Source organism: Bilophila sp., from assembly GCF_057864385.1.
In genome coordinates this window covers 1-56449 of the sequence record NZ_DBMAFI010000020.1, presented here as the reverse complement: position 1 = coordinate 56449, position 56449 = coordinate 1, and the positions used below count along the sequence as shown (strand labels likewise).

The 56449-nt window shown below is 56.3% G+C and carries 56 protein-coding genes and 2 tRNA genes (1 of these 58 cut by a window edge); 34 read left to right on the top strand and 24 right to left on the bottom strand.

The genetic code is table 11. The annotated features are described in order from the left end of the window. Positions 1-378, top strand: the final stretch of a protein-coding gene (der, locus tag ACZM8Y_RS08475) for a ribosome biogenesis GTPase Der (protein WP_302553286.1). Its footprint begins 981 nt before the window's first position; only the last 378 of its 1359 coding nucleotides appear in the window; its start codon lies beyond the left edge, outside the window; its stop codon occupies positions 376-378. 700 nt (positions 379-1078) lie between these two features. Here der and aroL read toward each other — a convergent pair. Further along, entirely contained in the window at positions 1079-1591 is a 513-nt protein-coding gene (aroL, locus tag ACZM8Y_RS08470) for a shikimate kinase AroL (RefSeq protein WP_482333443.1), read from the bottom strand. Positions 1592-1907: 316 nt separating this feature from the next. Between aroL and ACZM8Y_RS08465 the strand changes: the two genes are divergently transcribed. Next, complete coding sequence (locus tag ACZM8Y_RS08465) at positions 1908-2651, top strand: basic amino acid ABC transporter substrate-binding protein (RefSeq protein WP_308770883.1); 744 nt, start codon at positions 1908-1910, stop codon at positions 2649-2651. A 390-nt stretch (positions 2652-3041) separates the two neighbouring features. Here ACZM8Y_RS08465 and ACZM8Y_RS08460 read toward each other — a convergent pair whose 3' ends face one another. Beyond that, positions 3042-3557: a nitroreductase family protein gene (locus ACZM8Y_RS08460; RefSeq protein ID WP_482333441.1), complete on the bottom strand. Its 516-nt coding sequence runs from the start codon at positions 3555-3557 to the stop codon at positions 3042-3044. A gap of 727 nt (positions 3558-4284) precedes the next feature. On the opposite strand from ACZM8Y_RS08460, the gene ACZM8Y_RS08455 reads away from it, so the two are divergent. Then, positions 4285-5670, top strand: a complete 1386-nt coding sequence (locus ACZM8Y_RS08455) for an FAD-linked oxidase C-terminal domain-containing protein (RefSeq protein ID WP_302553290.1) — start codon at positions 4285-4287, stop codon at positions 5668-5670. 72 nt (positions 5671-5742) lie between these two features. Next, the gene (locus ACZM8Y_RS08450) at positions 5743-7038 is read left to right on the top strand and encodes a (Fe-S)-binding protein (protein WP_482333438.1); all 1296 of its coding nucleotides are present in this window, start codon (positions 5743-5745) and stop codon (positions 7036-7038) included. 588 nt (positions 7039-7626) lie between these two features. Here ACZM8Y_RS08450 and ACZM8Y_RS08445 read toward each other — a convergent pair. From ACZM8Y_RS08445 to ACZM8Y_RS08425, 5 genes are all read right to left on the bottom strand, one after another. Beyond that, positions 7627-7749, bottom strand: a complete 123-nt coding sequence (locus tag ACZM8Y_RS08445; protein ID WP_489501703.1) for a hypothetical protein — start codon at positions 7747-7749, stop codon at positions 7627-7629. Between the two features lie 118 nt (positions 7750-7867). Then, positions 7868-8128: a hypothetical protein gene (locus tag ACZM8Y_RS08440; RefSeq protein WP_487479925.1), complete on the bottom strand. Its 261-nt coding sequence runs from the start codon at positions 8126-8128 to the stop codon at positions 7868-7870. A gap of 140 nt (positions 8129-8268) precedes the next feature. After that, entirely contained in the window at positions 8269-9597 is a 1329-nt protein-coding gene (locus tag ACZM8Y_RS08435; RefSeq protein ID WP_479859310.1) for a sensor histidine kinase, read from the bottom strand. Next, positions 9597-9836, bottom strand: a complete 240-nt coding sequence (locus tag ACZM8Y_RS08430) for a winged helix-turn-helix domain-containing protein (protein WP_482331232.1) — start codon at positions 9834-9836, stop codon at positions 9597-9599. The genes ACZM8Y_RS08435 and ACZM8Y_RS08430 overlap by 1 nt, the downstream gene beginning before the upstream one ends. Continuing rightward, positions 9784-10299: a response regulator gene (locus tag ACZM8Y_RS08425; protein WP_482331235.1), complete on the bottom strand. Its 516-nt coding sequence runs from the start codon at positions 10297-10299 to the stop codon at positions 9784-9786. The genes ACZM8Y_RS08430 and ACZM8Y_RS08425 overlap by 53 nt, the downstream gene beginning before the upstream one ends. A gap of 342 nt (positions 10300-10641) precedes the next feature. Between ACZM8Y_RS08425 and ACZM8Y_RS08420 the strand changes: the two genes are divergently transcribed. From ACZM8Y_RS08420 to ACZM8Y_RS08405, 4 genes are all read left to right on the top strand, one after another. Beyond that, positions 10642-12690 carry a TonB-dependent receptor domain-containing protein gene (locus tag ACZM8Y_RS08420; protein ID WP_482331238.1) on the top strand — a complete coding sequence of 683 codons (2049 nt, stop codon included), beginning with the start codon at positions 10642-10644 and terminating at the stop codon, positions 12688-12690. Between the two features lie 107 nt (positions 12691-12797). After that, the gene (locus ACZM8Y_RS08415) at positions 12798-13052 is read left to right on the top strand and encodes a hypothetical protein (protein ID WP_479859758.1); all 255 of its coding nucleotides are present in this window, start codon (positions 12798-12800) and stop codon (positions 13050-13052) included. Then, complete coding sequence (locus tag ACZM8Y_RS08410; RefSeq protein ID WP_479859759.1) at positions 13049-14893, top strand: PepSY-associated TM helix domain-containing protein; 1845 nt, start codon at positions 13049-13051, stop codon at positions 14891-14893. Before ACZM8Y_RS08415 ends, ACZM8Y_RS08410 begins: the two co-directional genes overlap by 4 nt. Further along, on the top strand, positions 14890-15219 hold the full coding sequence (locus ACZM8Y_RS08405) for a hypothetical protein (RefSeq protein ID WP_479859760.1): 330 nt from the start codon (positions 14890-14892) through the stop codon (positions 15217-15219). Before ACZM8Y_RS08410 ends, ACZM8Y_RS08405 begins: the two co-directional genes overlap by 4 nt. Positions 15220-15964: 745 nt before the next feature. Here the strand turns inward: ACZM8Y_RS08405 and ACZM8Y_RS08400 are convergent. From ACZM8Y_RS08400 to ACZM8Y_RS08375, 6 genes are all read right to left on the bottom strand, one after another. Further along, positions 15965-16252, bottom strand: coding sequence for a hypothetical protein (locus ACZM8Y_RS08400; protein WP_487479926.1), 288 nt, complete (start codon positions 16250-16252; stop codon positions 15965-15967). Positions 16253-16521: 269 nt separating this feature from the next. Then, positions 16522-16743, bottom strand: coding sequence for a hypothetical protein (locus ACZM8Y_RS08395; RefSeq protein ID WP_302553836.1), 222 nt, complete (start codon positions 16741-16743; stop codon positions 16522-16524). Positions 16744-16826: 83 nt separating this feature from the next. After that, positions 16827-17768 carry a YitT family protein gene (locus ACZM8Y_RS08390; RefSeq protein ID WP_479858737.1) on the bottom strand — a complete coding sequence of 314 codons (942 nt, stop codon included), beginning with the start codon at positions 17766-17768 and terminating at the stop codon, positions 16827-16829. Between the two features lie 28 nt (positions 17769-17796). Beyond that, positions 17797-18570 carry an amino acid ABC transporter ATP-binding protein gene (locus ACZM8Y_RS08385; RefSeq protein ID WP_302553840.1) on the bottom strand — a complete coding sequence of 258 codons (774 nt, stop codon included), beginning with the start codon at positions 18568-18570 and terminating at the stop codon, positions 17797-17799. A 25-nt stretch (positions 18571-18595) separates the two neighbouring features. Beyond that, positions 18596-19300 (bottom strand): amino acid ABC transporter permease, encoded by a 705-nt coding sequence (locus ACZM8Y_RS08380; protein WP_302553842.1) that lies wholly within the window; start codon positions 19298-19300, stop codon positions 18596-18598. Positions 19301-19380: 80 nt separating this feature from the next. Further along, positions 19381-20235: a transporter substrate-binding domain-containing protein gene (locus ACZM8Y_RS08375; RefSeq protein ID WP_302553844.1), complete on the bottom strand. Its 855-nt coding sequence runs from the start codon at positions 20233-20235 to the stop codon at positions 19381-19383. A 629-nt stretch (positions 20236-20864) separates the two neighbouring features. Between ACZM8Y_RS08375 and kdpA the strand changes: the two genes are divergently transcribed. The 3 genes from kdpA (at position 20865) to kdpC (ending at position 25332) form a co-directional block, all read left to right on the top strand. Beyond that, on the top strand, positions 20865-22556 hold the full coding sequence (gene kdpA, locus ACZM8Y_RS08370; RefSeq protein WP_337431447.1) for a potassium-transporting ATPase subunit KdpA: 1692 nt from the start codon (positions 20865-20867) through the stop codon (positions 22554-22556). 30 nt (positions 22557-22586) lie between these two features. Beyond that, positions 22587-24650, top strand: coding sequence for a potassium-transporting ATPase subunit KdpB (gene kdpB, locus ACZM8Y_RS08365; protein ID WP_302553848.1), 2064 nt, complete (start codon positions 22587-22589; stop codon positions 24648-24650). Between the two features lie 94 nt (positions 24651-24744). Then, complete coding sequence (gene kdpC / locus ACZM8Y_RS08360; protein WP_302553849.1) at positions 24745-25332, top strand: potassium-transporting ATPase subunit KdpC; 588 nt, start codon at positions 24745-24747, stop codon at positions 25330-25332. Positions 25333-27330: 1998 nt separating this feature from the next. On the opposite strand, the gene ACZM8Y_RS08355 is transcribed toward kdpC, so the two are convergent. The 7 genes from ACZM8Y_RS08355 to ACZM8Y_RS08325 all read right to left on the bottom strand — a co-directional run bounded on the left by ACZM8Y_RS08355 (position 27331) and on the right by ACZM8Y_RS08325 (position 32085). Beyond that, on the bottom strand, positions 27331-27840 hold the full coding sequence (locus tag ACZM8Y_RS08355) for a hypothetical protein (RefSeq protein WP_482331261.1): 510 nt from the start codon (positions 27838-27840) through the stop codon (positions 27331-27333). 169 nt (positions 27841-28009) lie between these two features. Then, on the bottom strand, positions 28010-29377 hold the full coding sequence (locus ACZM8Y_RS08350) for an autotransporter outer membrane beta-barrel domain-containing protein (protein WP_479858735.1): 1368 nt from the start codon (positions 29375-29377) through the stop codon (positions 28010-28012). 66 nt (positions 29378-29443) lie between these two features. Next, on the bottom strand, positions 29444-30439 hold the full coding sequence (locus tag ACZM8Y_RS08345; RefSeq protein WP_487479928.1) for a hypothetical protein: 996 nt from the start codon (positions 30437-30439) through the stop codon (positions 29444-29446). After that, complete coding sequence (locus ACZM8Y_RS08340; RefSeq protein WP_337430359.1) at positions 30394-30792, bottom strand: hypothetical protein; 399 nt, start codon at positions 30790-30792, stop codon at positions 30394-30396. The genes ACZM8Y_RS08345 and ACZM8Y_RS08340 overlap by 46 nt, the downstream gene beginning before the upstream one ends. A 203-nt stretch (positions 30793-30995) precedes the next feature. After that, positions 30996-31232 (bottom strand): hypothetical protein, encoded by a 237-nt coding sequence (locus ACZM8Y_RS08335; protein WP_483971867.1) that lies wholly within the window; start codon positions 31230-31232, stop codon positions 30996-30998. A gap of 25 nt (positions 31233-31257) precedes the next feature. Further along, positions 31258-31599 (bottom strand): recombinase family protein, encoded by a 342-nt coding sequence (locus tag ACZM8Y_RS08330; RefSeq protein WP_479858733.1) that lies wholly within the window; start codon positions 31597-31599, stop codon positions 31258-31260. A 255-nt stretch (positions 31600-31854) separates the two neighbouring features. Then, positions 31855-32085: a hypothetical protein gene (locus ACZM8Y_RS08325; protein ID WP_482331273.1), complete on the bottom strand. Its 231-nt coding sequence runs from the start codon at positions 32083-32085 to the stop codon at positions 31855-31857. Between the two features lies 1 nt (position 32086). On the opposite strand from ACZM8Y_RS08325, the gene ACZM8Y_RS08320 reads away from it, so the two are divergent. After that, on the top strand, positions 32087-32230 hold the full coding sequence (locus tag ACZM8Y_RS08320) for a hypothetical protein (protein ID WP_489501702.1): 144 nt from the start codon (positions 32087-32089) through the stop codon (positions 32228-32230). 31 nt (positions 32231-32261) lie between these two features. On the opposite strand, the gene ACZM8Y_RS08315 is transcribed toward ACZM8Y_RS08320, so the two are convergent. Together ACZM8Y_RS08315 and ACZM8Y_RS08310 are read right to left on the bottom strand one after the other, a co-directional pair. Next, positions 32262-32462 carry a hypothetical protein gene (locus tag ACZM8Y_RS08315; protein ID WP_337430355.1) on the bottom strand — a complete coding sequence of 67 codons (201 nt, stop codon included), beginning with the start codon at positions 32460-32462 and terminating at the stop codon, positions 32262-32264. Positions 32463-33934: 1472 nt separating this feature from the next. Next, complete coding sequence (locus ACZM8Y_RS08310; RefSeq protein WP_482331284.1) at positions 33935-34621, bottom strand: hypothetical protein; 687 nt, start codon at positions 34619-34621, stop codon at positions 33935-33937. 517 nt (positions 34622-35138) lie between these two features. Here ACZM8Y_RS08310 and pheS point away from each other — a divergent pair. From pheS to ACZM8Y_RS08250, 12 genes are all read left to right on the top strand, one after another. After that, positions 35139-36176, top strand: a complete 1038-nt coding sequence (gene pheS, locus ACZM8Y_RS08305; RefSeq protein WP_308772189.1) for a phenylalanine--tRNA ligase subunit alpha — start codon at positions 35139-35141, stop codon at positions 36174-36176. A 173-nt stretch (positions 36177-36349) separates the two neighbouring features. Continuing rightward, positions 36350-38749, top strand: coding sequence for a phenylalanine--tRNA ligase subunit beta (gene pheT / locus ACZM8Y_RS08300; RefSeq protein WP_482331292.1), 2400 nt, complete (start codon positions 36350-36352; stop codon positions 38747-38749). 77 nt (positions 38750-38826) lie between these two features. Continuing rightward, positions 38827-39177 carry a MerR family transcriptional regulator gene (locus ACZM8Y_RS08295; RefSeq protein ID WP_302551933.1) on the top strand — a complete coding sequence of 117 codons (351 nt, stop codon included), beginning with the start codon at positions 38827-38829 and terminating at the stop codon, positions 39175-39177. A gap of 6 nt (positions 39178-39183) precedes the next feature. Beyond that, a complete protein-coding gene (gene rpe / locus ACZM8Y_RS08290) occupies positions 39184-39855 on the top strand; it encodes a ribulose-phosphate 3-epimerase (RefSeq protein ID WP_302551934.1) in 672 nt (223 codons plus the stop codon). Between the two features lie 17 nt (positions 39856-39872). Next, a complete protein-coding gene (gene tkt / locus ACZM8Y_RS08285) occupies positions 39873-41867 on the top strand; it encodes a transketolase (protein WP_487480225.1) in 1995 nt (664 codons plus the stop codon). A gap of 338 nt (positions 41868-42205) precedes the next feature. Beyond that, on the top strand, positions 42206-43507 hold the full coding sequence (gene trmD, locus ACZM8Y_RS08280; protein WP_482334033.1) for a tRNA (guanosine(37)-N1)-methyltransferase TrmD: 1302 nt from the start codon (positions 42206-42208) through the stop codon (positions 43505-43507). A gap of 176 nt (positions 43508-43683) precedes the next feature. Further along, the gene (rplS, locus tag ACZM8Y_RS08275; RefSeq protein ID WP_005029482.1) at positions 43684-44031 is read left to right on the top strand and encodes a 50S ribosomal protein L19; all 348 of its coding nucleotides are present in this window, start codon (positions 43684-43686) and stop codon (positions 44029-44031) included. Between the two features lie 133 nt (positions 44032-44164). Beyond that, positions 44165-44878: a ribonuclease HII gene (gene rnhB / locus ACZM8Y_RS08270; protein ID WP_302551937.1), complete on the top strand. Its 714-nt coding sequence runs from the start codon at positions 44165-44167 to the stop codon at positions 44876-44878. Continuing rightward, positions 44875-45276: a YraN family protein gene (locus ACZM8Y_RS08265; protein ID WP_302551938.1), complete on the top strand. Its 402-nt coding sequence runs from the start codon at positions 44875-44877 to the stop codon at positions 45274-45276. Before rnhB ends, ACZM8Y_RS08265 begins: the two co-directional genes overlap by 4 nt. Then, on the top strand, positions 45218-46051 hold the full coding sequence (gene rsmI, locus ACZM8Y_RS08260) for a 16S rRNA (cytidine(1402)-2'-O)-methyltransferase (RefSeq protein WP_308771511.1): 834 nt from the start codon (positions 45218-45220) through the stop codon (positions 46049-46051). Before ACZM8Y_RS08265 ends, rsmI begins: the two co-directional genes overlap by 59 nt. Before the next feature lie 3 nt (positions 46052-46054). Next, positions 46055-46516, top strand: coding sequence for an SsrA-binding protein SmpB (gene smpB, locus ACZM8Y_RS08255; protein ID WP_302551940.1), 462 nt, complete (start codon positions 46055-46057; stop codon positions 46514-46516). Between the two features lie 384 nt (positions 46517-46900). After that, positions 46901-46976: transfer RNA gene (locus tag ACZM8Y_RS08250), tRNA-Ala, on the top strand. Between the two features lie 311 nt (positions 46977-47287). On the opposite strand, the gene ACZM8Y_RS08245 is transcribed toward ACZM8Y_RS08250, so the two are convergent. Further along, positions 47288-48514, bottom strand: a complete 1227-nt coding sequence (locus ACZM8Y_RS08245) for an MFS transporter (RefSeq protein WP_479859329.1) — start codon at positions 48512-48514, stop codon at positions 47288-47290. Between the two features lie 162 nt (positions 48515-48676). On the opposite strand from ACZM8Y_RS08245, the gene ACZM8Y_RS08240 reads away from it, so the two are divergent. Further along, on the top strand, positions 48677-49141 hold the full coding sequence (locus tag ACZM8Y_RS08240; RefSeq protein WP_479859330.1) for a MarR family winged helix-turn-helix transcriptional regulator: 465 nt from the start codon (positions 48677-48679) through the stop codon (positions 49139-49141). A gap of 885 nt (positions 49142-50026) precedes the next feature. On the opposite strand, the gene ACZM8Y_RS08235 is transcribed toward ACZM8Y_RS08240, so the two are convergent. Beyond that, entirely contained in the window at positions 50027-50197 is a 171-nt protein-coding gene (locus ACZM8Y_RS08235) for a hypothetical protein (RefSeq protein ID WP_308771431.1), read from the bottom strand. Positions 50198-50419: 222 nt separating this feature from the next. Here ACZM8Y_RS08235 and ACZM8Y_RS08230 point away from each other — a divergent pair, with 222 nt between their 5' ends. The 9 genes from ACZM8Y_RS08230 to ACZM8Y_RS08190 form a co-directional block, all read left to right on the top strand. Continuing rightward, on the top strand, positions 50420-50869 hold the full coding sequence (locus tag ACZM8Y_RS08230) for a universal stress protein (RefSeq protein WP_302551945.1): 450 nt from the start codon (positions 50420-50422) through the stop codon (positions 50867-50869). 303 nt (positions 50870-51172) lie between these two features. After that, positions 51173-51841 (top strand): PaaI family thioesterase, encoded by a 669-nt coding sequence (locus ACZM8Y_RS08225; RefSeq protein WP_487480111.1) that lies wholly within the window; start codon positions 51173-51175, stop codon positions 51839-51841. 62 nt (positions 51842-51903) lie between these two features. Further along, complete coding sequence (locus tag ACZM8Y_RS08220; RefSeq protein ID WP_487480110.1) at positions 51904-52377, top strand: NfeD family protein; 474 nt, start codon at positions 51904-51906, stop codon at positions 52375-52377. 23 nt (positions 52378-52400) lie between these two features. Continuing rightward, the gene (locus ACZM8Y_RS08215; RefSeq protein WP_302551948.1) at positions 52401-53333 is read left to right on the top strand and encodes an SPFH domain-containing protein; all 933 of its coding nucleotides are present in this window, start codon (positions 52401-52403) and stop codon (positions 53331-53333) included. Positions 53334-53605: 272 nt separating this feature from the next. Then, complete coding sequence (ric, locus tag ACZM8Y_RS08210) at positions 53606-54277, top strand: iron-sulfur cluster repair di-iron protein (RefSeq protein ID WP_482333405.1); 672 nt, start codon at positions 53606-53608, stop codon at positions 54275-54277. Positions 54278-54491: 214 nt separating this feature from the next. Further along, a tRNA-Leu gene (locus ACZM8Y_RS08205) sits at positions 54492-54578 on the top strand. Positions 54579-54801: 223 nt separating this feature from the next. Further along, a complete protein-coding gene (locus ACZM8Y_RS08200) occupies positions 54802-55224 on the top strand; it encodes an Arm DNA-binding domain-containing protein (protein ID WP_483971870.1) in 423 nt (140 codons plus the stop codon). Beyond that, the gene (locus ACZM8Y_RS08195; RefSeq protein ID WP_479860094.1) at positions 55137-56009 is read left to right on the top strand and encodes a tyrosine-type recombinase/integrase; all 873 of its coding nucleotides are present in this window, start codon (positions 55137-55139) and stop codon (positions 56007-56009) included. Before ACZM8Y_RS08200 ends, ACZM8Y_RS08195 begins: the two co-directional genes overlap by 88 nt. Before the next feature lie 129 nt (positions 56010-56138). Beyond that, a partial coding sequence (locus ACZM8Y_RS08190) for a hypothetical protein (protein WP_489501701.1) occupies positions 56139-56449 on the top strand: 311 nt, incomplete at its 3' end.

Genomic DNA, 56449 nt, shown 5'->3' with positions numbered 1-56449 from the left:
CTCCAGTTCTGCCCGCATGTGCCGGTGCTGATGGTGTCGGCCATGAAGCAGGTTGGCCTTGGGCGTATTATCCCGCTTGCCGGGCAGATCCGTGAAGAGTGCAACATCCGCATCGGGACGGGCGCGCTCAACCGGGCTATGGAGGAAGTGCTTGCGAAGCACCAGCCCCCGGTGGTCAAGCGTTCGCGCCCGAAGTTCTTCTACCTGACGCAGGCGGAAATAGCCCCGCCGACGTTCGTGTTTTTCGTGAGCGACGCGGAGCGTGTCTCCGAAACCTATGCCCGCTATCTCGACCGTTCCCTCCGCAAGATTTTCCGCATTGAGCACGCCCCCATGCGCGTCCGCCTGCGCTCTTCGCATAAGAAGAGGAGCGAATAGCCGGTAGGGGAGGGGCTCCGCGAGGGGCCTTGGTACTCTTTTTTAGCCTGCGTCGTTGATGATGAGGGTGCGGGCGGGGAGTCCCCCGCATTGCTCTGGCGGAGAGCGCCTTTCAACGGATGGCACAAGCCCTCGGAAGTGTTTCCGGGGGCTTTTCATATATGAAGGCGGCGTTTTCCTTTGGCTATGCCCTAGGCCGTGTCGTTATGTTACGTATAATCATTTGAAACTATTGAAATAATCCTTTTGTAGCTTGAAAAATAGTTAAATAATTTCAATAGATTATATCTAATTGGCGACACGGCCTAGAAAGCGGTTGATGCTTTTTTCCTTGAAGTGCCAAAGGAATAACCGATAAAATGCCTTAGCCGTGAATCCCGCCAAAGGGAAAGCTGGAGAAAAAGGCTGTATTTTCACCGTACTGTGGAGATGAAACAACCATATGCTTATGACAATGCCTTTCCTTTCATGGCTTGAGGGCTGCGGGAAAAAACGCCGTTTTCCCCGGAGGGCGCAGAAAAAGGAAAGGCCCCGTCACGGCATGTAGGGATTCGCTGTTACGGCAAATGCTTTTGTTGGGGCTCCCAAGGCTGTTGCCGTGGTGGACCCAGCGGCGGAAAATCCCCGGCATCCGCCTTGAATGGCATGAAACAACAGTCAATCCCTTGCCATGACAGCGTCAAAGGGAAGAGGCGCGCGGTTACGCCTTCAAAAGCGCCAAGGCCTCGGCCAAGAGCGCTTTGGGCGTGGCGGCGGCATTGAGGATGTGTGTGGCGATTTCACGGTAGAGCGGTTCGCGGGCGGCGAGCACCTCGGCCACTTCTTCCGCAATGGATTTCCCGGTGAGCGTGGGGCGCTGGGCGGCGTTGGGGTTGGCTTGCAGGCGGGCCGCAAGGACTTCTGCCGGGGCGGAAAGATAGAGCACAATGCCGTTTTCACGCATGAAGCGGCGGTTTTCCTCGGCAAGCACCATGCCGCCCCCGGTGGCGATGACGGTCGCGGGAGCGGTGACTTCCCGGAGGACGGCGCTTTCCCGTTTGCGGAAACCGTCCCAGCCTTCGCGGGATACGATGTCCGCTACTGTTTCTCCTGTCGTTTCACGCAAATGGATGTCGGTATCCACATAATTGCAGCCGAGCTGCCGCGCCAGCGCGCCGCCAAAGGTCGTTTTGCCGGCGGCGCGTGCGCCGATGAGATAAATCGTATGAGCCATCAGTGTATCCTTGGGAAAGGGGAAAGAAGTGCGAATCGGCTTGAAAACATAGATGAACGCTTCCCGGCTGGCAACCTGCGCGGGCGGCATCCGGGGAATTTTGTTTTTTGGCGGGGAAATGGGCGCGGTGGCGCGGGCCGTGTGCCCAAAGCCCGTTTTGGGGAATATATGGAGATCGCCGGGATAAGGGCGGGGATGGCGGATTGTACGGGTTACATCTTTCCTTGAAACATGCTAAATCGGGGCCCATATTGTAAAGGGCGCTTCTGTCCAGCCGGCATTGCCGGACTGTAATGTCAACACCTTGGAGGAAAATATGTTCCGTACTTTGGCTGTCTCCCTGTTGTCCCTGCTGTTGTGCGCTTCGGTCGCCTTTGCCGAAAAGCCTCTTGTCGTGGCCTCGGATCCCACGTTCCCGCCGAACGAAATGCTGAATAAGGACAAGGAAATCGTCGGGTTCTCCATTGACTACATCAAAGCCGTGGGCAAGGAAGCCGGTTTTGACGTGCAGGTCAAGAACATTGCATGGGACGGCATTTTTGCGGCGCTCGCCTCGAATCAGGTGGACGTGATCGCCGCGTCCGTGAGCATTACCGACAAGCGCAAGAAGGCCATGCTGTTCACTGAGCCTTATTATGAGCTTCATCAGGCCGTAGTCCTGCCGCTCGGCAAGGAAATCAAGAATCTTGAAGAACTCGCCGGAAAGCGGGTCGGCGGGCAAATCGGCACGACCGCCATGGTTCAGACCATCCCCGCTTCCAAGATCAAGATGGTTGTGAAGACCTACGACGAAGTGGGCCTTGCCTTTGAAGACCTCGCCAAGGGCAACCTTGACGCCGTGATGTGTGATGACCCGGTCGCCAAGTATTACGCCAACACCAAGGACGAATACCGCGACAAGTTCCACATCGGCCTCGTGACCGGCGATCCTGAGTTCTACGGCTTCGCGCTCCGCAAGAACGATAAGGAACTGGCCCAGAAGCTGAACGTCGGCATCAAGGCCGTTCGGGAAAAGGGCATCGAAAAGCAGATCCTTGAAAAGTGGTTCGGCGCCAACTAGCCCGTCGGCGCAGCAAAAATGGGGAGGCTCCTTCCGTGGAAGGGGCCTCCTTTTTTATGGTTTGGCATGGGGAGCTTTTTGTGGCGCTCGGACGGGTTCGATGCCCTTTGGGATAGCCGGGGAATTTTTCGCCTCAGGCGGGAGCGTAGGGCGTGCCGTCCGGCGGGAGGGCAGGGCGCGTTAGTGTACGGAAGGAATCTGGCATGAACAAGGAAAACGTGGATCTATCCAGTATGGCGCGTTGGTGCACGGATTGAACCGGCTGACCGGCGGGCATGAACCTGACAGGCAGGGCACGTTGGTTCATGCGTTGAACCATTTGAATTATAAAGGATCTTCATCGGTGAGGGCAGGGCGATCCGGGCAGGGAATACCCCTGCCCCGGCGTCCTCAGAACCTCTCATGGTGGATCTTGGTGAAATCAAGATCCGCATCGGTATAGGGGGTCTTCCGCTCGTTCTTGTGTCCGATGGCGATGACGCTGAGGACGCCATAATGCTCAGGGATGCCAAGTTCCTGCCGGAAAGCCTCTTCGGAAGGCCCGCTGTCGCCTTCGCGCCTCCGAAGCTGGATCCACGTGGAACCGAGCCCGATCTTTTCCGCCTCAAGCTGGATGAGAATGGAGACGATGGAGGCATCCTCCACCCACACGTCGGATTTCTGGCTGTCGGCAATCACCACAATGGCGAGGGGGGCTGTTTCGAGAGGCGTGGTGCCGTGTTTTTTGTAGGTCTTGAGGCGGGCTATGGTTTCCTTGTTCTGGACAACGATACATTCGACGGGTTTCTTGCCCATCGAGGAAGGGGCGAGCAGGGCGGCCTTGAGCAGGCTGTCGATGTCTTCCTGCGAGACGGGCTCGTCGGTGAAGGTGCGGATGCTGCGGCGGTGTTGCAACAGTTCAAGCATGGCTGCCTCCTTGCGGATAGGGAAAAGGTTTTTGGCATGGCTGTGCCATAGAAAATGGTTGATGCTTTTTCCTTGAAGTTTCAAAGGAATAACCGGCAAAACGCCCCAGCCGGGGATTCCGCCGAGGGGAAAGCTGGGGAAAAAGGCTGTATGTTCACCATGTTGTGGAGATGGAACAACCAGCTATTCTGACAGACCTTCGGCATCATAGCGCAGAGGAGCCTGCAAGGGAATTGCTTTCAGGCCGAATGTGCCGGGAGGTGGATATTGGTACACGATGCGGCAGCTGTCCTGCGTCTTTCAGGCCGGATGCGCCGGGAGGCGGAAGGCGGACGGGAGGCGGATGAGGCATATCGGGACGCCCTCTTCGTGTCTCGTGCGGGATGACGTGAAAAAAAGAACAAAGATGTTGAACAGATCATGCGTGGAAAATGGAGGGCCGGGCGAGGATTCATATTATCTATGTTTATTGAAAGAAAAAGGAAATATTTCTTTGTCAACCGTAAAATATAAAGAGCAAAATAGATTTTTTCAGATAAGAAACGTCACTCGGTAATGCAATAAATAAAAAGGGTTGAGCATTCAATGAATGAAAAGGCATGGGTTTTGGGCTATCCTGTCTGAACTGACTATTCCGTGTTGCCTCAGGGGGAAGGCCGGAACGCAAGCGTGCTTCCGGCTTTGTTCGCGCCATCGGGTGTCCACGTTTCATGCTGCGGAGAGACGTATGTTAAGCCTTTCGTTCATTAGGGAAATCGAAAAGATCATCGGCCGGGAGAATGTATTGACGGGCGAGGCGGATCGCCAGAATTACGCGTATGACGCGGCGGTCCTGCCTCCCGTCGTTCCGGGCCTTGTCGTCCGTCCCACACGCACGGACCAGCTTGGGCCGTTGATCCAGAAATGCTATGAGGAAGGCATTCCCATCACTATCCGCGGTTCCGGGACGAACCTGAGCGGCGGGACCATCCCCGACAGCACCGACGCCGTCATTATCCTGACCAACAGTTTGGACAGGATTCTCGAAATCAATGAGGAAGAGATGTACGCGGTGGTTGAGCCCGGCGTGATAACCTGCGACCTTGCGGCGGCGGTGGCGGCCCGCGGGCTGTTTTATCCGCCCGATCCCGGCTCCATGTCCGTGTCCACCATGGGCGGCAATATCGCTGAAAACTCCGGCGGGCTGCGCGGCCTGAAGTACGGCACCACGAAAAAGTATGTCATGGGCCTCGAAGTCCTGACCGAAACCGGCGAGCTCATGAAGACCGGGGTTTGCGGGCGGGGATGCGAATACGGCTACAACCTCACCGAACTGCTTGTCGCCTCGGAAGGTACGCTGGCCCTTACCAGCAAGGCCGTCCTCAAGCTGGTGACGCCGCCCAAAGCCTCCAAAGCCATGATGGCCATTTTTTCCGAAGTGAAGCGCGCTTCGCAGGCCGTCGCCGGGATCATCGCCGCGCATGTCGTCCCTTGTACGCTGGAATTCATGGACAACGCGACCATCAACTATGTTGAGGACTACGTGAACATCGGCCTGCCGCGCGACGCTGCGGCCATCCTGCTCATCGAAGTGGACGGCCATCCGGCGCAGGTTGCCGACGAAGCCGTGAGCGTGGAAAAAGTCCTCAAGGATTCCGGTGCGCTGGAAGTTGTGGTTGCCAAGGACGCCGCGGAGAAGACGCGGATCTGGGAAGCCCGCCGCGTGGCGATCCCCGCCTTGGCCCGCTGCCGCCCCACGCTGATGCTTGAAGACGCGACCGTGCCGCGCTCCAAGATCCCCGCCATGCTTGAGGCGCTCGACAGGATCGCCGCGCGCCATCATGTGACCATCGGCACCTTCGGCCACGCCGGGGACGGCAACCTGCACCCGTCCATCCTCTGCGACAAGCGCGACAAGGAAGAATTCTCCCGTGTGGAGCGGGCCGTGGACGATCTGTTCAACATGGCTCTGGAGCTTGGGGGGACGTTGTCGGGCGAACACGGCATCGGCACCGCCAAAAAGAAGTGGCTTGAACTGGAAACCTCAAAGGGGACTCTTGGGTACATGCGGCGTATGCGCTCCGCTTTCGATCCGAAGAAGCTGCTCAACGCTTCAAAGATCGTTTCCCTCTAGGGCTTCCATGACGGCGGAAGGCGGCTTCTGAGGCCGACAGGTTTTGACTTTTTATTCGGGAAGGAATGGTTCATGGACGAGCTTACCCAACTTGCCAATGCCCTGATGTCTCTGGACGACAAACTGGCGGCCTGCATGAAATGCGGGTTCTGTCAGGCGTTTTGCCCCATGTATATGACGACGCGTATCGAAGGCGACCTCACCCGCGGGAAGATCGCCCTTGTCGAAAACCTTGCCCATCGCATCATTGAAGACCCTGAGGCCGTGAACGAGAAGCTGTCGCGGTGCCTCCTCTGCGGCTCGTGCCAGGCGAACTGCCCCTCAGGTGTGAAGACGACCGACATTTTCCTTGAGGCGCGGGCTATTGTGGCGACATACTTGGGGCTTTCGGCCATCAAGAAGGCCGCGTTTCGGATGCTGCTCCCCAATCCGCGCCTGTTCGGTACGCTGCTGCGTCTGAGCGCGCCGTTCCAGAACCTCGTCCTCAAGGATGAGGCCAAGCCGCAGAATACGGTATGTGCGCCCTTGCTGAAGCCCATGCTCGGCGATCGCCATATGCCCAAGCTGGCGGCAAAGCCCCTGCACAGTACGGTCGGCAATGTGAATACGCCCGTGGGCAAAAGCCGCATCAAAGCAGCTTTCTTCCCCGGCTGCCTTGGGGACAAGGTTTACGTCAACGTCTCCGAAGCCTGCCTTAAAGTGTTTGACTACCATGAGATCGGCGTTTTCCTGTCCGACAACTATGCCTGCTGCGGTATGCCCGCTCTGGCTTCCGGCGATCGGCAGGGATTTGAAAAAATGGTCATGCACAATGTGGATATCCTGAAGGAGCAGAATTTCGACTACATCGTCACGCCGTGTTCGTCGTGTACGGTGGCTATCCGCGAGTTCTGGGCGCAGTTCTCCAACAACCTGCCGCCGCGCTACCGTGACGCGATCAACGCGCTGGCGCCCAAGGCCATCGACATCAATGCGCTGCTCGTGGACGTGCTGCACATCAGCCCCAAGGCGCAGGCCAAGGGGCAGACGAAGGTGACGTATCACGAATCCTGCCACCTCCAGAAGTCCCTTGGCGTGAGCAGGCAGCCCCGCGATCTCATCCGCATGAACCCGGAATACAACCTCGTGGAAATGGCCGAAGCCAACCGTTGCTGCGGTTGCGGGGGGTCGTTCACGCTGACCCACTATGACCTGTCTCTCAAGATGGGCCAGCGCAAGCGCGACAACGTAATCGCCAGCGGTGCGGAAGTCGTGGCGACGGGATGCCCGGCCTGCATGATGCAGCTTTCGGATATGCTGGCCCGGAACAATGATCCCGTTCAGGTCAAGCACACCATTGAGATCTATGCGGAGTCCCTGCCGCGTTAAAATGTTCCGCGCCTTCCCAATGATGGCGGGGCGGGAACGCCCTGTGGCTGCACAGACGGCAACGGGGACGGCCCAGCAAGTGCCGTTCCCGTTTTCTTTTTTGGGGGGCGGAAGAGGGCCGCCGCTCTGGGCGTGCCGGGTAGCCTGCCGAGCAATCCGCCGTCCTGTTCCGTTCCAAGGCGCTGAGGTTCAGGCCGATGCCGCCTCCGTTCCACGGGCGTATTTTCCTTTGGCGGCAGGAGCGTCTTTCGGCAGGGAAATGCGGGTAATCTCAAGCATGGCATCCTCCCTTGACGGTAGGAGCGTCTCCGAGCCGGTATTCACGGCTGAGCAGGTGGGGGTGATGCCGGGAACGCCCTGTGGCTGCACAGACGGCAACGGGGACGGCTTATCAATTGCCGTTCCCGTTTTCTTTTTGGGGGGGCGGAAGAGGGCCGCCGCTCTGGGCGTACCGGGTAGCCTGCCGGCAGCAATCTGCCGTCCGGTTCCGTTCCAACGTGCTGAGGTTCAGGCCAATGCCGCCCCGTTCCACGGGCGCATCTTCCCTTGGCGGCAGGGGCGTCTTTCGGCAGGGAAATGCGGGTAATCTCAAGCATGGCATCCTCCCTTGACGGTAGGAGCGTCTCCGAGCCGGTATTCGCGGCTGAGCAGGTGGGGCGGTGATGCCGGGAACGCCCTGTGGCTGCACAGGCGGCAACGGGGGCGGCTCATCAAGTGCCGTTCCCGTTTTCTTTTTTGGGGGGGCGGAAGAGGGCTGTCCGCCGCTCTGGGCGTGCCGGGCAGCCTGCCGAGCAATCCGCCGTCCGGTTCCGTTCCAAGGCGCTGAGGTTCAGGCCGATGCCGCCTCCGTTCCACGGGCGCATCTCCCCTTGGCGGCAGGGGCGTCTTTCGGCAGGGAAATGCGGGTAATCTCAAGCATGGCATCCTCTCTTGGCGACTGGGGTGTCTCCGAGCCGGTATTCGCGGCTGAACCGGCGGGGCGGTGATGCACGGCAGCGGCGTGTCCGCTTGCCCAAAACAGCCGGACGGTGCCGGGCACCGCTTGGGTCTTGCCTTGGTGGGCTGGTGGGAGACGGGGAGGGGGCGGCATATGTGGCGGGGCGCGGAGTTATACTTGCCGTTTTTTAGGCCGCGCCGGAGGGGTGCATATGTGGCGCAGCGCATTGTCCGGCGTCCGTGTTCCCGTGCGGCAGGAACCTGCCGGTTCAGGGGGCATGGGGCGGAGGGAAGTCATTCCGCCGCCGCTTTCGGAATATCCAGCCGCAGCACGCAGGGGCTGGACGAAATGAAGGCGACGCTGCCTCCGGCATTGCGGGCCGTCTGCCGTGCAATGGCAAGGCCCAATCCAGAGCCGGGGGAGTTGCTTTCCCTTTTACGGAACCGTTCAAACATGGATTCACGCAGCATTTCGGGCACCCCTTCCCCTTCATCCGACACGTCCATGAGTATGCGCCCGTTTTTCTGGAGCACGCTGACCCGTACCGTCCCCTTGCCGTGCAGCAGCGCGTTTTCAAGCAGGTTGATCACGAGTTCACGCATGGTGATGGGATCGCAGCGGCAGTGGAGGCCGTCCATGATGAAGGCTTCCAGCATCCTCCCCTGTTTCTCAAAGAGTGGGAACAGGGCCGCCGCGGTTTCCCTAACCAGCCGGGAAAAGTTGACCGGCTTGGGGGGCGCGTGCAGGGCCATCCCTTCGCTTTTGGCCAGACGCCCAAGCTGCTGCACCATGCGTTCCATATGCCGGAACTCCCGCCGGATCCCCTCCCAGTCCGGCCGCCCTTCGTTCTTGCCTTCTTCCAGCATGAGCCCAAGGACGGTCAAAGGCGTGCGGAGCTGATGCGCGGCATCGGATACGAAATGCTTTTCCCTCTGATAGGCTGCCGAGAGGCGTTTGAGCACCTCGTTGGCGGCCTCCACAAGCTCGCGCATTTCGGAAGGGACGCCTGCCAGAGGTATGCTTTGCCCCGGCTCGTCGGGTTTGATCCGGCGGGTCAGGGCGGCGGCCCTGTAAACGGGGCGCATGGTCCACCGCAGCAGGAACGTGACCAGCAGCACTGCGAGCGTTCCGTATGTCATCAGCAGGAAGAGGCTTTTTTCCAACCGGCTCCCCAGAAGCCTGTCAAGCACCTCGCGTTCCTTTTCGTCGCGTTTGGACACCATAAGGATGTTGCCGTCAGGGAGGCGCACCGGAACGCTGATTTCCGCTCCGGCGTAGGCCGAATACCAGCCGTTGAAGCGTTTCCTCTCGTCCAGAAGCGCGGGCCGGAACATACGCGGGCGACCGGCGTTTGGGGAGTGCCAGAGCAGTTCCCCTTCCGGCGTATAGAGCGTGTAATACATCTCTTCGCCGTTTTTGGACGTAAGGGGCAGTTGATCCACGGTGTCGGCGCGGATGCCCCGCGATACCTTTTCGGCTTGGAAGAGCAGTATGTTGCGCCGCAGATCGTCCCGTGTGCCATAGACATGGATCATCGGCAAGACGATGGCCGGCACCAGAACGATCACCAAGGCCACGAGGATGCGCGAACGCAGGCTGAATTCTATGGGGCGGCAGGGCATCAGCCGCGCCTTTGAGAGGGTGCCCTCTCGCCGGAGGATTCTGATGGAACGATGCGGTACCCCAGCCCCCGCGCCGTCTCCATGCGGCAGTCCGCGCCCGCGCTGAGCAGCTTGCGGCGCAGGCGGGAAGCGACAGCCTCCACCGCGTTCGGGGTGACTTCCTCTTCATAGTTGTAGAGGCGTTCCTCAAGCAGCTCCTTGATCACAACGCGGGGGGACTGGCGCAGCAGTTCCTCCAACAGCATCCCCTCCCGGCGCGATAGGGGCAGCGCCCGCCCTCCGACCGAGGCGTGCCGGGCGCGCGTCGAAATGCAGCCTCCCGCAGGACAATATCCCCGAAGAGATGCTTCCCGGACGGCGCAGCACGGCCCGGACGCGGGCGTCAAGCTCCGCCATGGCGAACGGCTTCAGGACATAGTCGTCCGCGCCGAGATCCAGCCCGCGCACCCGATCCTCCAGCGCATCCCGCGCCGTCAGGATGACGCAGCGCTGCATGCCCCCGTCCCGGCGGGCGAGCAGGTCGATCCCGTCCATGTCCGGCAGGCCAAGATCAAGAATTACAACGTCATACATCCTGTTATCCAAATAGTCCCGCGCACTTGCACCGTCGGGTGCGGCATCCACGGCAAACCCCGCGCGGGTGAAATGTTCCATCAGCCGGGAACGCAATACGGGGTGATCTTCAATAACCAGCAGGGTCATGACTCCTCCAGAAAACAAAGGCTGTGTCCTAGAAAACGGTTGATGCTTTATTTCCTTGAAATTCCAAGGAAATAACCAATAAAATCCCCCAATCACAGAACCCACTGGCGGAAAATTTGGATAAAAAGCATATATTTTCAGTGTATTGCTGAAACAAAACAACCATGTACCATGACAGAGCCAAAACAAAAATCCTGCGCATGGCCCGAAAAAAAATGGGGCTGTCAGTTTGCTGTCAGGACTCCTTTTTATTTTTCCTCGCATTAGTGATGTTGATTTTCATAATCACAATCTAACGTATCATGGCCCGTTTGACAATAAGGCCAAGGAGGAATGAGAGGTATGTCTGCCGCCTTGAAGAGTGTATCGGCCAAAATCGGGAAGCCGGCCCCGGCTCTCGGTGTTTTCGCCATGCTTTGCGCATTGGGGGCGGCCCCGGCCCATGCCGCGGATGTGATCGACTCGTCCGAAGTCGTCGTGACCGCAGCGGGCTATGCGCAGGAAGTCAAAGATGCCCCGGCCTCTGTGACCGTCATCACTCGGCAGGAGCTTGAAAACAAGGCCGTCAATTCTCTGTCGGACGCGCTGCGTGACGTAGAGGGCGTATCCATGCTCGGCGGGGATACCGGCACCATTTCCATCCGCGGCATGGAATCCGACAAGGTGTTGATCTTGGTGGACGGGCGCCGCCAGAATACGACGGGCACCACTCAGAAGGGAGGCATCAACCAGGGCATGGAAACCAGATGGATGCCCCCGATTGAAGCCATAGAGCGCATCGAAGTCATCCGCGGCCCCATGTCCACGCTGTACGGCTCCGAAGCCATGGGCGGCGTGATCAACGTCATCACCCGCAAGGTGGGCGACAAGTGGACGGGGGCGTTCTCCACCAGCTCCACCATCCGGCAGGGATCGGGCGGCGATGCGCTGGCGGGGGATATTTACCTGACGGGCCCCATCATCCCCGGAAAGCTGGGCGTCCAGATCTGGGGTGACGCCTCGGCCAGACAGGAAGACCATGTTCTTGACGGCGTGGCCCGGCACAAGAAGCTGAACGGCACCACGCGGTTGTGGTTCACCCCTGTGGAGGGGCAGGAATTCATGCTCGGCATCACCGAACAGGAGCAGACGTTCAACACGACGGGCGGCAAGACCCTGGCCCCCGATGCGGATTCCAAAGAAACCATCTATGACCGCACGCAGTACGACTTTTCCTATGCCGGGAACATCCTTTCGGGCAGAATGGAATTTGACGCCTACCGTGAGGAGATCAGCAGCGAAGGCAGTCAGAGCGGCCGCCCGGAAGTGACCAACACCACGCTGGAAGGCACCTATAACCTGCCGCTGGGCGACCATATCCTGCTTGTCGGCGGGCAGTACAAAAAGGGAGAGCTCAAGGATTCGGGGTATTATTCCACCATTACCTCGAATGGCTACGTCAAGAATACGACGTCTTCCATGGAAGAATTTTCAGCCTTCATCGAGGACGAATGGTGGCTGCTGGACAACTTCAGCCTGACCGGGGGCGTCCGCTACGATCATAACGACTACTTCGGCGGGCACTGGTCGCCGCGTGCCTACGCCGTATGGAACTTCCTGCCCGACTGGACGCTGAAGGGCGGCGTCGCTTGGGGCTTCAAGTCCCCTTCCATCATCCAGCTTGATCCCTCGTTCGGCCTGCCGCAGCGGGGTGGTTCCATCACCCGCGGCAACCCCTCTCTTGATCCTGAAAAGAGCGTCAACTACGAACTGGGCATCCTTTATGACGATTCGCGCTTGAGCGGCGGCGTCACCGCATTCTACACCGACTACGAAAACAAGATCGTCAACACGGGGAGCAACGGCATCCTTGGGCCTGACGGCCAGCCCATCATCGATCAGGATACGGGGGTGGGGCTCAGCACCTACTACAACGTCACCGGGGCCCATGTCTACGGCGTGGAATTCAGCTTGGGCTACAAGTTCACGGAAGCCCTTTCCGCCAAGGCCAACTACACCTACACCCACTCCAAGATTACGGACGGGGCGACCAACCTGCCCTATGAATTTCATAAGTATGACGGACTTGTTGGGGCTCCCCTTGTGGCCACGCCCAAGCATATGGCCAACCTCACCGTCGACTGGATGCCCATTGAGGACGTAAGCACGTTCGCCACGCTCCAGTACAGGGGCAAGGAATATTATCCGAACTTCGGTCAGGGCGGCACGCTGGACGAAAATGAAGACACCACGCTCACCACGGATATCGGCATCACTTGGGAAGCCTACGAGAACCTCAAGCTCAGCGCCGTGGTCTATAACCTCTTCAACGACAAGCGCGACACCGGCGATACCTACAGCTATGCGCAGGATGGCCGCCGCCTGTGGCTCAAGGTAGCCTATACCTTCTAAACCGTTACGCCGACAATCCGCCCTTTATGGGGCGGCAGGATGGCATGCGGGCATCCAATCCCGCATGCCATCCCTCCTGTTTTTTGACTATTCCTGAGGATGCCGAAATGAATCGCCTACTGTCCATCCATCCGCGGCTCCTGCCGTGGCTCCGCGCCGCAGGTGCGCTCGCGGCCGGCTATCTTGGTATCTGGCTGTTGGCCCCTGGCCTGTCTTCCGTATTGCCGCTGCCTCCTTTTGAGGCGACGGCCGCAGCTTTCCTTATCGTCCTCGTTTTGTTTACGCCGCTTGTGATGTTGGCGTACTTTGGAATGTCCCTGCTTACGCAGCCGCCCTGCCGGGACAAGGGGGTTCAGCCATGAGCGTTTCCTTCCGCAGCAGCCTGCGCGAGCTGCACTCTTCCGTGGGGCTCGTCATCGGATGGATCGGCTTTTTCCTGTTCCTTTTCGGCTCGCTGGCGCTGTACCGTTCTGAAATTACCTTCTGGCTTCAGCCGGAAACGCATGAGGCGGCCTTGCCCCATACCGGCATTGAGGAAAAGGTACGGGCCGCCCGTTCAGGGTTGGACTATCTCGCCAGCCGGGCCCCCGGTGAAAGCATGTGGCGCATCGTCCTGCCCACGGAACGGATGCCCCTGCCCGCAGCGGCATGGGCCTCTGGGGAGGAGGTGCATGCCCACCACGGCATGGCCCCCGAATATTTCGATCCGGAAGACGGCGGCAAGGTGGAGGCGCGCCTTACGCGCGGCGGGACGTTCCTGTATCGGCTCCACGTCGACCTTTTTGGGGTGGACCGGGGTACGGGCCGCAGCCTGATCGGTATGGCAACGCTGGCGATGCTGGTGGTGCTCGTCAGCGGGGTTTGCCTGCGTTCGCATTTTTTCCGCGATTTTTTCCTGTTCCATCCCCGGCCGGGAAAACTCGCCTGGCGTGACTCCCACTGTGTCCTTGGCGGGCTGATCCTTCCCTTCTGCCTCTTGTTTTCCATATCCGGGCTTGTGCTGCTCGCTCAGTCGCTCCTGCCTTCCGCACTGTACCCTTTCTACCGTGAGGATGCGCGTTCCTTTGTCATGGAATCGAAGCGGCCCCCCCTGCTGCCCAGCGGCAATGGGGCCGAGAAGACATACAGCCCCGGCGGGCATACGCCTTGGAAGGACTATGGCATACCCGACCCGGAACGCCTGCTTCGGATTGCGGATGCGCGGTGGCCGGAATGCGGTGCGGGGGAACTGGTCATCTCTTTCCAGGATGATCGCGCGGTTTCTGTTGAAGCCGTCCAGTCGCGCGGTGGGCTGCTGGCGCGCCGGGCCACTCCGGAACGGCTTACCCTCGTTCCCGATACGGGCAAAATCTATGAATCCACGCAAGAGGAATCGCCTTCCCTCGTGCGTTCCGTCTGGTACGCCGCCAGCGCAATCCATCTTGGGCGTTTTGCCGGCCCGCTTCCGCGCGCCTTGCTGTTCCTTTCCGGGCTGCTGACTGCGGGCATGATCGCCGCTGGGCTTATCCTGTGGGAACGTATGCGGGAAAAGGTGGGGACGCCCCCATCTTCCCTCCGTGCGGTATCCGCCGTGAACACGGCGCTGATCGCGGGGCTGCCCCTTTCCGTAGCCTCATTCTTCTGGGGGAACCGCCTGCTTTCCGCCGACCTGATTCAGCGCGACGTGTGGGAAATGCTCACATTCTTTTTTGTGTGGGCTTGCTGTTTCACGCACGCTTGGGCGCGTCCGTGGCCTTTGGCCCGCGGCGAACAGCTTGTGGTGGGGGGCGCGGCCCTCGCATTGCTCCCGGTGCTCAACGGCATGACCGGAGGGATAGCCCTGCCGGGTTCCCTTATGAGCGGCCCCTGGCAGCTTGCGGGCATTGATTGTGCGGCCCTTGCCGTGGGCCTTGGGCTGCTGACCGCCGGTATACGTGAACACCGCCGGGCGCGGGCCTTCCTGCCTTCCTCCGGGGCGCATTCCTTCCGGGCTTGGCTGCACGACCGGCTTGGAAAGCTTCACAGCGCCCTCGCCTTTTGGAAAAAAGGGCCGTTTGCCCGCAGCAAGGCGGAATCGACCCCACCCGCATACGACGGCCCATCGGAAGTGCCCTCCATTGGGGAAGAAACATCGTCGGAAAAAAACGGCTCCAGCTTTCCCGGCACTGACGCGGACGCTGAAAAACCTGGCCAGCCCACCCGCACGGGAGGTACCGAATCATGAGCTTTTGCGCCTTCCTTTTGTTGTTGGCGGGGTGCTGCCTGCTTGGGATCAAAGATCCGGACGGGCATGCCCCCATCCCTGACCATCCCTTGTTCCGCTGGCATGAGGGCTGGCTGCCGCTGGGGTTGGCCTTGCTGTTCACCTGCCATGCCTATGGGCCGGGCGTGGGGACGCTGGTATGGTTCGGCCTGTTCGCGCCATCGGGAGTGCTTGCAGTCCTCTTTCTCGCTTTCGCTTCCCCCTCCCTCCGGGAGTGGGCTTCAAAAAAGGCCGTCACGCTAACCCGGCTATTGTTTTTCCCTGCCGTACTGCTCAGTGTTTTGTAATACCATAGTTTGCCGGTTTTGCCGTCCCATCTTCGCCTGTGCGGACGGCTTAACCGCTTTGGTATGCAATAAGGTACGCCACACATGGAAGCCTTGTGCGATGGGGACGGCAAGCATTTGTTTTTCAAGTTAATGCACTTAAAAAACTGTTGCCGTGCCCGGATAAGATAACGAACTGTACAGTCCTCCGGGCACACCTCACCAATTGATGGCGTAACACACGGCGCACCAAAACCAGGCCGTGTCGTCAATTAGATATAATATATTGAAACTATTGAACTGTTTTTGGATTGCAAAATATTGTTTCAATAATTTCAAGTAATTATATATTAAATGACGACACGGCCTAGAGCAAATCTGATAGACTCTTCCCTTCGCTTCGGCATTTCCTGAAGGCAAAAACGCTCCACTTGCTCCTTTTTGGTATCGTGCCCAGCCCGGCCATCGCCTGCAACCGTTCCCGATATTGTCCTCATTCCCTAAAGCCGCCCAAGGCCAGAGCTGCTGTGCGTCACAGCCCCATAAGGGAGTGCCCATCTGGGGCCGTGGGCGTGCTCAAAATCCCTCTCGGTGATGGGGTACACTCCTGCCGACGGAAGAGGCCGGTTCTGAGCAGGCTGAATGAAGCATAAACACATAGGCTCTGTCATAGCATGCGGTTGTTTCATCCCATAGCATGGTGAAAATACAGCCTTTTTCTCCAGTTTTCCCTTTGGCGAAACCTATGGCTAAGGCATTTTTCTGGTTATTCCTTTGAAACTTCAAGGAAAAAAGCATCAACCATTTTTAGGACACAGCCAATACATAACATCTCAATATGATGAGGCAATAGAAGACAGTTTTTGGAGATATTTGGGGATAATATGTCTATATCCGACGCATTGAAACGAGGCTGTGTCATAGAAAATGGTTGATGCTTTTTTTGAAGTTCCAAAGGGATAACCAACAAAATGTTTTGGCTGTGGATTCCGCCAATGGGAAAACCGGATAAAAAAGCTGTAGTTTCAGCGTGCTGTGGAGATGAAACAACCACATGCCATGACAGAGCCTAAAATGATAAGAACCGCAAACCCTCTCGCACCCGCGCCCATGACCAGCACGTCGCCCTAGGGCAGGGCTTTCTTTCTTTTTCTCTCTCTCTCTCTCTCTCTCTCTCTCTCTCTTACTTTTATAGTAATAAATTGGACAGCTTTCCACCTATTCGAGCTAATTTTTTTATTGATGCAATGCCGAATGCAATGATGATATTGTCATAAGATATGGACAAATATATTTAGACTGTTTGTCCGTTTTCAGTAAAATTTATAGCTGTGACAATTTTTTTACTTGTTGTTTGCCTTGTGTCCGCTTAAGCGAGGCATAATATCCATCTAGGAATCCGCGCTGGCGGGCATGTTTTATTTCATTGGAAAGGCGTTTAAGATACATGGATCTTACACGGTATTTTTCATTGTATCTGCCTATAAAATAGCCTATGGAATAACCTAATATACCGATAAAGCCCATAAGGAACAATTTTTCCATATAGCACTCCTTTTTGAGCTTACTGCCATATTGAATAAAAAGAACCGCTGTATTTGTATCTTCGGATAATTATTGCGTTCTATCTAGTATGAAGGCGTTGATGACGGCAGTCGGTACTTACGTCTTTTGTTCTTCCTGTTGCGTACAGGAAGCGCTTGCGAGTTAACGCTCCCTTCAATAAATCCCCTGCCAAAGACCTCACTCGTTTCGGTGACCATGACAAAGACCCCCTGATCGATTTCTTTTGCTGCTGAACAGATGGTGTAGATTTCCGTTCTTGTGCAGGCACAGAGGAGTACATGCCTGGATGTTCCTGTATATGTGCCTATGCCGTTTAATAATGTGGAGCCGCGCTTGGATATTTCAGCAATCCGCTTGGCGATGGCATGCCCTTGATTGGTGACGATCACCACCAGCTTTCCCGCGCCGATGCCATACATAATCTTATCAATGACCAATGATGTAAGCGCAGTAGAAGCCAAACCATAAAGTACCGAGTCGATGCTTCCGAAAACGGGCCAGCCGAGAAGGATGACGAGAAGATCAAAGACAAGGGTTACGAAACCAATGGAGAAATGCGGGTAGAGGACTTTTATCGTCAGGGTAAGGAAATCCGTCCCTCCCGACGACGCTCCCCGCATATACAGAAGCGCCAGCCCCACCCCGATAAACACGCCGGAATAAAGGGCTGCCAGAAAGGGGTCCCCTTCATAGACAGGGAATAAAGGAAAGATTACGTCTAAAAAGAGAGTACACAGCCCCATTGCTATAAGTGATTTGAACAGGAAGCCCCGCCCCAGGACATTGTAGCTGATAAGGATGGCCGGTATATTGAACAGCAATGTCATGGTGCCGATAGGCAGGTTCCAAAGATGGTTGCAAATCAGAGCGATTCCGGAAAAGCCTCCGGGAGCGAAGCCAGCATCTTTGGCAAAAGAATAGATCCCAATGGAATAGCATAGGCTTCCGCTGAGGTAGTATATTATGTCATACCAAATCTGTTTGTAATCTTTGACAAGCGTCATGGTGGTAATCCGTTTTTGCCACTTGATGTCAGCGATCGAGAAAACGCTTCAAAAAGTCCGCTGTCTGAGGAGAGGCAGGCCTTTCAAAAATATCTTGCGGCGTTCCCTCTTCTAAAATGACCCCATTGTGCATGAACGCCACGCGGCTGGAAATATCGCGTGCGAACTGCATTTCATGCGTAACGATAAGCATAGTCATGCCTTCTTGGGCCAGGGAGCGTATCGTCTCCAAAACTTCCCCCACCATTTGAGGGTCTAGGGCTGACGTCGGCTCATCGAAGAGCATGACGGAAGGGTGCATGCAAAGGGCGCGTGCAATGGCAACCCGCTGCTTCTGCCCCCCGGAAAGCTGTTTCGGAAGGGCATCCGCGTAAGCTTCCATTCCAACTTTCTTCAGGTAGCCCAGAGCATCGCTGCATGCCTCCTCTTTGTTCCTGTGCATGACGTTTATTGGGCCAACTACGCAGTTTTGCAGCACATTCAGGTTATTGAACAGGTTGAAATGCTGAAACACCATTCCAACCCGCGTTCGGTACTGGGCCAAATCGAACCCCTTGCGGCCCACACGTTTCCTTTCAAAATAAATTTTCCCGGATGTTTGGGTTTCAAGCTGGTTGATGCACCTCAACAGCGTTGATTTCCCTGAGCCTGATGCCCCGATCAGGCTTACAACTTCACAGGGATAAATATTCATGGTTATATCACGCAGGATAACACGTTCTCCATACTGCTTGCTCAGTTGTTTGATATAAAGGATCGGCTCCTTTTGGAGAACCATGGATTGCATTCGTTCCTTATGCATTTTTTATTTCCTTACCTATACGGGGTCAGCGGGTCAGCACCCGCTCAAAACGATTGAGAAGAAGCGTCATGATGCTCGTCAAGATGAGATAAATGGCGCAGACAATAAAAAATGCTTCAAAATACCTAAAATAATTTCCGGCGGCTTCACGTCCGCTATAAAAAAGCTCATTGACCGTGATGATGCTTAAAACGGATGTATCTTTAATATTGCTGATAAGAAAATTTCCTATTTGCGGGATGATATTGCGAAAGGCCTGCGGAAGGATGATGAGGCGCATAGCTTGAAAATAGCCCATGCCAATGGCCTTTGCCCCTTCCATTTGGCCGGGGTCCACGGATTGGATGCCTCCGCGCATGGTTTCCACCATATAGGCGCCTGTATTGATGGAAACGACGAAGAGCCCTGCGCTTATAGGATTGAGGTCCCACTGGAACAGTGCGGAAGCCCCGTAATAAATGACCATCGCCTGCACCATCATGGGGGTTCCCCGCAACAGCCATACATAGGCGGCGACCAGCCAGCGTACCGCGTGTAGGGCCAGCCTTTTTATGCGCTTGTCTTCAGGAAGGCTCGGAATGGCGGCCAGAACGCACCCACAGCTTCCAATCAGGGTTCCGAGCAATGTTCCCATGACGGCCAGAAAAAGGGCAATTCCCGCGCCGTTCAGAAAAACCGTTCCATACTCTTGGGTGAGAAAATAAACCCATCCCCAAAATCCCATATCCATAACTACGCCTCGCTAAAAAATATTATTCGGCTGAACGGACAGCTTTCTGAGCTGTCCTTCTCAATTTTTCAGTCAGCGTATCAGGGGAGTTTCGTCAGAGGCTGGTTGCGGCATGCATCCCGGATCATTTCGTCCACATCCGATTTGGAGATTTTGGACATCGCCGACTCCAGCATTTTTTGCAGTTCCGCATTTCCCTTCGGCAGGGCGATGGCGCACGCCGTCTCTTCTTTTGAGATATTGAAACTCCCTTCCCCGGAGAAGGGCAGTATGCGGAGATCGGGGTTGGCGATGACAATGGCTTCCGCCGTGGGGCGGTCAAGCAGGATCATATCCGCCTTGCCGGACTGCAGGGCCACGACCAGGGCCGGGACATTTTCCAAGGCGGGGAGTTTTTCCACATTGGGCAACCGGTCGATCTGCTCGGTATACCACAGGGTGTTGAGCATGGAGGTCACGCGGGCGCCGCGCAATTCCGCTACGGACTTGGCGGCGGCATAAGCGCTGTCTTTTTGAGCCAGCCCCACTGTTTCCCCGTAATAATACGGAACAGTGAAATCTATGGACAGCTTCCGATCCGGCGTTGGCACAATCATCGAGACGGCACAGTCCACCTTCCCTGTGGCCACAGCCATGAGCATGCCGTCCCAGTCGAACTTGTAGGCTTCGAGCTTATAGCCCGCCAGTTCGCAAAGCCGTTTCATATAGTCAATTTCAAAACCGCATAGGAATTGCTTGGAACCCTGAATCCGCACGGCTCCATGAATATCCGTGTCCTGTGTCCAGTTGCAGGGGACGGTCATCCCCTCGAAACCAACTTTCAAAACCTTTTGTTCGGCTGATGTCTGCGCATGCTCTTCCGAGTTGTCGCATCCGCCGGCAATAAAAGAAAAAAGGCAGATCATGGCAACAGCCAAACATCGAAGTGCGTTCATAGCATTCCCTGAATCTTTTGGTTTTAGATGTGTTGTTCGCATGGGTAGCCCAAGGTTTTTTTATTTTTCAGCAAAAAACATTCCATGAATATAACATTCCTAAATTAATATATATTTTATAAAAACAGGAAGCTCAGCCCATTACAAATTAAAACAAACGGCGAGAAGCTTTTGCATTTTGCAATATGAAGCGGGGAAACGGCGGATCGTGCAAAATGCAATGGCTGAAAGGCCGCGGTATTGCGGAATGCAATAAAAAAGTGCGTATGCCGGGCGGGTAACTCTTTTTTATTTCAGGCAAATAAGATCTGGCACGGGTGTTGCTAAAGGGTGGTGTTCTTTTTGGGGGCTGTGCGTGTGAGAAGGCACTTTGCCGTTCGGCATGCCCCGGAGGTTCACACCCCCCTTCATAAAGAACATATTTTCTGGATTTGGAGGATCTATGTTTGTAGGAATGCTGCTTCTTGGCCTAGTCACATTCGTGTGCATGTTTGGTCTTGTCTATTTATGTGACAGGATATGAGGAGAGGGAACGTATGTTGTATATTGCTGGTATCGCGCTGGCTTACTGCGCCTGCTATCTCGTTTATGTGATTTTGTATACAAAACAAAAATAATGGAAGTCCGCTATGCAGTCTCTTTTATATCCTGCACTCGTTATATTTCTCTCAGTGCTTGTCTCGTGGTACATCGGCAAGCTGGCTACATGGGGGATGTGTGATCCTCAGCAGAAAGGCGGTTTCCGCTACGCTCTTGACGCTCTTTTCGTTAAAATCGGCGGGCGTTCCGTCACTGTGGAGCAGGATTGGAAACAATACACGTTTTCCATGCTGCTGTTCAATACGATCATCTTTACGGTAGCGTTCATCATTCTGGGCCTGCAGCAGGTGCTGCCGCTCAACCCCGACGGCAAGGGGGTTCTGGAACCGAGCCTGATCTTCAACACGGTCGCCTCGTTTACCTCGAATACCAACCTGCAGCATTACTCTGGGGAGCAGGCTCTCAGCTATTTTTCCCAACTGTTCAGCATCATGTGGCTTCAGTATGTCACGCCCGCAACCGGCCTTTGTGTTCTTACGGCCATTGCCCGTGGGTTGAGCGGAAAAACCGTGTTCGGCAACTTCTACATGGATTTGATGCGCTCCACCTTCCTTGTGCTGATCCCCATTTGCGTGATCACGGCCACCATGCTGGTGCTCGGCGGCCTTGTCATGACGTTTGATGGGTCTGTCGTGGCCACCACCTTGGAAGGGGCGAAGCAGACCATCGCCCGTGGCCCCGTGGCGGCTTTCCTGACCATTAAGGACCTCGGCACCAACGGGGGCGGCTTCTTCGGCCCCAACGGCACGCATCCTTTTGAAAACGCCAACTTCTTCACCAACATGATCGAAACGATGTGCCTCGTCGTGATCCCGATGGGGTGCGTGTGGATGTTCGGCCGTATCACCAAGCGTATGAAGCATGCCGCCGTCATTTTCGCCGTCATGCTCGCCTTCATGATCCTTAAAATCGGCTTCTCCGTCTATTTCGAGAGCGCTCCTTCCGCCGCGTTCCATGATCTGCCTGTGGCGGAAAGCTCCAACCTTGAAGGAAAGGAACTGCGCTTCGGCGTATCCGCCGGGCCGACGTACAGCGTGTTCACGACCTGCTCCAGCAACGGTTCGGTCAACTGCATGCACGACAGCCTCAACCCTCTGGCCGGGCTCGTGCCTATGGTCGGCATGTGGCTGAACACCACTTTCGGCGGCGTGGGCGTCGGTTTTGTCAACATGTTCCTGTACATCGTCATCGGCGTGTTCATCAGCGGCATGATGGTGGGGCGTACTCCCGAATATCTGGGCAAAAAAGTGGAAACCCGCGAAATGAAGTTCGCCCTTCTTGGCGTACTGGCCCACCCGCTGTTCATCCTTGGCGGCACGGCCCTGTTCGCCGCTACCTCGTGGGGCACGGATACCGTCCTGAACAGCGGCTTCCACGGCTTTTCGGAAATCCTGTACGAGTTCACCTCCTCGTCGGCCAACAACGGTTCCGGCTTTGAGGGGCTTGGCGACAACACCGTGCCGTGGAACGTGGCTACCGGCCTCGTGATGCTGCTTAACCGCTTCATCCCCATTGTGTTCCCCATGGCCATCGTGGGCTCCCTGGCCTCCAAGAAGGCCAGCCCCGAAACTGCCGGTACCCTGCGCACGGATACCCCGTTGTTTGGCTGCGTGCTGTTCGGCTGCGTGCTCTTCGTCGGCGCGCTGCTCTTCATGCCCGCCGCCGTGCTCGGCCCCATCGCCGACCACCTTGTCAATGTTGCCGGCATTGCCGCGAACTGATTCTCTGATCGTACATAAGGAATGGAACATATGAATGTTACGAGTGTATTAAGGGATCGCCAAGCGAGCCGCCGCCCCTCCCTGTTTGAGGGCGAACTGGTCAGGATCGCCTTTTTCCGGTCCTTCGCCATGCTTAACCCGAAGATTATGATGCGTAACCCCGTCATGTTCGTGACGGAAATCGGCGCGCTGCTGACGACCCTGACCTTTGTGATGGATGCGCTGGGCAGCAGCCCTTCCATGGCCTATACGCTGGCGGTGACCGTCATCCTGTGGGCTACCGTGCTGTTCGCCAATTTTGCCGAGGCGCTGGCGGAGGCCCGCGGCAAGGCGCAGGCCAACACCCTGAAGCGTACCCGTTCCAAGACCGTCGCCAAGAAGCTTGTGGACGGAAAGCCCGTTGAGGTCATGTCCGACATGCTCAAGCAGGGCGACCTCGTGGTTGTCAGCGCTGGGGAATTTATCCCCACCGACGGCGAAGTGGTGGAAGGCGCGGCCAGCGTGGATGAATCCGCCATCACCGGCGAATCCGCGCCCGTGGTCCGCGAGGCCGGCGGCGACCGTTCCGGCGTTACCGGCGGCACCCGCGTACTGTCCGACTCGATCACCGTCCGCATCACTGCCGCGCCCGGCGATTCCTTCCTTGACCGCATGATCGCGCTGGTCGAAGGCGCCGTGCGCCAGAAGACCCCCAACGAATGCGCGTTGACCGTTACCCTCGCCGGGCTGACCCTCGCCTTCCTGCTTGTGACCGGGACGCTGTATCCGATGGGGCTCTATTTTGATGTCGAGCTGCCCATCCCGACGCTGATCGCGCTCCTCGTGTGCCTTATCCCGACCACCATCGGCGCGCTGCTGGCCGCCATCGGGCTGGCCGGCATGGACCGCGCCCTCGCCGCCAACGTGCTGGCGAAGAGCGGTAAGGCTGTGGAACTGGCCGGTGACATCGATACCTTGCTTCTTGACAAGACCGGTACGATCACGATGGGGAACCGCCATGCCATGAGCTTTCACCCTGTGCAGGGCGTGAGCGAGGCTGAACTGGCTGAAGCGGCTATGTTCGCCTCCTTCGGGGATGCCACCCCGGAAGGGAAGTCCATCGTAGAGCTGGCGCGTAAAGTCCTCGGCGCTTCGGCTCCGCATGAAGTGCCTGACTCCAAGGTGATTCCCTTCACCGCGCAGTCCCGCCTCAGCGGTCTGGAGCTGCCTGACGGCACCCTTTACCGCAAGGGGGCTTCGGATTCCATTTGCAACTGCGTCAAACGGATGAACGCTTCGCTTCCCGAAGGGCTCGGCAAAACCGTTGACGACATCGCCAGCCAGGGGAGCACCCCCATTGTGGTCATTCGCAATGAACGTGTGCTCGGCGTTGTCGCGTTGGCCGACGTGCTCAAGCCCGGCATCAAGGAACGCTTTGCCCGTCTGCGGGCTATGGGTATCCGCATCGTCATGGTGACCGGCGACAACCCGCTGACCGCTTCGGCCATAGCCAAGCAGGCGGGCGTGGATGACTTCATCGCCGAGGCTCGGCCTGAGGACAAGCTGGCCTATATCCGTAAGGAGCAGGCTTCCGGCCATCTGATCGCCATGATGGGCGACGGCACCAACGACGCGCCCGCTCTGGCTCAGGCAGATATAGGCGTGGCCATGAACTCCGGTACGCAGGCCGCCAAAGAAGCCGGCAACATGGTTGACCTCGACAGCGACCCGACCAAGCTCATCGAAGTCATCGAAATCGGCAAGCAGCTCATCATGACCCGCGGCGCGCTGACGACCTTCTCCATCGCCAACGATGTGGCGAAGTACTTCGCCATTATCCCGGCCATGTTCATGCTCGCCATCCCGCAGTTGTCCGCCCTGAACATCATGGGCCTCGGCACTCCGCAGAGCGCTATCCTCTCTGCCCTGATCTTCAATGCGATCATCATCCCGCTGCTGATCCCCATCGCCATCAAGGGTGTGAAGTACCGTCCGATGCGGGCTGACAGCGTCCTGCGGCATAACCTGCTGGTTTACGGGCTCGGCGGCGTGCTCATCCCCTTTGCCGGCATCAAGTTGATCGACATTGTGCTGTGCGGCATCGGCTTGTTTTAGCCAATACGCAGGCGCATCGGATGCCCGGTGCGCCTGCCCAAGACACCATCTACCCAACGCCTTCCGCATTCGGCTGGCTCGGAGTCTATAAACAATGACGACTACACCTTCCATCAAGCTCGCAACCCAGCTTTTGACGAACTTCCGTTTGGTCATCGCGACTATGTTTGTCTGCTGCGTGCTCTATACGCTGCTTATCTTTGGCATCGGGCAAACCTTCGTCCCGTTCTCGGCTAACGGCTATCTGCTGCATAACGACAAGGGAGAGGTTATCGGCAGCTCTCAGATTGCTCAGTCCTTTACGAAACCCGAATACTTCTGGCCGCGTCCGTCCGCTGTGGATTACAACGCCGCTGCGACCGGAGGCAGCAACCTTTCCCCTGCGAGTAAGGAATTGCGTGAGCGGGCCCAAGAAACCATTTCCCTATACGGCGCCACGGCCGACAACAAAATTCCGGCTGATCTCGTGACCGCTTCGGGGGCTGGTATGGATCCTCATATCACGCTTGCCGCTGCTGAATACCAGCTTGACCGTGTAGCTGCTGCGCGTGGCATTGATAAGGATACCGTCAAGAAACTTATTGCAGAACATACGACCACACCGGGTGGTTTTTTGACCAATTCGCCCCTTGTGAACGTATTGGAACTTAATATTGCGCTGGATAAGCTGAATAAGAACTGATTGTTCTTCTTGCATGCTGCATAGGTAAGAGAAGGAGGCCCCCTCAAGGAAGAAGGGGCCTCCTTCTTTTGGCATATGGCGCGTTTCGCAGCAGCCGATTGATGTTTTATTTCTTGAAGAGCCGGGCAGGTAATCGGCAGCATATCTCAGATAGAGCCTTCCGGTGAGAAAAATAGATAAAAAACGTATAATTATTATGTGTGGAATGAGTCATTTATATCTGTATATGGCCTTATACGTTTATCTTGATGTGCTATAAAAATCAACAAAGAGATACAATACTTCATATACATTATTGGACGAAATATATTAAATGTATAATTGTATATATAGCTCTGTTATAGGGTGCGGCTGTTTCATCTCCACAGTATCGTGAAAATAGAGCCTTTTTCTTCAGTTTTTTCGTTGGATGACTCCAATGATGGCTAAGGTGTTTTCTATCCCGTGAGAACCCCAAGAAAAGCATCAGCCGCCTCCTGTGCCATAGCCAAGATATAAAGAAAGGCGATCCGAAAAGATCGCCTTTTGGGGACGGCGTAATCACTACACTACGCCTAGGGGATTTGAGAGTGCCACATATTGGAGCTTGTGGACTTTATTCCGTTGCACGCTGAAACGGCTACATGGATAAGTCACCGTTTCCTAGACGGAACAGCTAGCAACTTCACGCGATCATGAGGAGAATGATCGTACGAGAATGAATGCAGTAAGTATGCCAAGAAAAAATGGTTTAGTATTATATTGAAATGTAATCATATTTATATGATTGCCTACCTTGTTCCTTATGCAAATATTGCATTTTGTAATAATTGCACAGTATATCCATACATTATGTAATATTTATATCACCCGGCACCATGACAGCATGGGCAGCATTTTTTCTCATCGGATTTCAATACGGTTCACCTAACGGATTGTAACACAGAAGCTGGTAAGATGCATAACAATGTACTGCTCCTGATTATGCCCAGCCATGCCATCCTCTTATTGGCGATACCTTACCCCACAATGGGGCAAAGAGCCTGACTTTATTTTCATCAATGCCCCAAGACAGAAAGGAAAAATTGGGCTGTGCCATAGCATGCGGTTGTTTCATCGTCATAGGGTGATGAAAATACAGCCTTGTTCTCCAGTTTTATCCTTGGCGGAATCCACGGCTAAGGCATTTTGTCGGTTATTCCTTTGGAGCTTCAAGGGAAAAAGCATCAACCATTTTCTATGACACAGCCAAAAAATTTTTAGTTTTTCGTATTCCACTTCCTTTTCCAAGCCCATATACAGGGACGGACCGTGCGGTGGGTTCCGGTGAAATGATGAGCGCAGCGGATTATTTGCGGACGGATGGGCATGGTTATGAGGCGGAGGCCGCAGCGATGGCGAGCATTTCATATAGATAGTGAGGTGGTTAGCGAACAAGAGGGGGAGGTCAGGGGCTTATGGGATACTTCCTTTTGGGGGAAGAAAGAACCCACGGCCCAGCCGTAGAAGATAGAAATGCCTTCCCAGAAGCTTCATGAGGGGCATGGCCTTACTGGATAGAGTTATTGCGGATATTGAATCTGAAAATGTCAAATCGGAGGAAGGTTCCAACGTAGGATGGGAAGAAAACGGCGATGCAAAGCGGACGGCATAACCAGAAGGGCAGGGTGCTTATAATATAAAAATTTACTATAATATAATGATATTACAGAATAATATGATGTTTTTCCAGATACCTGTTGGTGCCCCAAGAGGTAAAAATGAATGGCCCGCCATTAGGATGTAGTTTTTCATCTCCACAGTATGGTGAAAATACGGCCTTTTTCTCCAGTTTTTCGTTGGCGGACTCCATGACTGAGTATTTTATTGGCTATCCCTTTGGAACTCGAAGAAAGTATCTAGAATTTCAAGGACGCATGAAGCATTTCCTATGCCTATGGCACAGCCATTTGAAATCAGCATAACAAAAAGTACGTTTCACCTTCAAAAGAGATACTCCTTCATAATGCTGGTGAGGCATTATTCCCATCGCCCTTTAGGGTTGTTTTTTCTGGCAGTATAGGCTTCCATATCGAGAAAATAGAGAAAAATGCCTTCAGTTTCATTTTTCAGCAAAAGGATGCCGGTTTTTCCTTTTTTATCCACAAAGACATCCTTGTTGTCTGAAAAGAGCGTACCGGTATATTTTTCATACAACATCTCAAGATGGGTTTTTGTGGCATCGTATATGTCTGCACTGCCATACTCAAGATGGAGGACGTATTCAATCAGCTTGTTGTCGAGAAAGGAGTAAAGAACCGTATATTCCTGTTTTTCTACGGTCTCACGGGCAAGCATAGTTTGAACGGGAACATTGAAAAGGAGGCTCAGGCTTTCCTCCCTGACGTGCCTGATAATATGACGCTTCGTGGTAATCCGCTCAATGGATTCTCCCCATTCTGGGAAGTCCCCCAAGGGTGTTTCCACTGCCCGGCTGACAGAAGGGAACAATAAAAGGAAAGCGAGGAGGAATACTGTTCCGTATTTCATGCAGGGGATTCCTATCGGAGAAGCGGGCACGGCATATTTCTGTTTGCCGTGCCCGTTCCACATATTAGAAACTCCACTTCAGTCCGGCGGACACGTTGTATTCACGGGTGAAATGTTCGCCGTGTTCGCGTTCGGCCTGCATGTAAAGACGGAGGTTGTCCGTGGCCTGTCAATCCACGCCCACGCCGTAGTAGCCGCGGGTACCTTCCAGTTCGGAGGTCATGCGGACGCCGTTGAGATGGGCTTCCTGTTCTCCCAGGAATTCATGGTTCAGGCCGGCCTTCACATAGGGCTGGATGTAGCGGGAGCCGTTGCCGCCATCCAGAGCGAATTTTTTGCCGAGCACGAGACCGGCGCGCCCGGTCAGGGAATCCATGTCCTTTTGATCGATTTCCATGCCGTTGCTGGCCGTGAAGTCGCCGCCCTTCACCCAGAAGTAGGAAAGCTGGAGCTGCGGCTCCACGAACCAGTGGTCGCGTCCTTCATTGCTGAAGCCGAAGTCTATCTTGCGTCCGGCTTCCAGCGAAGCGCCAAGCCCGTAGGAAGAACGGTCGTCATGCACCCTTGTGCCGTCCCGCATGGTGGCGCGGATTTTGTGGTTATACCAGTCCATTGTGGCGGCGGCGTCCACATACCAGCCGTCAGTGTGAGCCCATGTGGAGTACAAGCCGCCACCCATGCTGGTCAGTTTTCCATGTCCGCCCCACTGGCCATTGGTGCTCTGGTCGGCATGGGCGCTGCGGAGCTGCATCCCCACAATCCAGTTATATTGTCCACTATCAGCAAGCAGCGTGTCATACCCGATGGAACCGCCGTACAGGTTCTGGGTGAAGCTGGAACCTGCCAGCCCGTCGAGGCGGGACTTGTCGGCGAAGCCGCGCACCCACAGGCCGGTCTGCGTGCCGTAGCGCACTTCGCCCAGACGCTTGCGCAGGTCGGTGAGCTGGCCGTACCACATGGCGTAATGCCCGGCCAGACCGGAAAGCGAGGCTTCCGCTTCACCCGTCGGCGTGTCTGGGGCAATGCCGGAAGACGCACGTTTCAGGTACCATTCCTGTCCGTCGCTGCCCGTCCGGTCCGCCAGCTCGTAAAAATACAGCCCTTGCTCCACCTTGCCGTCCTCGTTGGCCAGCGAGAAGGAAGCGTTGCCGTCATGCTGTTGGACAATGAAGGAATCCATTGCTTCGCGATCCGCGCCCGTGCCGGTGGGCATTACCTCAATCTGATGCGTCCCGGCTCCCTCGCCGATGATGATTTGGTCGGTCTTATCGTTTTTGATGTCTGTATTGACCCGGAAAATACCGCCTTCATCGGTCAGGTTGTCCGCCGTCAGGGTGCGGAATCGGGAAGTTGTGGCCGGGTCGTTGCCATAGGTCAGGTCCACGATGCCTCCGTTCCGCATGGCAAGCGTGGAAACCGGAGAGTCTCCCGTCATGTTCCAGCGCGCGCCGTTGGCGAAGGTCAGGTCAATCTTGCTGCCCTCATTTCCGAACTCGTTGATGCCGGTAAAATACGAGTCCTTATTGAGAAGATTCACTGAAATGACGTTGTTTGTTTCAGCAGTATCTACAGTAGTGTCGTACTGTTCGCCGTCTATTTCTCCTCATATGTCTGCGGTTGAAGTCTTGCCAGCCACGATATTGCCGTCAAGCTGAACGATGGCTTCTTGATTTTTAGAAGAATTCACCTTGATGGTAGATCCATCCCCCCAACTATTGCCCACAGCGTTCAGGACAACATCGCCATTGGCCTTGAGCCCTTGTTGAAAGTCGATGCTGCTCCCGGCCCGCGCCAAGGCTGAAATCGCGACTGCTCCTTCGACGGCCTGTGTGTTATACGCGACATCCCCTTTGAATGCAGCGTTGCTGTACCAGTACAGATAGGTACCGATGGATTCTACACGTTCGCCGGTGGATTCAGTTGTGATTTCAGCGGTATTGAAAGTCGAACTTGCGATGTTGTTCAGGAATATGCCGTAATTTGAGACGGCATTGGGGAATTTCTGCAGATTGGTCTTGTCTTTGTATTCCTGTGCCCCGGAAACATTGATGGAAAGATGCCCGTCCACTGTGATGGAATCCTCGCCGTCTGTATTACGGTTGCTGTCCTTGAGATTGATGCCGACAGCATTGTTTCCGCCTTCAACTTCAATATTGAGATTGCCCTGAAAGTTAAGATCGGCATCTTCTGCAGAGTTGTTGAATGCATATTTTTGGTCACTGTACTGGTTTGAAATCCCATAGGTATAATAAGGCGCATTTCTGACAATGACGGAGGTGTGCCCGCCGACCGTCAAGGCGGACTTACCCGTGGCAAAAATACCCATGGAACGGTTGCCGTTCAGCATGGTGATGTCGAGATTTCCATCCAAGTCGAGAAATGCTTCTTCCCCGGAAAGGGAAATTCCTTTCTGGGAACTCATACCGTAATCTTCATCGGCTGCAACTGGAGGATACGCATCGGTATGCCGGTAATTGTCCACAAAGATGGTTGTATCGCCTCCCACATGCATTGTTCCTTGATCCCGTATGTGGATGCCTTCCCGATCCATCTCTATTTTACTGCCTTCAAAGTCAACTGGCTTAACAGTGATGGACAAATCTTTTTTAAGATCAAGCTTACTTGTTCCCAAAGCACGATGCCGATGCCTGGCTCTTCGGCACCACTTGCAGTTCCTTCATTGGGTGTAAAGTTCTCCTGAGAATAATTTTGCTGACTTGTTGTGCCGGTACTGGTAAGTTTTATCGTAACATTGTCAGCATATTCTTTGGAATAGTTCTCCCTGAAGTGGATATTCTTCTGTTCTAATACTACTTGAGCCTTGGCTGTCTGAGCCATGCCGAAGATGCACCCTCCCGCCAGCAGCAGTGAACCGAACACGTTCAGCAAACGGCATTTTTTCAGAACCGCCCGATACCGATTTACCAAATTTCCAATTGCTCTTTTCGTCACCTTACCTGCTCCCTTTCTAACTTATGAATCCATCTCTGTTAGTGGTACCGAAGATAGGGTGGCGAAAAAGTCTACAACTGCGCCATTGAGGACAGACCGTTCCGAACTGTCTCATAACACTTGATTATATGTTTTTGAGGTGGTAAATTGATCCTTGACAGAAAATTGTAGAGGGTGGCACGGTTGTAGACTTCTCTATCCGCCTATGGATAAGTTTTTCCGTATGATTTTACTTTCTTACGGAAAGTGGAGCGGGCCATGCCCGTGCGTTTCGTGGCCTCCGTCATGGAGATATTTCCCTGTTTCCAGAGCAGAAAGATTTCCGAGAAATTTTTTGGCAATGGTTGCGGCTTTGGGCCAAACTTTACGCCATTTCGTTTGGCCACGGCGATCCCTTCAGCCTGCCGTTTGCGGATATTCTCCCGTTCGTTTTGAGCCACAAAGGAAAGTACCTGCAAGACAAGGTCAGCAGAAGGTGCCGAGCAGATCTTTGTCGTGCCTTGTGTCGAGCAGGGGCATATCCAAGACGAGGATGTCAACCCGTTTTTCCTTGGTAAGAAAGCGCCATTGTTGCTGAATCTCCTCGTAATTGCGCCCGAGCCGATCAATGCTGGTAATGCAGAGCTGATCGCCGGGCTTAAGGCGTTTTAGCAATTCCTGATATTGAGGACGCTGAAAGTCCTTGCCTGATGGTTTGTCCATAAAAATATGGTCGGCGGGAATGGCTTTTTGTTCAAAGGCCATGCGTTGGCGTCCCTCATTCTGATCCGTGCTGGAGACGCGGATATATCCGTATGTCTGTTCCATACTATTCCCTGCGTGTTGATGTTACGGTTCCTCAAGCGGTCTGTCAGAGTTGAAGGAAGAGACGTATCGGCTTTCAGTGGCGGTGCGCGCCGCAATGACGGGGGCTTTGGCTGCGGCGGATTGGGTTGGGGGATCATCTTTTTATCTTTGGCCGCCTGAGTCCATTGCGGTATTTGGCAAGAGGCGGCGGTCTTACGTGGATTCTTTTCCCGTGCAGGTGTCCGGCAATTTCCTGCATTGCGAAACTTCGTTTTTTCATCCGATCCAGCTCAGGGACAGGGTAAAAACAGCCTTCTTCATAGGCGTCATCCGATTTCCGCCCAAAGCGGCGGCGGTAGGTTTGAGCTTGGCGAATTCATGTCCGATTTTTTGAACTGGGCCGTGGTGATGGCATAGTATTTTCCCTGTCTTGGGTGGAGCGTCGCCCCGGATTGGCTTTGTGTCTTTCCAGTTGAACGGGACAGCCGCCCACGCTTCAAGAAGCATAGTGGCTATATCCTCGGCCTGCGCGAAACTCTTCCTCCAACGCCTTGCGTTATCCTCATGCTGCGGGCAGACCGTGGTTGCTGACGTTTCTTCTTCTTCTTCTTCTTCTTCTTTCCTCCTCTTGCTGACGCGTCCCTTTTTCTAACGGTGCTGAAGCTGTTCAGCCTTCTTGCTCTCTACAACGTCGAGATGTTGCGGGCGGAATCGTCGATTGCAGTAAAAACTCCCGATTCCCTGCCATTGGGCACCTTCATTTTCTGTAGATGTGCTTCCAGCCCCGTTTTTTCCCACAACGTTGCCTCGGCAAGCCGTACATTCCACTTCCAGCCATGTTTATTTTTTGTGCAGCGTTTCCATTTACCGTTACGCTTGAGCAAGATATTTGCGGTAAGCGTCTTTTTCAGCCCGTCAAGAAGGAGGGCTGTTTTTCCAGTATGGATAGTTGAAAATGAAGACTTCGGGAGAAAGGGGGACTAAAGAAATGTTCCACTTCCTCAGCTTTGCCGCCCATACTTCTCAATGTTCTTTTTCCGCCTCCCCCCACACGCCTCCCAATCAATAATGGCGTGGAGTGCATTTTTGATAAGATTAAGGGTTTTCAAGGACAACCTGCTTAAAGCGGTCTGTTGCTTTTGAACTCGCGGGTAATGATGCCGTTTTCCATCCGCTATGATCCCAGAGGGGAACAATCCATTGCCGTTCAAAATACCCTGAGAGGATTGCAGGAGGTTACCGCATGATTTTCCCCCTGACTGCTCAGGCTTTCCATGAATATGTCAATGTTTTCCTTAGATGTTGCGATTATTTCGGGCTTGGGATAGAGCCCGCTGAGATAAGTTTCCTTCCATGCGTTCTTGTTTATGGGGATCATATTGAAAAGTTGGGGCAGACAGAGAAGACCGTGGGGATGGGACGGTTGATGCTGCTTCACAAAAAATCTTCTGAATCCGTTTGGATTTCAGGAGGGCTGGTACACGTCAAAAGACCCCCGTGAGGGATCGGACGGGAGCATAACGGGAAATTTAAACAAGATGGGAAAACGGCAGACTGGTTATGCCTTGCGTATAGGGTGTGTATCCGCTTCTTTGAGGAGCATATCCCTTAGATTGCGGTAGGCTTTTTTAACCTTGTGCTTTTTTGTAAGCAGGTGGCCACAATATGAATCTTTCGGCCTTACAGGGACGGCGAATCGAATTTTGGAGGTTCGTACCAGATAGCAGAACATGGGCGAATACGTGAGAGGCTGGTTTCCTTTCATGGCGTCACGGACAGTCGCAGCCCTTCTTTCCAGATGGATTCGGGAATACGAAAAACGGTTTTTCCATCATGTGGCGACCTTTCATATGAAGAAGTACAGCCGGTTATCAATAATTGAATTCGACGGTGTTGCCCATAAAACAGACTCCACAAAGGCGTGGGTGGATGCCTTTCACTTTCCGGCACAGTGGATAATAAAGGGATGCTCGATGGCGTCTCTCTCTCTCTCTCTCTCTCTCTCTCTCTCTCTCTCTAACGGCCCCAGCCCCCTTCCCCGTAACATCCCCTCTCTCCCCCTCCGTGCACCCCCGGTTCCACTGCCTGTAAGAAGCCCCTGTCGAGGGCGTGATATTCTTCCTTAACGCATGACAGGCATACCTTTTTTCTCTGTTTTTCCGCTTGGCAGACCCTACGATCGTGGGCTTTTATTGGCTTGCTACGTGGAACTTCAAAATGGCGTGTAGAAAGCTCCCTTACCGAAGCATTAAGGTATTCGTGTTGCTTTCAAGTGGAAAAGAAATGAGAGAAGGTACAATATAAGATGGGAAGTCGCACGGATTTCCCCACCATGATATAGACTATGCAAGCGAAACTAATGCAGGAAGGCTATTCCCAGAGCGGCAAGTGCTACCAGTATGAGGCAAACGCCCAGGCAGCCTTTTTCTTTTCGCTTTTTTTCAGGCTGTACTTTTTTTGCGGGGGCCGTGGGTTGATATTGGGGCTTCTGCTGGTTCGGCAAGGCTGTTTTTTCAACCAAGTCTTTTTTGTTGAAAAGCTCTTGCAGTTCGTGCGTAACGCGTTGCCTCCAATCTTCAAACCAATGTTCGGGGTGCTGGCGCTTGTATTCCCGTTCAAGGTGTTTTGTGAGGTCGTCCAGATCAGAAATATCCGCCGGAATGGATGACGTATCCAGAGGATAGAAAGATCGCGTGATTTCCCGCGCGATCTGAATGAAATAGTTCATGCTGTGTTTGTCATCAAGCATGACGCCGGAAAGGTAGAGGAGCTTGGCGCAGGCCTCGATGTTTCTCTTGTTTAAATGGCACTGGGTAAGGTTCACATAGAAATTGCCGGAATTCAGCTCAATGAACGATCCTAAGTATTGGCAGCAGCCGGCTACCCATGTGGAAAACTCTTTGTTGAACTCCTTTTTGATCTGGATGAAGGTCGCAACGGGGTGCTCATCCAACTCATCCAGAAAACTGCCGGGAAGGGAGTAGGGCGCAGGGAAGGACGGAAGCTTGGCTGGGGTGCGCTTCATGGCGCCGGCGGCCTCCAAGGACGCTTGGGCCATTTTTTTGATGGCCTCAGGCTCAATGAGCGTTTGTTTATAGTCGTGTGGCAACGAATCGAACGCTTCCCTTTTCTTTTCGGGGAGGCTGTTTCGGAATTCTTCAATCCGTTCGTCCAGATCCATGCGTATACCTTGTTTGCTTGGAGTGGGGCCGCCGCGGTATGGGGCCGTGGGGAGCGCCGCAAATATTCCATGCGGGAGAATATGGTTCCAGCAGCATAACTGAGAATCATTTCCGTGACAACAGATGTCTTGAAAAGGTGCGTTGCTTGGGAATGTTTTCCCACGCGCTCACTGAAAAGGCGATATGGAAAAGGGCGGGCAGAGCCGGGGCAGGCGCCCAAACGGCAGGAAAGTACACGCCGCCATGTGCAACCGGGGCATCGGCATTGCGGATTTACAAGGCATTCCCGGTATGCTAAGACTGAAGTCCTTATTGTTCGGCGTCGTATCCGGCCGTATGTAATCACACAAAGTGTAACGAAATTATTAGGTTGTCTAGATGGACCTTCTCACGGAACTTGAAAGCCTGATCCCGGAACTTGAAAAGGGTTTGGATCAGGCTTCTTCGTTGCAGGAAATGGAAGCGCTCCGGGTTGAATTCCTCGGACGCAAGGGCCGCATTGCCCGTATCATGTCTCGCCTCCCCGAACTTGAACCTGCGCAGCGGCCTTTGCTGGGGCAAACCGCCAACCGGGTGAAGGAAAGCCTGACCGCTCAGTTTGAAGCCAAGAAGACGGCTCTCGACAACGCCGAAGAAGCCGCCGCACTGGCGCGCTTTGACGCCGGCCTGCCCGGACGCCTGCCATGGCGCGGTTCGCTGCATCCGGTGACCATGGTGATGGAAGAAATCTGCGCCATCTTCAAGGGGCTTGGCTACGACATCGTATCCGGCCCGGAAGTGGAGACGGACTACTATTGTTTTGAGGCGCTGAACATTCCGCCGGAACACCCCGCGCGCGACATGCAGGATACCCTGTACGTGTCCGACGGCATTGTGTTGCGTACGCATACGTCCCCGCTTCAGGTGCGGACCATGCTCAAGCAGAAGCCTCCCGTTGCCGTGGTTGCGCCCGGACGCGTCTACCGCCGCGACTCGGACATCACGCACACGCCGATGTTCCATCAGGTCGAAGGCCTGCTCGTGGACAAGCACGTGACTATGGCTGACCTGCGCGGGACGCTTACCGCGTTCATGCGTGAAGTGTTCGGTTCCGATACCCGCATCCGTTTCCGTCCGAGCTTCTTCCCGTTTACGGAACCCAGCGCCGAGGCCGACATTTCCTGCTGCATGTGCGGCGGGAAGGGGCATGTCGGCGGCACCACGTGCCGCGTGTGCAAGGGGACCGGCTGGCTGGAAATCCTCGGCTGCGGCATGGTCGATCCCGAAGTCTTCAAGGCCGTTGGCTACGACCCGGAAGAGGTGACCGGTTTCGCCTTTGGCCTTGGCGTGGAACGTATCGCCATGCTGAAGTACGGCATTGGGGATCTGCGCATGTTCTTTGAGAACGACGTGCGTTTCCTCGGCCAGTTTGCCTAGGGTATCCCCTCCTTCGGACAGGGAATCGGGATCGGTTTCAGCTTTTTCTTGCAGGCGGTTTCCGGTTCATTCGGAAAAATGCCTTTGCGATCCCGATCAAGAGAAGAATGCGCCGTCTTGTGGGAAGGCTTTCCTTGGCGGTTTTTGGGGCGATGCCCCGAAAGGATTGAGCAATGCTGTTAAGTCTGAAATGGTTGCGCGAATTTGTCCCGGTGGAAGCCGGGGCTCAGGAAGTCGGCGATCGCCTGACGATGCTTGGGCTGGAACTGGAAGACATCATCCATCCGTATGATGCCATCAAGGACATCGTCGTCGGGCACGTCCTGACGAAAGAGGCCCATCCCGACTCGGATCATCTGGCCGTATGCACGGTGGATGTCGGACAGGAAGAAGTGCTGAACATCGTGTGCGGTGCGCCCAATGTGGCCGCCGGGCAGAAGGTCCCGGTGGCGCTGGTGGGTACGACGATGCCCGGCGGCATGGTCATCAAGAAGGCCAAGCTGCGCGGCGTGCCCTCGTTCGGCATGATCTGCTCCGAGCGAGAGCTGGGGCTTTCCGAAGATCATAACGGCATCATGGTGCTGCCCGAAGGCTTCAAAGTCGGCACCCGCCTCATCGACGCGCTGGATCTGGATACGGAGATTCTGGAAATCGGCATCACCCCGAACCGCGGCGACTGCCTGTCCGTACTCGGCCTTGCCCGCGAAGCGGCGTTGGCTTTCAAGCTGCCTCTGACGCTGCCCAAGGTGCATGTGGAGGCACAGGGGGCGGATTGGGCTTCGGAGTGGGCGGTGAACATCCCGAATCCCGACTTGTGCCCGTTCTACCAGCTGCGCCTTGTGGAAGGCGTGACCATCAGGCAGTCGCCCATGTGGATGCGCCACCGTCTGCACGCCGTGGGTATCCGTCCCATTTCCAACATTGTGGACGTCACCAACTATATTTTGATGGAGCTGGGGCAGCCGCTGCACGCCTTTGACCGCGACAAGCTGGAAGGCGGACGCACGGAAATCTCCGTGGCCCGTGACGGCGAGCGCCTTGTGACCCTTGACGGTCAGGAGCGTGTGCTGACCTCCGCCGACCTGCTGATCCGCGACGGCATGAAGCCTGTTGCTCTCGCCGGGGTCATGGGCGGGCTTAATACGGAAATTTCCGACGCCAGCCGCAACGTCGTGGTTGAGAGCGCCGTATTCCGTCCCGAAACCATCCGCAAGACGGCCCGGCGTCTCGCCCTGTCCAGCGAAGCCTCCTACCGCTTCGAGCGCGGCGTGGATCAGGTCAATTCCCGGTTCGCTATGGACAGGGCCGTCAGCCTGATGGCGGAGCTTTCCGGCGGCGTGGTTCGTACGGGGGCCTGCACGCAGGAGCCCAAGCTGTGGGCGGCCCCGCAACCGCGTTTCCGTGTCCAGCGTGCCGTCGATCTGCTCGGCATGGATGTCGAGCCCGCATTCTGCGCGGATACGCTGGAACGTCTGGGCTGCGGCCTTGACCGTTCCGACGAGGCGGACTGGAAAGTCACGACCCCAAGCTGGCGTTCCGACCTGAGCCGCGAAGTGGATCTTATCGAAGAAATCGCGCGTGTGAAGGGCATGGACACCATCCCGGAAACCCTGCCCGCCGTTTCCCGTCCCCTCGATCGTTTCGGGCAGCCGGAATCCAGATACGGCTTTCTGTCCCGCATCAAGGCGTGGGGGCGCGGCCTCGGCCTGAACGAAGCCGAGAACTACAGCTTCGTCGGGCACAAGGATCTCGATCACCTTGGCCTTCCCAAGGAAGGCCGCATTGACATCATCAACCCGCTGACCGAAGAACAGAATGTGCTCCGCACCGAGATCGCCCCAAGCCTGCTGCAGAACGTGCGCACCAACATCGCGCACGGCAACATGGGCGTCCGCCTGTTTGAAGTGGCCAACGTATTTGAGGCCGATCCCGCTTCCCAGACCACGGCGAAGGAAAGCGCCCGCCTCGGCATGGTGATGTACGGTTCCTTGTACGACACGGCATGGCCGAATGCGGAAATCGACGCCGGATATGCGGACATCCGCGGCTTGGTGGAGCATCTCGCGGCGTTCCTGAATCTTCCCGCGCCTGTGTTCACCCGTGACGAAAACGCCCATCCCTTCCTTGCGCCGTGCGTGCGCGTGGCCGTCGATGGGAAGCCCGTCGGTGTGGTGGGCCAAGCCAAGGCGCAGCTCGCCGACGCCTACCATGCCCGCAAGCGCATCTGGCTGGCGGAACTGGATCTGGAAACCTTGTGGGATCTGCACCGGGCGGCCCGCATCGTGTTCAAGGCGTTGGCCGTGTTCCCGGCGTCCAGCCGCGACGTGACGGTCATCGCGCCGCTTACCCTGTCCGTGGCCGCCGTTGAGAAGCACATCCGCGACATGCGGATCGCCATCCTTGAAGACGTGACCCTCATCGACCTGTATGAGCCCAAGGATAAGGAAGAACGCAACCTGACCTTCCGGCTCACGTTCCGCAAGGCCGATCGGACTCTTAAAGATGCCGAGGTGGACAAGGAGCGGGAAAAGGTGGCACAATCGCTTATCAAGAATCTGGGCGTCCGTATCTGATCGCGGGCGCATCACTGGCGAGGCATGTCTTTTTGTCTGTAATCAATGGAGCATGACGCGTTCCGCATGGGAACTCTATGACTGGACGGACGTATCGCATTGGGGAAGCGGCTCGGATGCTGAAGCTGGAAGGCTACGTATTGCGTTTCTGGGAAACGGAATTCGAGCAGCTGCGCCCCTTGCGTACGCCGAAAGGCCAGAGGTTGTATTCCGATGCGGATCTCGTCGTGCTCCGGCGCATCCGCACCTTGCTGCACGAGCAGGGGATGACCATCGAAGGGGCCAGGCGCGTCCTCAGCCGGGAATGCGCCGAGTCCGGGGACGGAAAGGCCCAGGCAAGCGCGGAAGACATGCTCCGCCATGTGGAAAGCGAACTGATGGCCCTGCAGGCATTGTTGGGACGGCAGCGTCTTAAACCGACAAGGTAAGCTCCGATGATTCTTTCTCCTTCCCTTCTTTCCGCTGACGTGGGCAACCTTGCGGCGGAGCTTTCGGCTTTGGAGGCCGCCGGTCTCCGGTGGGTGCACTGGGATGTCATGGACGGGCGGTTTGTGCCGAACATTACCTTCGGGCAGCACGTCATCAGGCAGTTGCGCAAGCGCAGCGGCCTGTTTTTTGATGTGCATCTGATGATCGTGGAGCCCGAAAACTATCTTTCCGAATTTCAGGCCGCGGGTGCCGACATGCTGGTCGTGCACGCCGAGGCCACTCGGCATTTGCAGCGCACGCTCGCCGAAATCCGGCGTCTGGGCATGAAGGCCGGCGTCGCGCTTAACCCCGCCACCCCGTTGTCCGCATTGGAATACGTGCTGGAGGATGCCGACATGATCCTCCTCATGAGCGTGAACCCGGGATTCGGCGGCCAGAAATTTTTGCCGATCACCTATGAGAAGATCCGCCGCCTTCGCCGGATGCTGGACGATCGCCGCCTTGAGGCGCTTATCCAGATCGACGGCGGCGTCACGCCCGACAACACCGCCGATCTCGTGCGCGCGGGTGCGGACGTGCTGGTGTCCGGTTCGGCGTTTTTCTCGGTTCCACCCTATGAGGCCCGTCGTCTGGCGTTTGAGAGCAAGGCGGGGGAAGCCCGTTCACTGACTTTGTAAGCTGACGGAGAGTAACCATGCGTTCCCGTAAAGAACTTGCCGATGCCGTTCGTATCCTTTCCATGGACGCCGTAGACAAGGCCAAGTCCGGCCACCCCGGCGCGCCCATGGGCATGGCCGACATGGCGGAAGCCCTGTGGCGCGGCGTGTTGCGCCATAACCCCGCCAACCCCCAGTGGGCCAACCGTGACCGGTTCGTCCTGTCCAACGGCCATGCCTCCATGCTGCTCTACAGCGTGCTGCATCTCACCGGCTATGACCTGAGCATGGACGATATCAGGAATTTCCGTCAGCTCGGCTCACGCACGCCCGGCCACCCCGAAAAGGGCGTGACCCCCGGCGTGGAAACCACCACCGGGCCGCTCGGACAGGGCTTTGCCACCGCCGTGGGCATGGCTGTGGCTGAAAAACTGCTCGCCGCCGAGTTCAACCGCGACGGCTTCCCCATTGTCGATCACCACACATACGTGTTCCTCGGCGACGGCTGCCTCATGGAAGGGCTGTCGCAGGAGGCCTGTTCCCTCGCCGGGACTCTCGGCCTCGGCAAGCTCATCGTCATGTATGACGACAACGGCATTTCCATCGACGGCGACGTACGCCAGTGGTTCGGCGACGATACGCCCGCCCGTTTTGAAGCGTGCGGCTGGCACGTCATTTCCGGCGTGGACGGCCATGATGCCGCCATGCTCGACGCGGCGCTGGTTCTCGCCCGCAAGGAAACCGAGCGTCCGACCCTGATTTGCTGCAAGACGACCATCGGCTACGGTTCCCCCAAGAAGGGCGGGACGGCATCGAGCCACGGCTCGCCGATGGGTGCGGAAGAAAACGCCGCCGTGCGTGCCGCGCTCGGCTGGAAGGATGAACCCTTCGTCATGCCGCAGGACATCAAGGATGCGTGGGACGCCCGCGAGCGCGGTGCGGCGCTTGAAGGCGAGTGGAAGGCCCTGTTCGCCGACTACGCGAAAGCCTACCCCGAGCTTGCCGCCGAATTTGAACGCCGGATGAGCGGCGCGCTGCCCGCCGACTGGGAAAGCGTCTCTTCCGCCGCCATCGCCCGTTTTGACGCGGACAAGCCGAAGGTCGCCACCCGTATCGCCAACCGCGACGTCCTGAACGCCATCGCTCCGCATCTGCCGGAACTGTTCGGCGGTTCCGCCGACCTGACCGGTTCCGTGGGCACGTGGCACGAAAAGGCTTCCCGCATCGGCCGCGACGACTGGAACGGCAATTATCTGTCCTACGGCGTGCGTGAATTCGTCATGGGCACGGTCATGAACGGCCTTGCGCTGCATGGCGGGTTCATCCCCTACGGCGGCACGTTCCTTGTGTTCTCGGATTATGCCAGAAACGCCATCCGCCTGTCCGCGCTCATGAAGCAGCGCCTCGTCTGGGTATTGACGCATGATTCCATCGGCGTCGGGGAGGACGGCCCCACGCACCAGCCCATTGAGCATGTGAGCAGCCTGCGCCTCATTCCCGATCTGTTCGTGTGGCGTCCCTGCGATGCGGTGGAAACCGCCGTGGCGTGGAAGGTGGCCCTTGAGTCCGCCGAACCGTCCTGCATGGTGCTGACCCGTCAGGGCCTGACGCCCCAGACCCGCACGGCGGAACAGCTTGAAGCCGTGAAGCGCGGCGCATATATCCTCAAGGACTGCGAAGGCACGCCCGATGTCATCCTTATCGCCACGGGTTCCGAGGTGCAGCTTGCCGTTTCCGCCGCCGAAGCGCTGGCCGGGAAGGGCCGCAAGGCGCGTGTGGTTTCCATGCCCTGCGTCGAGCTTTTTGACGCTCAGCCTGCCGAGTACAAGGAAAACGTGCTGCCCCGCGCCGTGCGTGCGCGCGTGGCGGTCGAAGCGGCCTCCGTGGACGGCTGGTGGAAGTATGTGGGGCTCGACGGCGCTGTGGTCGGCATGTCCGGCTTTGGCGAATCCGCTCCCGGCGATGTGCTGTTCAAGCACTTCGGGTTCACCGTCGAGCATGTCGTTGACGTTGCCGAAAGCTTGTTGAAGTAGGGAACGGCTGGGGGAGGGGAGAGGAAACCCTTCTGGAGAAGGGCTTTCCTCTCCCCTCCCCCAGACCCCCGCCCCTCTCCTTCCTAAGACTTTTGATTTATGGGGAGGTTGTGCGGCGGGAGAGCAGGAAGAGCGTATTTTTATTCGCTGTTTTCATCCCTAACTGAAGCGGCGTCTGTTCCCCCTCTCTTCTGATAAAGAGGGAAACCTGCGAACAGGGATTCGATAAGGGCGAAAGTCTTGGGAAGAGAGGGGATGGGGTTTGGGGAAGGGGGGAGAAACCTTTCTTCAGAAAGGTTTCTCCCCCCTTCCCCAATCTGTATCTCCACACGACAACTATGAAAATCAACATACTGACCCTGTTTCCCGAATGGTTTGAGTCCCCGCTGGATACGGCCCTGCTCGGCAAGGCGCGCGAGGCGGGGCTTGTCGAATTCGACATCCTGAACCCCCGCGACAGGACGGAAGACCGCCACCATATCGTGGACGACCGTCCTTACGGCGGCGGGCCCGGCATGGTCATGATGCTGGAACCGCTGGTAAAGACCTTGCGGGAACTGGAAACGGAGCGGGGCGGGGCGGGGCGGATCATCATGCTCGCCGCCGCCGGTAAGCCGCTCACGCAGTCGCTGGCCCGCGAACTGGCGCGGGAAGAGACGCTGACGCTGGTGTGCGGCCGGTATGAAGGCATCGACGCCCGGCTTATGGACATTCTGCCGGTCGAACAGGTCAGCGTGGGCGAGGCCGTGCTCAACGGGGGTGAGGCCGCCGCCATGATGCTGGTGGAGGCCGCGACCCGGCTCATCCCCGGCTTCATGGGGAAAGAGGAATCCGGCGACGACGAAAGTTTTTCGGCGGGCCTGCTGGAGTATCCGCACTTTACGCGCCCGGAGGTGTTTGAGGATGTGCCCGTGCCGGATGTGCTGCGTTCGGGGGATCACGGGCGCATAGCCAAGTGGCGGCGCGAGCAGTCGCTGCGGACGACGCTTCGGGTCCGGCCCGACATGCTGGACGAAGCGCCGCTGACATCGGATGATATGGCGTACCTGCGGGAAACGGCGGAGGCCGCCGGACGGCTCCGCCTTGGCCGGAACCTCCATTGCGCGTTGGTGCATTATCCCGTTTTCCTTGGTGATCGCAAAACCGGCGCAACCTCTTTGACAAACCTCGACGTTCACGATATAGCACGGTGTTCTCGCACATATGGGCTGGGGAGTTTCACGGTTGTGACCCCCCTGAAGGATCAGCAGGCCATTCTGGAAACGCTGATCCGCCATTGGACGGAAGGGCCCGGAGGCGCCTCCAACCCGGATCGCGCCGAAGCGTTCAGCCTCGTCCGCATGGCTTCCGATGTGCAGGGAGCCGTTGATTTTGTGGAAGCACGCACGGGACAGCGCCCGGTTCTGCTGGGAACCAGCGCGAGGGACAACGGCGTCATGACGCCTCAGGCTGTGCGGGATCTGCTTGCGGATCGTCCTGTTCTGCTCCTTTTCGGGACAGGGCACGGAATGGCCCCGGAGATTCTGGACGCCTGCGACGGCGTACTGAGGCCGCTGCGGTGGATGGATGCGTACAACCATCTCCCGGTGCGTGGGGCGGTCGCCATTACCCTTGATCGGGTGCTCGGCGACTGTTGCTAGAGCCTCTTCACGGCCGCACCTTTGCGGTACGGTGCAATGCTCTGTGTTGATACCTCCCCCGACGACGGGGCGAGAGAGCGCAAGCGACAGCCCGTTTCGGGAGTCACCGACAAACGAAGCGACATAACTTCAGGTTGCCCGCCAGACGGGGCAACGACTTCTTTGAGGAGAAGGACATGACCATTATCGAAAAGATCGAACGCGAACAGATGCGCCTTGATATTCCCGCTTTCAAGCCCGGCGACGCCGTGAAAGTGCACTTCCGTATCGTCGAAGGTGAAAAGGAACGTATCCAGGTGTTCCAGGGCAACGTGATCCGTATGCACCGCGGCACCGTGGGCGCTACCGTGACCGTTCGCAAGGTCTCCGACGGCGTGGGCGTGGAACGTATCTTCCCCCTGCACTCCCCCTTCATCGACCACATCGAGCTGGTGACCGAAGGCTCCGTGCGCCGCAGCCGTCTGTACTACCTCCGCGATCTCAAGGGTAAGGCTGCCCGCATCAAGCCCAAGAAGCGCTACTAGTCCCCCATCAGGGAAAAGGGGCGTTTTTCCCCGCAGTGAGGCGTTTCCCGCCCGGCGACGGGCGTTCTGGAAAAAGGGATCTTTACAGGAAAGATCCCTTTTTCCCTTTTTGGCCTTTTGTTACGGAGAGTGTATGGCTGGCCGCAAAAAATCCGTGTCCGTGCAGGAAGAGCTGCTTTTGTGCCCTTCTGCAAAATCGGGCGACTGGTTCCCCGGCATCCCCCTTTCGGCGGTTGCCGGGATCGACGAGGCCGGGAGGGGCTGCCTTGCCGGGCCCGTGGTGGCGGCGGCGGTGGTTTTGCCCGAAGGCGCGGTTATTCCCGGCCTTGCGGATTCCAAGGTATTGTCGCCCACCCGCCGGGACGGTCTGGCCGCCGAGATCGGGGCCGTGGCGCTGGCTTGGGGGCTTGGCGTCGTCTGGCCTCCCGAAATCGATCGCATCAATATTTTGCAGGCGACGCTCAAGGCCATGTGCCACGCCGCCAGCGTGTTGAAAGTCCGGCCCAAAGGTTTGCTCATCGACGGCAACCAGACGATCCCCGAACCGCTGTTCCGGCAGCGCGCGGCGTACTGGCCGTCATCCCCGCGCCAGAAATCCATTGTGGACGGCGATGCGCTGGTTCCGGTCATTTCGGCGGCGTCCATCATCGCCAAGACCTTCCGGGATATGCTCATGGACAAGCTCGACAGCCGCTATCCCGGCTATGGTTTCGCCAAGCACAAGGGTTACGGCTCTAAAGAGCATTTTGCCGCCCTGCGTGAGCTTGGGCCGTGCCCCATGCACCGGAAGACGTTCCGGGGCGTTTTGCCCGAACAGCAGACGGCGCGGCAGGGTTCGCTTTTGTGACCTTGCGGCAGGAAAAGGGGCGCGCCGGGGAGGATGCCGCCGCGGATTGGCTGGAAAAGGCCGGGATGCGGATACTCGCCCGCAATTGGCGCAGCGGTTCGTATGAACTGGATATTGTCTGCGGCGACGGGGACGAGCTGGTTTTCGTCGAAGTCCGTCTGCGCGGCAAAGGGGGGCTTGTTTCGCCCGAAGCGAGCATGACGCCCGCCAAATGCCGCAGCGTGGTCAAAGCCGCCCAAGCCTATTTGTCCGCAAGCGGGGAATGGGATGTCCCCTGCCGATTCGATCTTGTCTGCGTCCGTGACGCGGGCGGAACCTTTGAACTGGATTATTACCGCCATGTCTTTGACATCTCCGAAATTATGGGTAGTGGCGACGCCGCTTGGCAACCCTGGTGATCTTTCTCCCCGCGCGCGGGAAGTCTTGGAAGGCGCGGATACGGTTCTTGCGGAGGACACCCGCCGGGCGGGGCTGCTGTGCCAGCGCTGCGGGGTGAAAGCCAAGCGGTTCATGAGCTTTCATGACCATAACGAAGAGAGCAAGCTGGACGAAGTGCTGGGCCTGCTGGACGAAGGCCGGACGCTTGCGCTCATTTCCGACGCCGGGCTGCCGCTGGTGGCCGATCCCGGTTACCGGCTGGTTCGTGCCTGCCGCGCGGCGGGGATTCCCGTATCGGTGGTTCCGGGGCCGAGTGCGCCCGTGACGGCGCTCGCCGGGAGCGGCATTGCGCCGCAGCCGTTCGCGTTTTTGGGGTTCCTTCCCCGCAGCCGCTCGGATCAGGAAAAGACGCTGGCGCCCTTTGCCAATCTGGCATTGACGCTTATCTTCTTTGAACGTAAGGATCGACTGGGCGAAACCCTTTCTGCGGCCCATGCCGTGCTCGGCCCGCGGGAACTTTGCATTGCCCGCGAACTGACCAAAACGCATGAGGAATATATCCTTGGGCGGCTGGAGGACGGCGTCCCGGCTGGGGTTGAGCTGCTTGGCGAGATCACGGTGGTGGTCGGGCCTGCGGAAGCCGGAGGCGTGACGGACAGGGAAGAGGTGTTGCGCCTCATTGCCGAGGAGCGGGAACTGGGCGGTTCGCCACGGGATGTCGCGCGCCGGGTGCAGACCCGGACGACCGGATGGACGGTCAAGAGCATTTACGCGCTGCTGTCCGCAAGGAGGTAAGCTATGAGCGCCAAGAAATCGGGCGGTTCCCTCATTGGGGACAACCGTAAGGCCCGTCATATTTATGAATATCTGGAAACCATCGAAGCGGGCATTTCCCTGACCGGGCCTGAGGTGAAAAGCCTTCGCGCCGGGCAGGTGAATTTCACGGACAGCTATGTGGAGTTTAAGCGCGGTGAAGCGTGGCTGATCGGCCTGCACATTGCCCCGTATACGAATGCCGGGTACGTGGAGCAAAACGCGGACAGGCCCCGCAAGCTGCTGATGCACGCACAGGAAATCGCATCGTTTGCCGCGAAAGTGGAGCAGAAGGGCCTGACCATCGTTCCGGCGAAGCTGTATCTCAAACACGGGAAGATCAAGGTGGAGCTGGCTCTTGGGCGGGGCCGCAAGCTGCACGATCACCGCATGGAACTGAAGCGCCGCGCCGAGACGCGGGATATGCAGCGCGAATTGCGCGGATAGCGGCGCCATCGGGATGTAGCCGGGAAGGGGCTTTCGGAGCGATCCGCCAGCCGAGTCCTTTGGGAAAGGCTCTGTCATGGGATGTGATTGTTTTATTTTTATAATATGGTGAAAAATACAGGCTTTCCTCTAGTTTTTAGTTGATGGCTCCATAATTGCGGCACGTTATGGGCTGTTCCCTTGGAGTTTCAAGAAAGAAAACATCAACCATTTCTATGGCACAGCCTTTGGAAATGCCCGCCGGATGGAAGGCATACGGTGAAGGCGGCGCTTGGGAATGCCCCTTCGTTTTCCGCCAAAGGAAAAGTTTGGATGCGTGGGCCGTTTTGCTTGACAGCGTGAAGGTGATCCCGTATAGAGGACTCCGTTGCTGCGGCAACCTTTGGGGATGTAGCTCAGCTGGGAGAGCGCAGCGTTCGCATCGCTGAGGCCAGGGGTTCAATCCCCCTCATCTCCACCAGATTTCGTCTTCTACAGACACAAAAGTCTCAAGCCTGTTGGCTTGAGACTTTTTGTTATGGGCTTTCATCTGTTGTGGCATGAAGCGGCCGAAACACTAAACCACCCGCTGTGCGGGTGGTTGTTATTTGTGCTGTGTTTTTGTAGGGATCTTTTCTATAGTATGTGGTTGTTTCATCTCCACAGTGCGGTGAAAAATACGGCCTTTTTCCAGTTTTCCCCTTGTCGGGATCCACGGCCAAGGTATTTTTCCGGTTATCCCTTAGGAGCTTCAAGGGAAAAAGCATCAACCATTTTCTATAACACGGCCTTCTACTTTATCCCGGCCGCATGTTTCCCGTGCAGGATGTAGTAGATGGCCAGCGCACAGATCACTGTGCCGGAAAGGGTGAGGTACATGCCGCTGTAGCCGATGATCGGCACAAGGAAACCAAAGAGATAGGGGCCGAGCCCTATGCCGAAGTCAAAGAAGATGAAGAATGTTGTGGTGGCCTGAGCGAAGCGCGAGCGGGAAACCAGGGAGAGCGATACGGCTTGCCCCACAGACTGGAAGTTGCCGAAACCCACGCCGAGGGTGAAGCCGGAAAGGAGCAGCATCCAGCCGTATTCCGCATGGGCCAGCAGAACGAGGGACAGGGCCGTCAAGAGAAAGATAGGGAAGAAGATGACGTTTTCGCCGTGGGTGTCGTACAGCCGTCCGGTTATGGGGCGGGTGGCCAGCGCTGCCAAGGCGTACAGCAGGAAGAACAGGCTTGCGGGGCCGGAAAGGCCCCTTTCGGCAGCGAACGAAGTCATGAAGGCCTGCACGCATCCGTAACCCAAGCACGTTATCAGTGCTACAAGGGAAAAACGCACCACACGAGGATCGATATAGCTGTTGAGGCTCAAGAGCGGGCGATGGCGGCGCTGCATCGCCGGGAGGGTTCCCAGTCCGAAAAAGATGGCGAGACAGCCCAGCGCGATGCCGACGTTGATTTGCATCAAGGTCGCATACTCCATATGGCCGCTCAGGGTAATGCCGAGGAACGGCCCCAAAGCCAGAGCCAACGCCGTGCTCATGCTGAACAAGCTGATGCCGAAACCATGATGCTGCTGTGGGACCACATAGGCCACGATGGTTCCGGTAGCCGTGCCGATAACCCCGACGCCGATGCCGGCCAGAAGCCTCTGGATGAACAGCAGCGGCAGGGAATCCGCCAGAAAGAAGCTTGCTATGCTGGCCGTGTACAGCAGCAGCCCGGCGCACAGGATGCTCCGGCAGCCGAAAAACGACAGAAGGTTTCCGGTGACGAAACGACCGACTAGGCAACCTATGACCATGATGCCCGCGGTGAAGCCCGCTGTGCTGAGGCTCACGGCATAGGCTTGCCGTGCATACGTGGTGCTGGTGACGAATATCAGGTAATAGGCCGTCATGACCAGCAGATTGATGAGGGTTACCACATTGAAGTTACGGTTGCATATCTCCCTCAGCGTTTCCCTCGTTCCCCGTTTGGGTGCGTTTTCCGTCCTGTTGCGTCGGATGCGGCGATTCGGCATCGCAGGTTTCTCCTCTATAAAAATCGTTGCGTCCGCAACGACTATGTGTTTTCTTTCATGCTGTCAAGCGGGGGGCGAATTTTTTTCCGCTTCCCGCTCAGGGCGTTGGAGGCCCTTTTACAGCCCGTGCTTCCGGAGGCATAGGGAATCAACAGGGAGGGAATGTTGGAACTGACTTGCAAGTGGATCACCTTGGCCAATCGGTACTATTATATGTACCTCAGCAAAGCGCTTGCCCCGTATGGCATCAACACGAGCCAGTATCTTTTTATTGCCGTGCTGTGCAAGGAGCCGGGCATTACGCAGGACAAGCTGCCGGAGCGGATCGGCATCAACAAGAGCAACGTGACGCGAGGGCTGGCGCAATTGGAACAGGCGGGCTTTATCCGGCGGGAAACCAACCCGCAGGATAAACGTACGACTACGGTGTATCCGACGCAGCGGGCCCTTGATATTTATCCGCAGCTCATGCGGCTGATTTCGGAGTGGGATTCCGCCGTCACCAGCTTGTTTTCCGATGAAGAGAAGCGGACTCTTCAGGTCTTGCTGCGACGCCTGACGGATTCCGCCAAAGCTTTCGGCAAGGAGGCCGGGGCATCGCCCTCTGACGGGGAGGAGCAGGCCTGAAAGGAACGCTGTTTTTCCTCTGGCTGTGCCATAGAAAATGGCTGATGTTTTTTTCTTTGAAGCTCCAGAGGATTAACCGGCAAAATGCGTTAGCCGTGGATTCCGCCAATGGGAAAACTGGAGAAAAAGGCTGCATTTTCACCGCGCTGTGAAGATGAAGCAACCACATACTATGGCAGCGCCTTGTAAAAAAGAGTCTTCCCCATACACATGGGAAACCGCCGAAATGAAGGCCGCAGCCTCCGGCAATCCGGAGCCTTCCCATATAAATGGGGAAAACGATCCAAGGAAACCGTTCCGCCGCCGTCCACGGGTGCCTTCCCTATATACATGGAGAAACCTCACGGGCCAGCGTCGTCAGCATCTGGGAATTGGTGCCTTCCCCATATACATGGAGAAACCCCTGTCGCTGTCTTTCGGCGGGTTCGACATGCCGTGCCTTCCCCACGCCCATGGGGGCCGCCGAGCGCCCCGCCGCCCGTGCCGTGGTGAGTAAGTGCCTTTTCCCCACACACATGGAGGCAGCCCCTTTAGCTCAGCCCCACGCTGGTCATAATAGTTTCTCTAGGCTATGTCGTTGTTTTGTGTATAGCTATTTGAAATTATTTAAATAATATTTATAGCTTAAAATATAGTTTAATAATTTCAATATATTATATCTGGTTGACGCCACGCCCTAGCCATGTGGGAGGGAAGGCACGGGCAGGGAGGGCCCTATACGGTTTGTTAGGGGTTAACCTAAAGGGAAAACGCTGCGCGGGCAAAGGGATGGCCGCCGGAGGGGAGGCGGGGGAGGGGGGCAGAAAGAGGGCGTCCGGGCACCGAGAGCGCCCCGCAGGGGGCGGATAAAGCGAAAGCCCCGGAACCCCGGCTTTAGGGGCGGATCTATCTGTGAGCCTTGCGCCAGCCGTCAAAGCGTTCCTGAAATATTTTTGAATCTTGCCTTGTCCGTGTGGACACCATCCAGAGAAAGACGCAGATGGTGAGGGCCACAAAGCCCACAAGGGCGAACAGGATATATACGATGACCGTCAGAATGGCAAAAAGCGTTTCCATAGTGCTGCCTCCGTGTCCAAGCTTAACAGAGAAAGGCTCCGCGTCAAAGAGGGTACGGAGGGGCGGGCGGAGGAGGCGCGTGGAAGAGAGGTTTCGGACAGGCCGCCGGAATGTGGGAAGGCGCCCCGCCGAGGGCTCGCATCCTTGACTTTAGCGAGTTCCGGGCTATTGTGAAGACAGAGGAAAGGCGTTTCCTATCACTTCATTACGGAGGCATCATCTATGGAAATGAAGAAGATTCTCTGCGCGGTGGACTTGGAAGATACAATCACCCCTTCCGTCGAATACGCAAAGATGATGGCGTCCATGGCCGGGGCCTCCATTTTGGTCGCTTATGTCATCCCGTCCCACACGCCGTATGAGGATGTGTATCTTTCCGCCAACAACCAGCCGAATGAAGTGAATAATCCCAACGAAGCCATCCAGAAGTCCATGAACGCTCTCTTGACGGGACAGTTCGCCGGGATGGGCGCCACGGGCGTCATTCTCGTGGGCCGGCCTTCCGAAGAGCTGGTCAAGCTGGCTGAAGAAAAGGGGATCGACCTCATTATTATGGGCACGCACGGACGGGCGGGGTTTGATCGCCTGCTGTTCGGATCCGTTGCGCATGAAGTGGTTCGGGCCGCGCCATGCCCTGTGATGACCATCCGGCCCCCTATGCCGAAGAAGTAAGCGATAAGGGCGCCCTTCTGATTGGGAGGGCGCCTTTTTTATAGGCTCTGTTATGGAAAATGGTTGATGCTTTTTTCTTGAAGCTCCAAAGGGATAACCGGAAAATGCCTTGGCCGTGGATCCCGCCAAGGGGAAAACCGGAAAAAAGGCCGTATTTTTCACCTCACTGTGGAGATGAAACAACCACATGCTCTAACAGAGCCTTTTTATAGGCTCATCCGTCCACGGTCAAAATGCCGGGAAGTGATGCCTCGCGCTGCATTGAGGTGTGTTTCAGGAAGGGCGGGCCCCTTCCGCTTCACGTTGTGGTTTTCAGCGGACTGGTTGGCGAGCATGGGACGGTGGGCGGGGAGTGAAGCGTTCGCCAAGGCCGACGTCGCCTTGCCCTGCGCGAGGCCGGGCGGACGGGATCGTTTCGTCTTATCGGTAACGTTCCGATATCGGAAGGAAAACGGGCGGGCTGTTGACAGGGTTGGCGCGAGTATGGAAAATTGGCCTATTGCTGGGGCCAGCCGTCCGGGGCTGGCTGATAAGTTGTTGCAGGGAGGCAGGATGTTGACGCTGGAAGAGATTCGCGCGCACTTTCGACGGCATGATCCCGTTTCATCTTCGCTGGGCATTGAGGTGCTGGAAGTGGGAAGGGGATACAGCCTCGTCGGGATGCCGACGCACGGATGCCAGCTCAACGGCATGGGAACGGTGCATGACGGGGCCATTTTTGTTCTGGCGGACGTGGCGTTTGCGGCGCTTTCCAATGCGGACGGCCTGTACTGCACGAATGCCCAGACCTCCATTTCGTTTATGCGCTCAAGCCGCGAGGGGCCTTTACGGGGGGAAGCGCGTGCGCTCCGTTCAGGAAAGCCGCTTTCCATATATGAGGTTCGGGTAACCGATGCCGAAGGGGATCTTGTAGCCGTGGCGACCATAACAGGCTATGGCGTCGGCACGCGGCTGCCGCTGGGGGATGCGTAGCGTTTGCGGGGCCGCATCGGGCGTTTTGTTGCGGAAAGTACTCAAAGAAGGAGGAGGCCGTCGTGTCTGTCGCCACCATGTGGTTTATTCTGGGGATCGTTTTGCTGGCCGTGGAGCTGGTGTCTCCCGCATTCGTACTGTTCTTTTTCGGCTTTGGCGCATGGGCGGCGGGGGTGACGGCATTGTTCGTGGATGATCTGACCATTGAAGTGATCGTCTTCGGGGCCTCGTCCATTGTATTCCTCCTTTCGCTGCGGCGGCTGTTTGTCCGCAGCTTCCGCGGGAAGACGCAGGTTTCATCGGACGCCGCGTCCGCAGGGCTGCCGAATCTGCACGTCGGGAAAATGGGTACGGTAACCCGGCCTATCCCGGTAAATGGGGTAGGGGAGATTTCGGTGGGCGGCAGTTTTTGGCGCGCGGTGTCCCCGGAAGCGCAGCCGGAGGGGGCGCAGGTGCGTATCTTGGGGCATATCCCTGATGACGAGTTGACGCTTGAAGTGGTTTCCGGAGGGGAAAACACCCGGAAGCCTGTGTAGCCTTCAAACATGGAGAGTATGGCATGCTTGATTTCATCGATCCCTCGTTGGCGGTTTTCGTTTTTTTGGCTTTGCTGGTCGTCTTCATCCTGTTTAAGACGGTGCTTATCGTGCCGAACCAGCAGGCGGTGGTGATCGAGCGGCTCGGCAAGTTTCATGCCGTCCTGTTTGCGGGTTTCCATATCCTTATCCCTTTCATTGACGCCGTGGCCTACCGCCGCTCCCTGAAAGAAGACGTTTTGGACGTGCCCAAGCAGACCTGCATCACGAGAGACAACGTGAGCGTAGAAATCGACGGCGTGCTTTACCTCCAAGTCGTGAACCCTGAAAAGTCCGCCTACGGCATCAGCGATTATATGTTCGGTTCCGTGCAGCTTGCCCAGACGGCCTTGCGTTGCGCCATCGGCAAGCTGGAACTGGACAGGACTTTTGAGGAGCGCAGCACCATCAATCAGGAGGTCATCTCCGCGCTGGACGCCGCCACCGCGCCGTGGGGCATCAAGGTGCTGCGGTATGAGATCCGCGACATCACGCCGCCTTCCGGGGTTATGGAGGCGATGGAAAAGCAGATGCGCGCCGAACGTGAAAAGCGCGCACTCATCGCGCAGTCCGAGGGCGAGATGCAGGCGCGGATCAATATGGCGGAAGGCGCGAAGGCCGCCGCCATCGCCGAATCCGAGGGCAAGCTGCAGGCGATGAAGAATCAGGCCGAGGGCGACGCGGTGCTGATCCGGGCGGTTGCGCAGGCCACCGCCGACGGCCTTGCCACCGTTGCCGAGCAGATGGAAAGGCCGGGCGGCACGCAGGCTGCGAACCTGCGCGTTGCGGAAAACTATCTGGAACAGTTCGGCAAGCTCGCCAAGGAGGGCAACACCATGATCCTGCCCGCGGATCTGGCGAACATTTCCGGCCTCGTCAGCAGCCTCACATCGGTAATCAAGCAAGCCAAGGCGTAAGAATTCACGAAAAGGGCGGCTTCGGCCGCCCTTTTTTGTGTTGTTTCCGGGGCTACCCCTGCGGGCAGGCTCCGCCGAAACGGTGCATCCGGGCATCCGTGACGAGGCGGCGGCTCCTCCTGTGGGCGGGCTGCGCAGGCCTCAAGGGGCTTACAAGATGGAGCCGCGGGCCCGGATCGGCAGTATTGTTTGGATTATAGCCAGTTATACTCAAAGGTTTTTCCCGTGCCTCATGCTACGGTTCTCCCATACCAAAGCATTGGAGGCTTATTATGCAGAATAAATGGCACGAACACTCCGTCGGCAACATCGTGGTGAATTTCCCTCTATCTTCAGCCATATTTCGTGCTGCTGGCATCGACTACTGTTGCGGCGGCGGGCGTCTGCTCGGCGAAGTCATCAAGGAACAGCGTCTTGTCGACAGCAACATTTATAAGGCGCTGGATGAACTTGCCGCCCGTACGGAAAAGCCTGCTGAGCCTTTCTCTGAAATGAGCGCAGAACGGCTCGTGGAGTTTATCCTGACGAAGCACCACAGCTATCTGTGGGGAGCGCTTCCGGAAGCGCATGAACTGATTGTGAAAGTGCTCAAGGCCCACGGAAAGCGCCATCCCGAGCTGTACGACGTGTACAAGCTGTTTGGCCAGTTGTCGCATGAGATGGAACCGCACCTGATCCGCGAAGAGACGGAACTTTTCCCGGCCATCGCCAACAGTGAGGCGAAGGAACATTGCCAAGCGCTGGTGCATATTCTGGAAGAGGAGCACGAAGCCGCGGGGACTCTGCTCAAAAAGCTCCGCCATGCCACAAACGACTACAGCGTCCCCTGCGACGGGTGCGACACCTTCCGTGAACTGTACAAGAAACTTGCTGAAATCGAGGAAGATACCTTGCAGCACTACCATCTTGAAAACAATATCCTTTTCAAGAAGATCCTTGCGTAGCCGCTGTAATCGTGGGAATTGTATTCCTACGGCGGGCAGCCCTCCCATCCCGTACTTTACCATGATTCAGAGGGGAATATCCCCAGTTGCGGGATGGCGCCGAACGAAAATCAGGCAGGGAACTGAGGGGAGGATGCCCTTTGCTGAAATTTCTTCCGAAAGGGCGTTTTTTCGCTTGCCAGCCCTGAATGTTTTGGGTATATCTTCCTTCCATGCCGAAGTGGTGGAATTGGTAGACACGCTAGGTTCAGGGTCTAGTGGGGGTTCCCCCGTGGGAGTTCAAATCTCCCCTTCGGCACCAAGTAAGAATCCAATCAAGTCCCGTAAGGTGCAAAACGCCTTGCGGGACTTCGCTTTTTTGGCAATGGTATGTCCAGCGAGGTGTCGTGAAAAACGGGGAGAACCAACAAAAATGATGGTATTTGCAGCGGTATGAGCCGACATGGAGGAAACAAGACCCGAAAAATACCGTCACCCTGCAACCCGTTGCCAACAAAGTATTTTAGTCATGCCTGACTGACACCATGCTCAGGAATTTGAAGTCCGACGGTACTCCGGCAAAACTGGCCGACTCTGAAGACTTGTATCTCTACCTCTCCGCTTTCGGCGGAAAATTATGGCGCATGGATTACCGCTATGCCGGAAAAAGAAAAACGCTCAGTTTTGGCGCATATCCCGCCGTATCTCTGAAAGACACGCGCCGCAAGCGCGACAGGGCCAAGGAACTGCTTACCAACGACATTGACCCCGGCGCTCAGAAAAAGGCAGCCAAAGAGGAAGCCGAAGTGGCGGCGCGTGAACAGGCGTTGTCGCCTAGGAATGGTTCGCCACCAGGCAGGATTCCTACGCGGCAGCCAATATTAAGAAAAAACAGTGGCTCATTTCCCTGCTCAATGAACGGATTGGCGATAAGCCCATCAGCAAACTGGTTCCGGTCGATATTCTGAACGCAATCAGGCCGGTTGAGGCCGCAGGATATTCGGTCACAGCGCACAAGCTGGCCGAAACCGCCGGACAGATCTGCCGCTTTGCCCGCACTTGCGGCTATATCGTTTTCAATCCGGCTGACGGCCTCAAGGAAGTCCTCAAGCCAATCCAGACAAAGCACTACGCCACCATCACCGATCCCACCGCTGTTGGTCACCTCCTGCGTTGCATAGACGAATATCAGGGCGGAGCCGTTGTCGGTTATGCGCTCAAGATATTGCCCTATCTGGCCTTGCGGAGCGCTGAACTTCGCGGCGGCAGGTGGTCAGAGATTGATCTGGACAAGGCGCTCTGGGTTGTGTCAGCCGCCAGAAGGGAAAATGCCAAAGACGGCGGCGGGATGAAGATGCGCATTGCCCATGCCGTGCCCTTGCCCACTCAGGCGGTCAGACTTTTCCGGGAACTGTACCTGCTTACCGGCACCGGCGAACAGTGCTTTCCCGGACGTCATTCAGCTTCACAGTGCATTTCCGACATGGCGCTGTTGAACGGTATCCGCCGAATGGGCTTCAGCAAGGAAGAAATGACCATTCACGGTTTCCGCGCCATGTTCTCCACCATCCTGAATGAAAAGAAATTGGAATGGGGCTTTGACGGCGACATCATTGAGGCCCAGCTTGCCCACAAGGAACAAAATACCGTTCGTGATGCGTACAACCATGCGTCATATCTGGATAAACGCCGAGAATTACTTCAGAGATGGGCTGATTATCTGGACGAATTGCGCGAAGGTGTCGTGAACTAAACGACTATAGATATAGTGTTGTTTAGCCCCCGGACCTGGGCCGGGGGCTTGAAGTCAAATAAAATATATTTTTGAGGCTCTATAATGGTGGATAATTATATAAGTGAAATGAATGGTTATATATTAAGAATGGCTGAAATTGATGATATTGAAAAATATTATATCAATTATACTCCATTGGATAAAGAATTAATACGCCTCACAGGATGTAAAGATAAATTTACAAAAAATGAAATATGTAGTTTTGTTAAAATCTATATAGAATCTAATGATAAATATTTATTTTTTATAATATCCCAAGATAATAGTATTATAGGTGAAACTGTAATAAATGAAATTGATTTCTATCATAAACATGCAAATTTTAGGATTGCAATTTTTAAAGATAATTATCGTAATCAGGGGTTAGGGACATGGGCTATTAAACAGACATGTGCTTT

What these genes read in the sequence shown, in the direction of transcription:
- ACZM8Y_RS08405 (WP_479859760.1), top strand. Translation starts at nt 14,890, where the DNA reads ATGAGCTTTTGCGCCTTCCTTTTGTTGTTGGCGGGGTGCTGCCTGCTT.
- rnhB (WP_302551937.1), top strand. Translation starts at nt 44,165, where the DNA reads ATGGCTGGCCGCAAAAAATCCGTGTCCGTGCAGGAAGAGCTGCTTTTG.
- ACZM8Y_RS08230 (WP_302551945.1), top strand. Translation starts at nt 50,420, where the DNA reads ATGGAAATGAAGAAGATTCTCTGCGCGGTGGACTTGGAAGATACAATC.
- ACZM8Y_RS08465 (WP_308770883.1), top strand. Translation starts at nt 1,908, where the DNA reads ATGTTCCGTACTTTGGCTGTCTCCCTGTTGTCCCTGCTGTTGTGCGCT.
- kdpB (WP_302553848.1), top strand. Translation starts at nt 22,587, where the DNA reads ATGAATGTTACGAGTGTATTAAGGGATCGCCAAGCGAGCCGCCGCCCC.
- rplS (WP_005029482.1), top strand. Translation starts at nt 43,684, where the DNA reads ATGACCATTATCGAAAAGATCGAACGCGAACAGATGCGCCTTGATATT.
- ACZM8Y_RS08295 (WP_302551933.1), top strand. Translation starts at nt 38,827, where the DNA reads ATGACTGGACGGACGTATCGCATTGGGGAAGCGGCTCGGATGCTGAAG.
- rpe (WP_302551934.1), top strand. Translation starts at nt 39,184, where the DNA reads ATGATTCTTTCTCCTTCCCTTCTTTCCGCTGACGTGGGCAACCTTGCG.
- ACZM8Y_RS08200 (WP_483971870.1), top strand. Translation starts at nt 54,802, where the DNA reads ATGCTCAGGAATTTGAAGTCCGACGGTACTCCGGCAAAACTGGCCGAC.
- ACZM8Y_RS08440 (WP_487479925.1), bottom strand. Translation starts at nt 8,128, where the DNA reads ATGCCGCCCCCTCCCCGTCTCCCACCAGCCCACCAAGGCAAGACCCAA.
- ACZM8Y_RS08385 (WP_302553840.1), bottom strand. Translation starts at nt 18,570, where the DNA reads ATGCATAAGGAACGAATGCAATCCATGGTTCTCCAAAAGGAGCCGATC.
- rsmI (WP_308771511.1), top strand. Translation starts at nt 45,218, where the DNA reads ATGTCTTTGACATCTCCGAAATTATGGGTAGTGGCGACGCCGCTTGGC.
- ACZM8Y_RS08245 (WP_479859329.1), bottom strand. Translation starts at nt 48,514, where the DNA reads ATGCCGAATCGCCGCATCCGACGCAACAGGACGGAAAACGCACCCAAA.
- ACZM8Y_RS08330 (WP_479858733.1), bottom strand. Translation starts at nt 31,599, where the DNA reads ATGGAACAGACATACGGATATATCCGCGTCTCCAGCACGGATCAGAAT.
- ACZM8Y_RS08425 (WP_482331235.1), bottom strand. Translation starts at nt 10,299, where the DNA reads ATGACCCTGCTGGTTATTGAAGATCACCCCGTATTGCGTTCCCGGCTG.
- ACZM8Y_RS08235 (WP_308771431.1), bottom strand. Translation starts at nt 50,197, where the DNA reads ATGGAAACGCTTTTTGCCATTCTGACGGTCATCGTATATATCCTGTTC.
- ACZM8Y_RS08375 (WP_302553844.1), bottom strand. Translation starts at nt 20,235, where the DNA reads ATGAACGCACTTCGATGTTTGGCTGTTGCCATGATCTGCCTTTTTTCT.
- kdpA (WP_337431447.1), top strand. Translation starts at nt 20,865, where the DNA reads ATGCAGTCTCTTTTATATCCTGCACTCGTTATATTTCTCTCAGTGCTT.
- ACZM8Y_RS08435 (WP_479859310.1), bottom strand. Translation starts at nt 9,597, where the DNA reads ATGCCCTGCCGCCCCATAGAATTCAGCCTGCGTTCGCGCATCCTCGTG.
- pheS (WP_308772189.1), top strand. Translation starts at nt 35,139, where the DNA reads ATGGACCTTCTCACGGAACTTGAAAGCCTGATCCCGGAACTTGAAAAG.
- ACZM8Y_RS08380 (WP_302553842.1), bottom strand. Translation starts at nt 19,300, where the DNA reads ATGGATATGGGATTTTGGGGATGGGTTTATTTTCTCACCCAAGAGTAT.
- ACZM8Y_RS08215 (WP_302551948.1), top strand. Translation starts at nt 52,401, where the DNA reads ATGCTTGATTTCATCGATCCCTCGTTGGCGGTTTTCGTTTTTTTGGCT.
- ACZM8Y_RS08355 (WP_482331261.1), bottom strand. Translation starts at nt 27,840, where the DNA reads ATGAAATACGGAACAGTATTCCTCCTCGCTTTCCTTTTATTGTTCCCT.
- ACZM8Y_RS08420 (WP_482331238.1), top strand. Translation starts at nt 10,642, where the DNA reads ATGTCTGCCGCCTTGAAGAGTGTATCGGCCAAAATCGGGAAGCCGGCC.
- ACZM8Y_RS08325 (WP_482331273.1), bottom strand. Translation starts at nt 32,085, where the DNA reads ATGCTTCTTGAAGCGTGGGCGGCTGTCCCGTTCAACTGGAAAGACACA.
- ACZM8Y_RS08410 (WP_479859759.1), top strand. Translation starts at nt 13,049, where the DNA reads ATGAGCGTTTCCTTCCGCAGCAGCCTGCGCGAGCTGCACTCTTCCGTG.
- ACZM8Y_RS08460 (WP_482333441.1), bottom strand. Translation starts at nt 3,557, where the DNA reads ATGCTTGAACTGTTGCAACACCGCCGCAGCATCCGCACCTTCACCGAC.
- ric (WP_482333405.1), top strand. Translation starts at nt 53,606, where the DNA reads ATGCAGAATAAATGGCACGAACACTCCGTCGGCAACATCGTGGTGAAT.
- ACZM8Y_RS08455 (WP_302553290.1), top strand. Translation starts at nt 4,285, where the DNA reads ATGTTAAGCCTTTCGTTCATTAGGGAAATCGAAAAGATCATCGGCCGG.
- trmD (WP_482334033.1), top strand. Translation starts at nt 42,206, where the DNA reads ATGAAAATCAACATACTGACCCTGTTTCCCGAATGGTTTGAGTCCCCG.
- ACZM8Y_RS08390 (WP_479858737.1), bottom strand. Translation starts at nt 17,768, where the DNA reads ATGACGCTTGTCAAAGATTACAAACAGATTTGGTATGACATAATATAC.
- ACZM8Y_RS08450 (WP_482333438.1), top strand. Translation starts at nt 5,743, where the DNA reads ATGGACGAGCTTACCCAACTTGCCAATGCCCTGATGTCTCTGGACGAC.
- aroL (WP_482333443.1), bottom strand. Translation starts at nt 1,591, where the DNA reads ATGGCTCATACGATTTATCTCATCGGCGCACGCGCCGCCGGCAAAACG.
- ACZM8Y_RS08240 (WP_479859330.1), top strand. Translation starts at nt 48,677, where the DNA reads ATGTTGGAACTGACTTGCAAGTGGATCACCTTGGCCAATCGGTACTAT.
- smpB (WP_302551940.1), top strand. Translation starts at nt 46,055, where the DNA reads ATGAGCGCCAAGAAATCGGGCGGTTCCCTCATTGGGGACAACCGTAAG.
- kdpC (WP_302553849.1), top strand. Translation starts at nt 24,745, where the DNA reads ATGACGACTACACCTTCCATCAAGCTCGCAACCCAGCTTTTGACGAAC.
- ACZM8Y_RS08395 (WP_302553836.1), bottom strand. Translation starts at nt 16,743, where the DNA reads ATGGAAAAATTGTTCCTTATGGGCTTTATCGGTATATTAGGTTATTCC.
- ACZM8Y_RS08415 (WP_479859758.1), top strand. Translation starts at nt 12,798, where the DNA reads ATGAATCGCCTACTGTCCATCCATCCGCGGCTCCTGCCGTGGCTCCGC.
- ACZM8Y_RS08445 (WP_489501703.1), bottom strand. Translation starts at nt 7,749, where the DNA reads ATGAGCCGCCCCCGTTGCCGCCTGTGCAGCCACAGGGCGTTCCCGGCA.
- tkt (WP_487480225.1), top strand. Translation starts at nt 39,873, where the DNA reads ATGCGTTCCCGTAAAGAACTTGCCGATGCCGTTCGTATCCTTTCCATG.
- pheT (WP_482331292.1), top strand. Translation starts at nt 36,350, where the DNA reads ATGCTGTTAAGTCTGAAATGGTTGCGCGAATTTGTCCCGGTGGAAGCC.